We start from the raw sequence: 55284 nt of genomic DNA on the forward strand, positions 1-55284 counted from the left end.
TCGTTCGCGATTGACACATCGGGAGGCCCCGTCCGATCCGCTTCCCGCAGGGGATCATCAAGCCATTCTGGTTGGCGGTAACCGGCGGCCGATTGTCGGTTGGCCGGTTACCGCCGTGACGATCTCAATCGATCGGCTACTTGCCCAGGCCACCCAAGCCGCCCAGCAGGCCGCCCACCAGCCCCGTGACAGGTGCGAGCGGGTTGGAGAGACCACCCAACGGTGAGCCGCCGCCCGTGCCGCCCGTGCCCGTCGTGGAACCGTTGTGGACGATCGCCGTATTACCGCCGACCACGCTCGTCACCAGGCCCGCGACCGGCACCGCGCCGTTCGCACCGCCCGGGTTCACGAGGCCGCCCGCATTGGTCACGGTGTTGCCGACCGCGCGCACGACGTCGCCGACGCCGCCGACCAGCGGCTGGGGCGACGTGGACGTCACCTTCCATCCCGCCGACGTGATCGCGCCGCCGATCTGTCCGAGCAGGCCCGCGACGGGCTGCCCGAGGCCGGTTGCTGTGCCGACCTGCTGCGTGACCTGGCCGACGGTCGTGACGAGCGGCGTGATCGCCGTGCTGATCGCCTGCGTCGTCTGCTGGACCGGGCCCGACGACAGCGCCGCGCCGAGCATGGTGCCGCCCGTCTTGAGGCCACCGGCGACGGTGTCGAGCAGGCCGCCGACCGGCGTCGTGAGCGGCGCCAACGGTGACAGCGGGCCGGTGCCGAGCGCCTTCACCGTGTCGCTGAGGCCAGTGACCGGGTTGCTGGTCGAGCCGACGATGGAACCCAGCCCGGCGACCGTCGTGCCGACCGGGTTCGTCGTGAAGCCGATCTGACCGATGCCGTTGCTCACGGCATTCGACGTGTCGCGGATGATCGTGCCCGCGCCCGCGACCGTGTTGCCGAGGCCGGTGGTCACGCCCTTGGTCGGTCCCGGCGGGCTCTCGCCGGAAATCGTGGCGCCGGCGTCGATGACGACCGCGCCGACGGCGCTGACGATGCCGTTCGTGCCCGGGGTGCCGCTTGTGCCGCTTGTGCCACCGATTCCGCTGGTTCCGCTGGTTCCGCTGGTTCCGCTGGTTCCGCTGGTTCCGCTCGTTCCGCTCGTTCCGCTCGTTCCGCTCGTTCCGCTCGTTCCGCTGGTTCCGCTCGTGCCGCTGGTTCCGCTCGTGCCGCTGGTTCCGCTCGTGCCGCTGGTTCCGCTCGTGCCGCTGGTTCCGCTCGTGCCACTGGTTCCGCTCGTGCCGCTGGTTCCACTCGTCCCGCTGGTTCCGCTCGTCCCGCTCGTCCCGCTCGTCCCGCTCGTCCCGCTCGTCCCGCTGGTTCCGCTCGTCCCGCTGGTTCCGCTGGTCCCGCTCGTACCGCTGGTTCCGCTCGTCCCACTCGTGCTCGTCCCGATGGTGTTACCACCCGGCTTCGGCGCCGTAACATCGCTGCCGCCGCACGCAGCCAGCGCACAAGCCGCGGCAATGGCGGCGAGCGCAACGTTCGCCTTGATGAAATGATTTTGCATGGAAGCCCCCGTTCGCTTTTCAGCTCGATCATCCAGACAAGCACCTATCGTGCCATTGCGATCGGCATCAACGACGACTTCACACACACGCCGGACGGCCGCATCCAGACGGCCTTCCCGGGCGCGATGCAGGGCATCCGGGCCCGACCTCACGACCGTGACCACGCCGTGCGTCCTGGGTAACGCGTGCGTAACACGAGGCCCTGCGTTACGTAGCATCGCGCGGCGACAGACACGTCCTGCCCTGTATCGCCATCATCCAGGCACGCGAAACTGCGCTGCCGCCGACACCCGCCCCCATAATTCACACTCGCCGCACGAATGGCGCCCCGATTCCCGGAGAAGACAGACGATGAACACCCCGCGTGAAGTGCTGAAAGCCGCCGACATCGCGGCGATGGAACCGGAGCATTCCGTCCATCCGTTGAACGAGAATGCCGTCCGCCTGAAGCGCGCGCTTGGGGACGCAACCGGACTGACGCAACTCGGCGTCCACCTGATGACCTTGATGCCAGGACACGAATCCACCGAATACCACCGGCATCTCTACGCGGAGGAATGCGTCTACGTGCTTTCAGGATCGGGCGAAGCAATCATCGATGGCCGGACCCATGCGATCGGCCCGGGCGACTTCATGGGATTTCCACGCGGCGGCGCCGCACACACGATGCTGAACACCGGCGATCTGCCGCTGGTCTATCTCGTGGCAGGCGACCGGCCCGAACACGACGTGTGCGACTATCCGAAGCTCGGCAAGCGGCTGTACAAGGCGGGCACCCACAAGGTCTTCGTGGATCTCGGCACCACCCCCGAGTGATGCCCGCATCGCCTGACGAAGCTCACACGACCAGCGACGCGACGATCGCACACCACAACGCACTCGCGCCGCACAGAAACACGCGCCGCGCGACGAGCATCCGCGATTCGTCGTCGGCGGTCTTCATCGGCGACGTGGCGAGAAACGGCACGCTGACGAGGCACGCGAACCCGGCCAGCGCCGGCAGGATCACGACGTAGTCACCGAACCGCCAAGGCAGCGGCTCGTGCCAGCCCCAGTAGCCGAGAAACAGCATGCCCATCGAAAACATCGTCGCGGCAGCCGAGCTGAGCGCGACCACCGATCCCGTCGGAAATTGCATGGCAGCCTCCCCTCGCGCGGCGTGCGCGACGCCGGGTCATTATCCGGGCACGACAGCAAAAAGCACAACGACGGCCGATGGATGGCAACGCTCATCCCGACGTCGAAGCCGACCAGCACGTCGAACGAGCGCAGCCCGATCCCGGTGGCCGGTTGCGCCTGCGGCGCGGGGATGCGGAAGAGGCACGGACGATTGCGGCGATGCCGCATGAATGATCGTTGTCACGGATTGACGGCGATCGGCTTCAGGTGAAGGAAGCGCCCGCCTTCAACCCGGCTTCTTCGCGGCCTGCATGACGGAGATCCAGCCCACCACCGCCGCGGCGACCCAGCAGCACGCGATCATCAGGTCGAGATCCATCCAGCCTTCGAAGTTCGTGCTGTTTTCGAAACTGCAGCGCTGGTGGCCCCTGACCCACACGCAGCCATTGATGAATTGCTGGATGTGCATATAAACGCTGTAGACGGCAAAGGCCGACGCAATGACTGTGAGCCGCAAACGGACGTGCTTTTTCATGTGACGCGGGTGCCGGTGGGAAAGCCTGTGCCGATCTTACGGCAACGGCAAGCCACCCGGCAATCCGTCACACCCTGGAGCGCCCGGATGCCCGCTGCTCACCCGTCGATCGGCCTGATCGTCTTCAGGCAGTCCGCCGCCAGTTGCTGATAGATGCGCGTGCCGTTCGCCTTCGCGTCGATCTCCGCGTCGCTCAGCCGCCGCACGACGCGCCCCGGCACGCCCGCGAGCAGCACGCCGCGCGGCACGTCGTAGCCGGCCTTCACGAACGCGCACGCGGCGACGATCGTCGCCGCACCGATCGTCGCGCCGTCCATCACGACCGCATTCATGCCGATCATCGTGTCGGGTTCGAGCGTCGCGCCATGCACGATCGCGCCGTGGCCGACGTGGCTGTTGACGCCGAGCCGGCACGTCTCGCCGATCCCGACGTGCAGCACGCAGCCGTCCTGCACGTTGCTGCCGCCTTCGACGACGATCGCGCCGAAGTCGCCGCGCAGGCTCGCATGCGGGCCGATGTAGCAGCGCGCGCCGATCGTCACGTCGCCGATCACGACCGCGCTCGGATCGACATACGCGGACGGGTCGATGCGCGGCCGCATCCCGTTGAATTCGAACAGCGGCATCGGTCAGAGCGCCGCGGCCGCTTCCGGCACGAGCGTGAACAGGTCGCCGACCACACCATAGTCGGCCACGCTGAAGATCGGCGCGTCCGGGTCCTTGTTGATCGCGACGATCACCTTCGAATCCTTCATGCCGGCCAGGTGCTGGATCGCACCCGAGATGCCGACCGCGATGTACAGCTGCGGGGCGACGATCTTGCCGGTCTGGCCGACCTGGTAGTCATTCGGTACGTAGCCGGCGTCGACTGCCGCGCGCGAGGCGCCGAGAGCGGCTTGAAGCTTGTCGGCCAGCGGCTCCAGCACCTTCGTGTAGTTCTCGCCGCTGCCCAGACCGCGGCCGCCCGACACGATGATGCTCGCCGACGTGAGTTCCGGCCGGTCCAGCTTCGTCACTTCACGGCTCACGAACTGCGACTTGCCCGCATCGGGTGCTGCTTCGATCTTCTCGACCGTGGCGCTGCCGCCTTCCGTTGCCACCGGATCGAACCCGGTCGCACGCACCGTGATGACTTTGACCGGATCGCCCGACTGCACCGTCGCGATCGCGTTGCCCGCGTAGATCGGGCGCTCGAACGTATCGGCCGACACCACCGCCGTGATCTCGGAGATCTGTGCGACATCCAGCTTCGCGGCAATGCGCGGCGCGATGTTCTTGCCGTAGGCCGTTGCCGGCGCAACGATGTGCGAATAGCCGTTCGCGACGGTCATCGCCGTCGCTTCGACGTTCTCGGCGAGACCGTCGGCCAGCTGCAGCGCATCGGCCAGCAGCACCCTCGACACACCCGGGATCTTCGCGGCTGCGTCTGCTGCCGCTTGCGCATGGTGTCCGGCGACGAGCACATGAACGTCGCCACCGCCCGCCGCATCGAGCGCCTGTGCGGCCGCGACGGCATTCAGCGTCGCGGCCTTGAGCGACGCGTTGTCGTGTTCCGCAATTACCAGAATCGTCATTTCTTTCCGCTCCCTCTTACAGCACCTTGGCTTCGGTCCTCAGCTTCGCGACCAGCGTCTGCATGTCCGGCACCTTCACGCCGGCTGCGCGCTTCAGCGGCTCGTTCACCTCGAGCACTTTCAGGCGTGGCGTCACGTCCACGCCGAGGTCTTCCGGCTTCACGGTTTCGACCGGCTTCTTCTTCGCCTTCATGATGTTCGGCAGCGTCACGTAACGCGGCTCGTTCAGGCGCAGATCCGTGGTGATGACGGCGGGCAGTTGAAGCGACAGCGTTTCCGCGCCGCCGTCCACTTCGCGTGCGACCGTCGCACGGCCGTCAGCCACCACGACCTTCGATGCAAACGTCGCCTGCGGGAACCCCGCCAGCGCAGCCAGCATCTGGCCCGTCTGGTTCGAATCGTCGTCGATCGCCTGCTTGCCGAGGATCATCAGTTGCGGCTGCTCCTTGTCGACCAGCGCCTTCAGCACCTTCGCGACGCCAAGCGGCTCGACGCCTTCATTCGATTCGACGAGGATCGCGCGATCCGCGCCGATCGCGAGCGCCGTGCGCAGCGTTTCCTGCGCCTGCGCGACGCCGACCGACACGGCCACCACTTCCGTCACGACACCGGCCTCCTTCAACCGCACGGCCTCTTCCACCGCGATCTCGTCGAACGGGTTCATCGACATCTTCACGTTCGCGATGTCGACGCCCGTCCGGTCGGATTTCACGCCGACCTTCACGTTCGCGTCGACCACGCGTTTTACTGCCACGAGCGCTTTCAACTGCCTGTCTCCTGTTCCGTTGCGTACGCCGCGCCGCGTCAGCGCGCGGTAAAGCCACCGTCGATCACGAGCTCCGCGCCCGTCACGTAACGGCCTGCCGGCGACACGAGATACAGGATGCCGGCCGCGATGTCGCGCGGGCTGCCGATCTTCGCCATCGGCACGTTGGTCTGCATGTACTCGAAGGCGCGATCGGGATCCTGCCCCATCTGGCGGAACGCGTCCTCGAGCATCGGCGTGCGGATATAGCCGGGATGCACCGAGTTCGCGCGGATGTTCTTCGCCGCGTACAGCATCGCATCGACCTTCGCCATCATCCGCACCGCGGCCTTCGACGCGTGATACGCGGGCACGTCGGGCCCGCCGACGATCCCGTACATCGACGACAGGTTCACGATCGAGCCGCCGCCGGCCGCGTCGATATGCGGAATCGCCGCACGCGTGCACAGGAACACGCCGTTCACGTTGACGTCCTGCACGCGCTGCCACTGCGCGAGCGTGAGCTCGTGCGTCGGCACGTTGTGGCCTTCGATGCCCGCGTTGTTCACGAGCACGTCGAGGCGCCCGAAGCGCGCGACGATCTCGCCGAATACGCGCGCCACGTCGGCTTCGTGCGTGACGTCGAGTGACCAGAACGCGGCCTGGCCGCCCTGCGCGCGGATTTCCTCGACCAGCGCTTCCGCCGGTTGCGACAGCACGTCGAGAATCGCGACGCTCGCGCCGGCGGCCGCCAGCGTGCGCGCGGTCTCCGCGCCGATGCCGCGCGCGCCGCCGGTGATCGCGGCCACCTTGCCGCGCAGGTCGAACAGGTCTTCGATGAGCTTCATGTCGTCTCCAGGGTTTTGTTCAGACAGGCCGCCCGCATCGAGGCCAGCCGTCAAGGGCATCCGGCGTTATCGCGTATTCCGCGTCGCAAGGAAATCGAGGCATTCCCGATTGAAATAGTCGGCGTGTTCCACCATCACCCAGTGGCCGCACCGGTTCATCAGCACGAAACGCGCATCGCGGCAGCGTTCGAGGAATTTCAGCGCGCCGCCGACCGGATTGAACCGATCGTCCGTGCCCCAGAACCCGAGCACCGGCGTACGCAGGTCGCCGAGTGCGTCGGTCAGGTTCGGCACGCTCATCGTCGACAGCACTTCGGTCGGCTGCTCGACGCACACCTTCATCCGCTCAGCGACGAGCGCGTCGGTGACGATCGCCGGATCGTGCACGAGCAGCGTCAGCAGCTCGCGCATCGTGTCGTCATTCATCTGGCGCTGGGTGAACAGCTTCACCATCCGCTGGATGCCTTCCATCCGGAAATAGGTGTCGCGATCCTCGACGCCGCCCGGCGCCATCATGATCAGCCCGTCGACTTCGTCCGGGTAGTCGAGCGCGTACTTCAGCGCGATCGCGCCGCCGAGCGAGTTGCCGAGCAGCACGGCCGGGCCGATGCCGAGCGCGTTCAGCTGCGCATGCAGCGCGCCGACGAAGAAATCGAGCGTATAGGCGACGTCGGCGGGCTTCGACGACTGCCCGTAACCTGGCAGGTCGACGACGATCGCGCGATAGCCGGCCGCCGCGAACGCGGGCACGTTGTGCTTGAAGTTGCTGAAACCGCTGGCGCCCGGGCCGCTGCCGTGGATGAACACCACCGGCCGGCCTTCGCCCGCCTCGTAGTGGTGCAGGCGCAGGCCGCCCGGCACGTCGGTGAAGATGCCGGCCGGCGGCGTCGTGGGGATCGTCATCGCGGGTTGTCTCCTTCGTCGTTCGATGGCTGTCTGCCACGATGATTGCGCCGCCGGCGCCAGCCGGCATCATCCTTTCAGACTACGAAGCCGCGCGCGCTTCTTCCTATCATCGGCCCACCGAAACGGAGGCAACGATGAACGGATTCGACTACAGCGGCAAGACGGTGCTCGTGACGGGCGGCACCAAGGGCATCGGGCGGCGCATCGCCGAACGGTTTCTCGCGGCAGGCGCGCGCGTATTCGTCTGCGGACGCAGCGCGCCCGACACGCCGCCGTCGGCCGGCGGCCGCACGGCGACCTTCGTCGCGGCCGATCTGCGCGACATCGAACAGGTCGACGCGATGCTCGCGACGATTCGCGCGGCGGCCGGCCGCCTCGACGTGCTCGTCAACAACGCGGGCGGCTCGCCGTTCGCGCTCGCGGCCGATGCGTCGCCGCGCTTCACCGAATCGATCGTGCGGCTGAACCTGATCGCGCCGCTACAGCTCGCGCAGCGCGTGAACGCGCTCATGCAGCCGCAGCCCGAAGGCGGCGTGATGCTGTTCATCGCGAGCGTCAGCGCGTCACGTCCGTCGCCGGGCACGGCCGCGTACGGCGCCGCGAAAGCCGGCCTCGTCAACGCGGTCACGTCGCTCGCGGTCGAGTGGGCGCCGCGCGTGCGCGTGTGCGCGATCAGCCCGAGCCTCGTGCAGACGGAATCGGCCACCGAAGGCCACTACGGCGACGGCGATGCGCTCGACGCCATTCGCGCGACGATTCCCGCCGGCCGGCTCGCGACCCCCGACGACGTCGCCGCCGCGTGCCTGTTCCTCGCGTCGCCCGAAGCGTCGTACACGTCGGGCGCCAACCTGCGGCTCGACGGCGGCGGCGAGCGGCCCGCGTTCCTGTCGGCCGCGCAGGCGGCCACACGTTGATGCATGCATGGCCAACCGTCCGGTGCGAATCGTTGCCAGTCCTAGGGCCTGTTCACGCTAATAACGGGCTTGCGAACGTGCCTTTCCGCCCGCAGTGCAAGGAGAGAGGAGGCGCAATAGCCGTAGCTATTGCAACGACGAACGACGCCGCAATGCGGGCGGAAAGGCACGTTCCCCTGTTTGGAAAAATGCTCTCGTGGGGCTGGCCCCCAGAAGGGCCGATCGCCGCGTCATGCTCCTTGCGAATACGTTGAGTATTCGCTTCGTCGCATTCCTTGCGCTCGGCCCTTCTGGGGGCCAGCGCAAGCCCGTTATTAGCGTGAACAGGCCCTAGGGAAGTCATCTAGTTCATTTTGACGATTCCCTGCTACCGCGATCTCCCTACTCTGCCTCTCACGACAACACACACAGTCGACCGTCGTCGATACCCCCAAGAGGAGACACCATGCATCAACGGATTTCGCGCCGTACCGACAAGCGGGCAACCGCCACGCTGTCGACGCTGGCCGCCGCGCTGCTCGCGTGTGCCGCTCCCGGCGCACACGCAGGCAGCACGATCGAGCTGGGCGCCGACACGACGCTGGACTACACGTTCACGCTCAGTTACGGCCTCGGCATGCGCACCCGCGCACCGAGCGGCAATCTCCTCACGCCGGCGAACATCAACGGCGACGACGGCGACCGCAACTTCGCGAAGAACAAGCTGATCGAGAACCAGGTCAGCCTGCTCGGCGAAGTGAACCTGAAGCACGACGACTGGGGCGTGTTCGTGCGCGCCGACACGTTCTACGACCAGGCGTATCGCCGCCCGAACTACAACGACGCGCCGGGCACCGTGAACCAGTCGGGCCAGTACAACAACTTCACGAGCGACGCACGCTACTGGTCGGGCGGCCACACCACGCTGCTGGCCGCGTATGCGTACAACACGTTCAGGATCGGCTCGACGAGCCTGAACGTGAAGGTCGGCGACCAGGTCGTCGCGTGGGGCGAAAGCCTGTTCTTCCCGAACATCGCCGGCGCACAGGGGCCGTCCGACGCGACCAAGTCGTACATGGCCGGCGCCGAAGTGAAGGACATCCTGCTGCCGGTGCCGCAGATCTCGACGCAGTGGCAGATCACGCCGAACTTCAGCCTGCTCGGCTACTACCAGTTCTCGTATCAGCAGAACCGGCTGACCGCGCCCGGCACGTACTGGAGCTATTCGGACGTCACGGGCCCCGGCGCGCAGTTCATCATCGGCCCGGGCGGGATGATCATTCCGCGCGGCCCCGACGACAAGCCGAGCGCGCGCAACCAGTGGGGGATCGGCGCACGCTTCCGCGTGCTCGGCGACACCGAGCTCGGCCTGTACCACCTGCACTACAACGACATGAACCCGAGTGTCGTCACGACCTACTTCCCGACGCTCCAGTACCAACAGACCTACTTCAGCAACATCAAGCTGACCGGCGCGAGCTTCTCGACGCAGGTCGGCCCGGTGAACGTCGCCGGAGAAGTGTCGTACCGCCAGGGCGCGGCCGTGCTCGTCAACACGCCGACCGGCCCGCAGTCGACCCGCGCGAACGTGCTGCAGACCAACCTGTCCGGCATCTACTCGATCGGGCCGAGCTTCCTCGCGAATTCGCAGTCGCTGATCGGCGAACTCACGTACGTGCATGCCGGCAGCATCTCCGAGCTCGACGGCTCGACCACGCTCGCGAATTCGCGCAATGCGCTCGCGATGGAGATCGCGTGGACGCTCAGCTACAAGAACGTGTTCAACGGCTGGGATCTCGACGTGCCGCTGACCTACGCGCACGACCTGACGGGCACGTCGCCGCTCGCGGGCGCGCTCGGCTCGCTGACCGGCCAGGGCGACCACCGCGTGACGGCCGGCGTGACCTTCACGCGCCTGAGCAACCTGCAGCTGTCGCTCGTCTACGCGAAGTTCCTCGGCTCGCCGAACCCGGTCACGCGCCCGCTCGCGGATCGCGACTACGTGCTGGCCACGGCGACCTACCACTTCTGAGCGGCCCGGCCGCTCGTCATTCAGCACTATGAGGATCGATATGAAACGCATTCATTTCCCCCTCCTGCGCGCGTCGGTGATGGCCGCGTGCGCGGTCGTCGCGACGGCGTCGTACCCGAAGGTCACGCCGGACGACCTGAAGGCGCTCGACGGCCCGCTGACGCCGATGGGCGCGGTGCGCGCCGCGAGCAAGGACAGCGGCGTGCCCGAGTGGTCGGGCAAGTGGCTCGGCACGCCGCCGGACGTGCAGTACAAGCGCGGCAGCCGCTACCCCGATCCGTTCGCGAGCGAGAAGCCGGTCGCGACGATCACCGCGGAAAACATGGCGCAGTATGCGGAGCACCTGACCGACGGCCAGAAGGCGATGTTCAAGCGCTACCCTGCGACGTTCAAGATCAACGTCTATCCGAGCCATCGCGACTTCCGCTACGCGGATGCCGTGTACAAGGACATCCGCACGTACGCGCCGGATTCGACGATGACCTCCGACGCGAACGGCCTCACGAACGCGCCGCCGACGGTGCCCTACCCGATCCCGAAGACGGCCGCCGAGCTGCTGTGGAACCAGCGCTTCTCGTCGGCGATCGGCGCCGAGCAGGCGACCTACGACCAGGCGGTCGTGTACTCGGACGGCAACATCGCATGGGGCAAGGTGCGCTACGACATCTACTCGCCGCGCAACTCCGGCAAGTACGACGTGAAGAGCGACCTGAACAACCGCACGTACTACCGCAACGCGACGGAGCTGCCGCTGTCCGACCGCGGCTCGCTGATCGTCGGCTTCACGAACTGGGACAAGGCCGGCGCGGACAACTCGTCGCGCACCTGGATGTACAACCCCGGCACGCGGCGCGTGCGCCAGGCGCCCGAGTACGGCTACGACCAGCCGCAGGGCCCGGGCGGCTTCCGCACCGTCGACGACGACCGCCTGTACAACGGCCCCGGCGACCGCTACGACTGGAAGATCGTCGGCAAGCGCGAGATCTACGTGCCGTACGACAACTACAAGGCGATGGACAGCTCGGTGAAGTACGCGGACCTGCTGACCAAGGGCCACGAGAACCCGTCGTATATCCGCTACGAGCTGCATCGCGTGTGGGTGCTGCAGGCGACGCTGAAGAGCAACTACCGCCACCAGTACGCGAAGCGCGTGCTGTACATCGACGAGGATTCGTGGATGACGCTGCTCGCCGACAACTACGACGCGCGCGGCCAGCTGTGGCGCACCAACGTCGCGACGACGCTGTACGCGTATGACGCGAAGGTGTTCTACCCGGGCGTCGTGTTCTTTCACGACCTGATCTCCGGCGCGTACATGGCCGACCGCCTGACCAACGAAGGCCCGATGCCGAAGCTCGACAACAGCCCGCAGTTCAACGAGGCGTACTTCTCGCCGGACGCGATCCGCAGTTCGGGTAACTAAGCAACCCCCGACACGGCACGCCCGCACCCCACGCGCCGGAGCCTCGCTCCGGCGCCCGGCGCCGCCCGCGACGGCGGCCTGTTCCATTCGATTCATTCGAGATTCGAGGGCTCTTTCATGTCTTCCCGCCTGCATACGACGCTCGGCGACGAGCTGTACGCCGCGTGGCACGCGCGTGCGCCGGTCGCGCCGCTGTCGAGCCGCCCGCGCCGCCTGTCGCTCGACGACGCGTACCGCATCCAGCAGCGTTTCATCGAACGCCGCATCGAACACGGTGAGACCGTGGTCGGCAAGAAGATCGGCGTGACGAGCCAGGCCGTGCAGGACATGCTGAACGTGCGCCAGCCCGATTTCGGCATCCTGCTGTCGGGCATGCACTACGCGGCCGGCGAAGCGATCGCCGCCGATTCGCTGATCGCGCCGCGCGCCGAGGGCGAGATCGCGTTCATTCTCGCGCGCGACCTGCGCGGCCCCGGCATCGACCGCACCAACGTGATCGCCGCGACGGCCGCCGTCGCGCCCTGCTTCGAGATCGTCGATTCGCGCATCCGCGACTGGGCGATCCGCATCGAGGACACCGTCGCCGACAACGCGTCGTGCGGCGTATACGTACTCGGCGATGCACGCGTCGATCCGCGCACGCTCGATCTCGCCGCGTGCGAGATGACGATCGACAAGAACGGCGAGCAAGTCGCGCACGGTCGCGGCGACGCGGCACTCGGCCACCCCGCCGACGCGGTCGCATGGCTCGCGAACACGCTCGCCGCGTACGACGTGCCGCTGCTCGCCGGCGAGATCGTGCTGTCCGGCTCGCTCGCGAAACTGATTCCGGTCACGGCCGGCGACGCGCTGTCGATGCACATCTCCGGCATCGGCAGCTGCGACGTCCGCTTTATCTAAAGGAACCCTCTGATGAAGAAAATCAAATGCGCACTGATCGGGCCCGGCAACATCGGCACCGACCTGCTCTACAAGCTGCGCCGCTCACCGGTGCTCGAACCCGTGTGGATGGTCGGCGTCGATCCGGCGTCCGACGGCCTCGCGCGGGCGCGCGAGTTCGGCCTCAAGACCACCGACCAGGGTGTCGACGGGCTGCTGCCGCACGTGGCCGCCGACGACATCCGCATCGCATTCGACGCGACCTCCGCCTACGTGCACCGCGACAACTCCGACAAGCTCACCGCGCTCGGTGTGAAGATGATCGACCTGACGCCCGCCGCGATCGGGCCGTACTGCGTGCCGCCGGTAAACCTCGACGCGCATCTCGACAGCGCGCAGGCGAACGTGAACATGGTCACGTGCGGCGGCCAGGCGACGATCCCGATGGTGTACGCGGTATCGCGCGTTCAGCCGGTCGCGTACGGCGAGATCGTCGCGACCGTGTCGTCGCGTTCGGTCGGCCCCGGCACGCGCAAGAACATCGACGAATTCACGCGCACGACGTCCGGTGCGATCGAACAGGTCGGCGGCGCACGCAAGGGCAAGGCGATCATCGTGATCAACCCGGCCGAGCCGCCGCTGATCATGCGCGACACGATCCACTGCCTGACCGACGGCCCGCCCGACGTCGACGCGATCACCGCGTCCGTGCATGCGATGGTCAAGGAAGTGCAACGCTACGTGCCCGGCTACACGCTGAAGAACGGGCCGGTGTTCGACGGCAATCGCGTGTCGGTCTTCATGGAAGTCGAAGGGCTCGGCGACTACCTGCCGAAATACGCGGGCAACCTCGACATCATGACCGCCGCCGCGGCCGCCACGGCCGAGCGTTTCGCCGAACAGATGCTGGCCGCGACGGCCGCCACCGCTTGAGTCGAGGAGCCACACGATGTCACTTGCAGGCAAGAAGATCACCGTCCACGACATGTCGCTGCGCGACGGGATGCACCCGAAGCGCCACCAGATCACGCTCGACCAGATGCGCAACATCGCGCGCGGGCTCGACGCGGCCGGCGTGCCGCTGATCGAGGTCACGCACGGCGACGGGCTCGGCGGCGCGTCGGTCAACTACGGGTTTCCCGCGCATACCGACGAGGCGTACCTGAGCGCCGTGATTCCGGAGCTCAAGCAGGCGAAGGTGTCGGCGCTCCTGCTGCCCGGTATCGGCACCGTCGAGCATCTGCGCATGGCGCACGCACTCGGCGTCGGCACGATCCGCGTCGCGACGCACTGCACCGAGGCGGACGTGTCGGAACAGCACATCGGCCTCGCGCGCACGCTTGGGCTCGATACCGTCGGCTTCCTGATGATGGCGCACATGTCGTCGCCGGCGCAGCTCGTCGTGCAGGCGAAGCTGATGGAATCGTATGGCGCGAACTGCATCTACATCACCGATTCGGCCGGCCACATGCTGCCCGACGACGTGACCGCGCGCATCGGCCAGGTGCGCGACGCGCTGAAGCCGGAGACGGAACTCGGCTTCCACGGCCACCACAACCTCGCGATGGGCGTCGCGAACTCGGTCGCGGCGGTGGCCGCCGGCGCGAACCGGATCGATGCGGCCGCGGCCGGCCTCGGCGCCGGTGCGGGCAACACGCCGATGGAAGTGTTCGTCGCGGTGTGCGACCGGATGGGGATCGAGACGGGTGTCGACGTGTTCGCGATCTCGGACGTCGCCGAGGATCTCGTCGTGCCGATCATGGACGCGCCGATCCGCCTCGACCGCGACGCGCTGACACTCGGCTACGCGGGCGTCTACTCGTCGTTCCTGCTGTTCGCGAAGCGCGCGGAAGCGAAGTACGGGATTCCCGCGCGCGACATCCTCGTCGAGCTGGGGCGGCAGCGGCTCGTCGGCGGGCAGGAGGACATGATCGAAGATGCGGCGCTGACGATGGTGCGGGCGCGGGAGGTGGCGGCCTGAGCAGGCGACACCACGGGAGGACGCATGGCGAAACGGGGCGCGAGCCCCGTTTTGCATTCACGTTGGGCCAGCTGCGCTGCGGGCATCGGGATTGCGAGCGTTCTTCGTACATCGCGCGCCGACTGCTGACAACACGCTGTCAGTTGACGGCGCCCAAACTCGAGCGACCGACACACGAGGAGCACCGCCCGTGGCCCACACCGGAGACCTCACCGCACTCGCCAAGCGCAGCGTCAAACGACGCGGCGTGACCCTCCTGACCCTCTGCCTCGCCGTGCTCGTCGCGCAGGTCGACACGGCCGTCGTCAACCTCGCGACGCGTGCGATCGGCGACTATTTCCATGCGGGCGTCGGCGCATTGCAATGGGTCGTCGACAGTTACAACCTCACTTACGCGGTGCTGCTGCTGACCGGCGGGCTGCTCGCCGACCTGCACGGCCGGCGCCGCGTCTTCATCGCGGGCACGGCCCTCTTCACCGTCGCGTCGCTGCTGTGCGCGCTCGCGCCTTCGGTCGCGGTACTGATCGCCGCCCGTGCACTGGCCGGTGTCGGCGCGGCGCTGCTGCTGCCGGCGTCGCTCGCGATCGTGCGCGTGGTGTGGCGCGACCCGGTCGAGCGCGGCCGCGCGCTCGGCATCTGGGCCGCGTGCAACGGCGTGGCGATGGCGATCGGCCCGACGCTCGGCGGCGTGCTGATCCGGCATTTCGGCTGGCGCAGCATCTTTTTCGTGGTCGTGCCGTTGAGCGTCGCCGCGATGCTGCTCGCGGCCCCTGCCGTCCCCGAATCCTCCGACCCGCGCGGCCGGCACTTCGACGGCGCAGCACAACTCGCGGGCGCCCTCTCGCTCGGTGCGCTCGCCTATGCGGCGATCGTGTTCCGCGATTCGCCCGTTGCATGCGCGCTCGCCGGAGGTGTCGCGATCCTGTCGTTCGTCGCCTTCATCGCGATCGAGCGGCGCCACGGCGCAGCAGCACTGGTGCCGCTCGACCTCTTCCGGGTCGGCGCGTTTCGCGGCGCGATCGCCGCAACCACCGGCATGACGTTCGGGATGTACGGCGTGCTGTTCCTGCTGCCGCTGACGTGGCAGAGCATCGGTCGGCTCGATTCAACCGGCGCGGGCCTCGCGCTGCTGCCGATGGCGCTCGTGTTCGTCGTCGTATCGCCGGGGTCGGGGCCGCTGTGGGAACGCGTCGGCACGCGCACGACGACAGCCGGCGGGGTCGCCGTGATCGCGAGCGGGCTCGCCGTCATCGGCGCGTCAGCCGGTTCACCGGGCCTGATCGGCGCCGAAATCGGGCTGGCGTTGACCGGGCTCGGCATGGGCATCGCGACCGGCCCGTTGATGACCGTCGCCGTCGGCGCCGTCGACGCCGCGCGTTCGGGTACCGCGAGCGCACTCGTGAACGTCGCGCGGATGACCGGCGCGACGCTCGGCATCGCGGTGCTCGGCACGCTGTTCGCAGCCGCGCACGGCGGCACGGCCGGCTTGCGCACGGCGATGTTCGCCGGCGCAGCGGTTCAGTTGATGGGCGCGACCGCGTCGGCGATCAGCGTGCACCGCGCGCGGCAGGCCGCATGACACGTTGCGTCGTATGCCCCCGTACCGGGCACCGCCCGGGATTCGTCAATGATGCTTCCCGCCATGCCGCTTGCGCCGATGCGCTTCACGCGCCTGCAACAGCGACGGCATCAGTTCCTCGATGTATTGCCGCGCCTGCCCGCGCGTCACGATCTCGCTGAAGCGCTGATGGGCCTTGTCATGGCCGACCAGCGCCGCATGCGCTTTCTTCAGGATGTGCAGAAACGCGATCAGGCTCGTGCCGTCGCGCACGGGCAGCGCGTCGCGCGGGTCGAAGGCCGGTGTCGTACTCATGATCCGATCCTTTGTGGGCAGTCGGTGCGGCACGTCGGGGAGACGAGCGCCAGCAGGTCGTTCGCGAGGCGGTCGCGATCCGTCAGCGGCGCGAGGCCGAACAGCCGCTCGAGCGTCGCGGCAACCGATGCGTGATCGTACGGCGTGTGATCGACCTGCCCGGCCGCGACCCACGGCGAGATCACGATCGCCGGCACCCGCACACCGTACACGTCGAACCCGAAGCCGCTCGCGTTCAACGTCGCCGCCGCGCCATCGTTCGGCGGCGGCGCGGCGCCCGGCCTGACCGAATCGTAGAAGCCGCCGTGCTCGTCGTAGCAGATCACGAGCAGGCTGCTGTTCCACACCGGCGAATTGCGGATCGCGTTGTACACGCGCGCGGCGAGCTGGTCGCCGCCGGCGAGGCCGTCCATCGGGTGATGCGAGCTGCCGTTCTGGTAAGTGCCGTGCACGATGTCGCCGTAACCGGGCTCGATGAACGTGTAGCGCGCCGTATAGCCGGCCGCGAGATCGGCCTCGAAATGCGCGAGGTCGTCGATGTCGAAGAAGCTGATGCCCTTCAGCGACGCGACCTGCGGCACGTGGCCGAGCGGGTCGCCGGTCTGGTCCTGGTAGATGCGCCAGTTGCCGTCGCCGAGCGCGGCGAAGATCGAACCCTTCGGATACGGAAAGCCGTCGAACGCGTCCCATCCGGCCATTTCTTCCTTGGTCGGCGAATGGTCGAGCCCGGCCGACGACGCGCCGTGCAGGAAAAAGCGGTTCGGCCAGGTCGGCCCGGGCATCGACGCATGCCACGCGTCGCACAGCACGAACGCGTTCGCGAGCGCGTGCAGCGACGGCGCCTGCGTCGCGATATCGACGCCCTGCATGATCTTGCCCGCGTCGGCCGGCTGCGGCGGCGTGCCTTCGGAATGCGAGGTCGCGTAGTTCGACACGAACCCGGTGTTGACGACCGGCGGATAAGGCTGCCCTTTCACGAACGGCACGCCCGCGCCGCACAGCTGCTCGAGCACGTCGGTGAATTCGTGGCACGGATCGGTCGGCATCCGGTCGGGCGCGCCGCCGCCGAACGGATAGACCGCATCGCCATACGCGTTGCTGTTGCCGGGCGACGCGGCGACGATGTCGGGATAGCCCGACAGTGCGAACAGGTGATCAAAGGAACGGTTCTCGAGCATCAGCACGAACACGTGCTGGATGCGGTCCTGAACCGACGGGGATGCGGGGGCTGCGTCTGCACTCATGGCGCCTCCTGGCGTCGCGCGACGAAAGTCCTGCTGGCACGGTCGTCGGCCCGCTGAAAGCGGCTGAAGGGATTGAAAGCCGTGGCGCGGGCCGCGAATTGCCGATGAGTGTACGACCGCGCCGGCCCGCGCGTAAAGTCGCACGCGAACCGTGTTGTGACGACGCGCGCGCCTTGTTGCAAGTACGACCGTCAACGACGATGCGTTTGCCCGGCTCGTGCGATTCGTGACGGGGGGATTGTCGGCGCGCTGGGCCGACGTGAAGCTGCGGTAGAACCACGCGCGTCGGCGACAAGGATCCGGGGCTCGACGCAGCGGCGATGCAGGCGACGCTCCTCGCGTGGCATCCGAACGCGCGGCTCGTGACGATACCGAATTGCGGGCATGACCCGATGCAGGAATGTCCGCCGTATTTCGCGATGATCGTCGAGGATTTTCTGCGGGACGCGGCCGCCTGAGCGTTGCGCACGCGCGGCGGCCGGTGAAGGCGGGATTGGCCGCCGCGGCATGACGATGCCGCCGGCGACCGGTGAACGGCACGCGATGTGTCGTCCACCCGGTTCGTCCGGCGTCGTCGGCCGGACGGGATTCGATCGGCGAGGCGGTGCTGCATGCCCACGCCGATCGTTGCCGCTTAACGGCGCGGCTGGCCGGTGCGCGGCGGACGCGGCGAGTTCGCGTCCTTGTGACGGAAGTTGATGCGGCCCTTGGTGAGGTCATAGACCGACAGTTCCAGCGTCACGCGATCGCCCGCAAGAATGCGGATGTGGTTCTTGCGCATGCGGCCCGACGCGTACGCGCCGACCACGACGCCGTTTTCCAGCGTGACACGGTATTTGCTGTCCGGCAGCACTTCGTCGACGATTCCGTCCAGTTCCAGCAGTTCTTCTTTTGCCAAACCAATTCCTCCAGACAAGGTAATTGACCGCGGCCGCGGCGATCTGCCCGGCGCCGTGCCCCACAACGGGACGGCGGCCGGCAGGCTGCCGGGGATCGGTTCGTTCAGACGGGCCCAGGGCCTGTCTTGCGATCGGAGCCCGGCGCGTTGCGGCGTTCAGGCGGTCGGTGGCGGCGGCGCATGGAGCGCCGCGCAAGTCGGGACCGCGCCTGCAACGGCATGGCGGCGGTCTGCTCGGGTTGATGCGTTGAAGCGGTGATGCGCTCGCGAAGCGACGGGCGCTTCACGAAGGCGTTGCGTCGCACGCGGGTCGCGCATGCGATGAGGGAGGCGTCACGACCGATGCATCGTGGATGTCGCGATGCATCGGTCGTGCGCATCGGAAACGCGCCGGCTGCCGCCCAAGCGGCGCCCTGCGCGCCAATCCATCCGGCAGCGGCCACCGCATGGCGGCCGTTGCCGATGCGACTTACTGCGGCGTGATGTTCGACGCTTGCAGACCCTTCGGGCCGCGCTTCACTTCGAAGCTGACCTTCTGGCCTTCGGCCAGGGTCTTGAAGCCCGTGCCGCGAATTTCCGAGAAATGGGCGAACAGATCGTCGCCGCCGTTGTCCGGGGAAATGAAACCAAAGCCCTTGGTTTCGTTGAACCACTTGACGGTACCGGTATCCACAAATACTTCCTTAATACAAATGACGAATAATTGAACATGCGCCCGCGACGGGCACATAAAGAATCAAAAGAGGGAGAGACCAACGACCGCCGCACGGAGTGCGGCCAATGATGAGCAATCGAACTTCTTGGACACTTCGACCACGGACACTACGCGCGAGTGGCCGTTTCGTCAAGTCTTTTTGATGCGGCGCACAAGCCCGCCGCCGGGTGCGCCTTACGCAGCGGGGGTTGCCGGCCGACGGCAGGTATTTCGATGCGCCCCCTTTTTCGGCCGGCCCGCCGGGCTTTTACTGCGGTTCGAACACGTGATGCAGCGCCGGCGGCGCGTCGCCTTCGCGAATCCGCATTTCGAACGCCTTGCGCGCGACGCTCGTCGGCCGCACGTCCGCCACGTCCAGGTAGAACTGCGAATACCAGTCGCGCATCTGGTACAGCGGCCCGTCGCCTTCGCACAGCAGCGGGTTGTCGATCCGCGTCTTGCTGTGCCAGATGTCGACGTCCTCGTAGAACGCGCGCTGCGCTTCCTTCACGTATGCGTTCGCGATCTCCATGTTCTGCGCGTCGGTCAGCCCGGCCACCTTCTTCACGATCACGCCGTAACGCAGCTCGAAGCTGTTCATGTCGATCGGCACGTGGCAGTTCAGCAGCACCGAGTGGATCGGCTGCCCACCGCTCTGCCCCGTCATCTGCGTGATGTGCACGGCCGGCCCGAAATACGTCGACAGCGCGGTCAGCGCATCGCCGCCGAGCTTCTCGCTGCGGCCGACCATCAGTTGCGTCGCCTTGTGATCCTCGAACAGGTTCGCGAAATAGTCGATCGGCGCGCGGTGCACGGTCGCGAAGTGCGCGACGTCCGAGATGTTGTCGACCAGCTCGCGGCAATTGGCCTGGATCACCATCGTGTCGACGACCCAGTCCGACCATTCGTCGGAGAAGCACACGTCGAGGCGCGGAATCGCGACTTCCGGCGGCGGCGCGTTGCCTTCCGGGTCGTTCCACACGAACAGCAGGTGGTTTTCCTCGCAGGTCGGCCAGGCGCCGATGCGCGCCTTCGGCGGGATCCGCTTGCAGTACGGGATCGATGCGCACTGCCCTTCGCCGCTCCACGCCCAGCCGTGGAACGGGCACACGAGGTGGTCGCCCTGCACCGTGCCGAGGCTCAGGTCGGCGCCCATGTGCGGGCAGTACGCGTCGACGACGTTGACCTTGCCGGTCGAATCGGCGAACACGGCGAGCTTGCGGCCGAACGCGTTCAGCGTGTGCGGCTTGCCGTCCTTGAAATCGCGGGCGAGCCCGAGGCAGTGCCAGCCGCGCGCATAGCGCTGTGCGAGCGGCTGGGCTTCGATCTTGTAGGGGCGTGCGGACATGTGGGTTGACTCCTCTTGTGGAGAGCGCGCGGCGGCCGGCCGCGCGTGGGGAAAATGGGGGCGCCGGTCAGCGCATCGGGTTGCCGGATTCGAGCGCGGGCGACGGCTTCAGCGATGCCGGGGCCGCCGGCGACGGCGGCTGCCGGTGCGCCACGCGGCGCTCGGCCCGCTCGACGCCGAGCCATGCGGCGAGCGCGGGCAGCAGGAACACCGCGCCGAACAGGTTCACGAGGAACATGAACGCGAGCAGCACGCCCATGTCGACCTGGAACTTCAGCGCGGAGAACGCCCACGTGCCGACGCCGATGAACATCGTGACGGCCGTGAACAGCGCCGCCGTGCCGCGCTGGCGCATCGCGTCGGCGAACGCGTCCGGCAGCGTCGCGCCGTGGCGGATATCGTGCTGCAGGCGCTCGTACAGGTAGATCCCGTAGTCGACGCCCACGCCCACGCCGAGCGTGATCACCGGCAGCGTCGCGACCTTCAGCCCGATGCCGAGGCGCGCCATCACCGCGTTGCACAGGATCGACACGAGCGTGAGCGGCACGATGATGCACAGCACCGCGCGCCACGAGCGGAACGTGACCGCGCAGAGCAGCGCGATCGCGCCGAAGATCGACAGCAGCATCGCGATCTCCGCGTCGCCGACGGCCTCGTTGGTCGCGGCCATCACGCCAACGTTGCCGCCCGCGAGCCGGAACGCGACGTTCGGCGTCGGGTTCTCGGCCGCGAAGCGCTTGATCTCGTCGACGATGTGCGCGATGGTCGTGCCTTCGTGGTTCTTCGTGTAGATCAGCACCTGGATCGCCTTGCAGTTCGCGGTGTTCATCCCGTTGTCGGGGTCGAACGCGTTGGAACCCTGCGTGAGCCCGTCGCTGGAGCGCGGCAGCGCGGCCCAGCGCGGATTGCCCTCGTTGAACGCGGCGATGAACACCTTGCCCTGCGACGACACGCTCGTCACCGACTGCACGCCGGCCACGCCGCGCATGTTCATCTCGAACTTCTCGATCGCGCTCATCACCGGGTAATGCAGGCACGCGTCGTCGAAGCCGGTCGTCTCGACGATCACCGACAGCACGTCCACGCCGATGTTGTACTGGTGGGTGATCGCCGCGTTGTCGAGGTTGTAGCGCGAGTTCGCGCGCAGCTCCGGCGCGCCGGTGCCGATGTCGCCGATCTCCAGCTTGCGCGATTCGAGCGTGCCGCAGGCGAGCAGCGCGAGCGCCACCGCGAACACGCCGAGCGCCGGTGCCGGCCGGGCGAACACCGCGAAGCGCGACCACATCCGGCTGCCGCCGGCCGCCGCCGTGCGCTGCGCACGCGCCAGCGTACCGCGCTCGAGGCGCGTGTACGACAGCAGGATCGGCAGGAACACCTTGTTCGTCACGATCATCAGCAGCACGCCGAGGCACGCGGTGATGCCGAGCTCGCGCACGATGTCGATCCTGATCCGCATGATCACCATGAAGCCGAGCGCGTTGGTCAGCAGCGCGACCGTGCCCGGCACGAACAGCTTGCGGAACGCGTCGCGCGCGGCATCGACCGACGACGCGCCGCGCACCAGCGCCTGCTTCCACGCGTTCGTCATCTGCACCGCGTGCGACACGCCGATCGAGAAGATCAGGAACGGCACGAGGATCGACATCGGGTCGATGCCGAGGCCGAGCAGCGGCAGCGCGCCGAGCAGCCACACGACCGGCAGCAGCGCGACGACGAGCGCCAGCACGGTGGTCTTCAACGAGCGCGTATAGGCGAACAGCAGCGCGGCCGTCACGAGGAACGCGAGCGCGAAGAACGCCATCACGCCCGCGATGCCGTTCTCGACGTCGCCCACCAGCTTCGCGAAGCCGATGATGTTCACGTCGATGCCCTGCTTCGCGTACTTCGCGCGGATCTCCTCCAGCTGGCGCGCGACCGCGCTGTAGTCGAGCCGCTTGCCGGTGGCCGGGTCGGTCTCGCGCAGCTCCGCGCGGATCAGCGCCGACTTCAGGTCGTTGCCGACGAGGCGGCCGATCTGGCCGGAACGGGCGACGTTGCGGCGCACCTTCGCGAGATCGTCCGGGTTCGCGCTCGAGAACTGGCCCGGCACGACCACGTCGCCACGAAAGCCCGCCTCGGTCACCTCCGTGTAGTGGACGTTCGGCGTGAACAGCGAGAACACGCGCGAGCGGTTCACGCCGGGGATGAAGAACACGTCGTCGGTCGCGTGGCGCAGCCCGTCCATGAACGTCTGGTTGTAGATGTCGCCGTAGCCCTTCCAGCGCAGGCTCACGAGGATCGTGTTGGCGCCGGGGAACGCGCCCGCATAGCGCTCGAACACCTGCATGTACGGGTGCTGCATCGGGATCATCTTGTTGAAGCCCGGATCGAGCTTCAGCCGCGTCGCGGACAGCCCAAGCGCGAGCGTCACCGCGACGCACAGCAGCATCAGCAGCTTGCGCCGGCGGATGATCGTGTCGGCGCAGCGCTCGACGAACGCGGCGAGGCGCGACGCGGGGACGGCTTCAGGGGGGCGTGACAGGTCGTTCATGGAATTCTCTTGTCGATGCGAAACGAACGGGAGCAGGCAGCACGACGGCCGCGCGTCAGGACGGCGTTGACGCAGCCGCGCCGGCGAGCGGCGCGACACCGGCTTCGCCGCCGAGCAGCAGCGCGCCGTGGCCCATGTCGAGCACGGCCGCGAGGCTCTGCACGCCGCCGAGCTTGCGCACGTCGAAGGTCAGCCCGCCGTCGCGCGACGCGACGATCGCGCCGCCCTGGCCCACCAGCACGAGTTCGCCGTCGGCGAGCTGGGTCGCGCCGAAGTACGACACCGGCACGTGGCTGTCGACGTGCGTCCAGGTCGCGCCGCGATCGGTGCTGCGCACCACGTTGCCGCGCATCCCGTATGCGACCCAGTCGCCGTTCGCGAGCATCAGCGCGCCGAACAGCGAACCGGCATACGGCGACGGCAGCTTGTCCCACGTCGTACCGTTGTCGGTCGAGCGCAGCAGCGTGCCGCTCTCGCCCGCGACCAGCAGGTTGCCGTGGCCGTCGCCAACGATCGCGTTCAGGTGACGGTCGCCGGCCGGCGTCTTCACGGTCTGCCACGTGAGGCCCGCGTCGTCCGAGCGCAGTAGCTGGCCGAAGCTGCCGGCCGCGAACAGCGGGCCGTTGGCCGCACCCCATACGGACAGCAGCGGATCGGAATGCGCGTGGTCCATGTGCACGTCGCGCCAGTGCAGGCCGGCGTCGTCGCTGCGCACGATCCGGCCGTCGTGGCCGACCGCGATCCCGAGCGTCGGCGTGATGAAGCGCACCTGCGTGAGTGTCGACGCCTGGTCGGGTGTGGTCGAAGCCGGTCGCCAGTGGGCGCCCGCGTCGTCGCTCAGCAGGATCACGCCGCGTTCGCCGACCGCGACGATGCGCGTGCCGGCCCGGGCGAGCCCGTTGATCTGCAGGCGGTCCGCGTGGATCGCGGTAACCGGGAACGCCGGCAGCGGGCGCGGCGAAAACGCGAACAGCGCGGCGCCGAGCACGAGCGCCGACATCGCGAGTCCGGGCAAAGTTCGTTTCATCGCTTGTCTCCTGTGTCTGCGTGCGACGACGGTTCGCGCCCTCGCGCCCACCGCCGTCGCCTGCATGTCTCCGGGCCGTCGGTCGTTGCCGCGGCCTCGAATGGTCCTGAATGGCGGGCCGCTCGTATCGCGCGGCCCGTCCGCGCGCCGCTACGCGCCGACTTCGAACAGCGCGGCGGCACCCATCCCGCCGCCGATGCACATCGTCACCACCGCGTGCCGCACGCCGCGCCGCGCGCCTTCGAGCAGCGCGTGCATCGTCATCCGCGTACCCGACATCCCGAACGGATGGCCGAGCGCGATCGCGCCGCCATCGACGTTCAGCCGGTCGTCGGGAATGCCGAGCGTGTCGCGGCAGTACAGCGCCTGGCACGCGAACGCCTCGTTCAGCTCCCACAACCCGATGTCGCCGACGTTCATCCCGAAGCGCGCCAGCAGCTTAGGAATCGCGAACACCGGGCCGATGCCCATCTCGTCGGGCTCGCAGCCGGCCACCGCGAGGCCGCGGAACGCGCCGAGCGGCGTCAGGCCACGGCGCACCGCCTCGCTGCGCGACATCACGACCACGGCGGCCGCGCCGTCCGACAGTTGCGACGCATTGCCGGCCGTCACGAACTCGCCCTGCTCTACGACCTTGCCGCCGCTCCACGACGGCTTCAGCCCCGCGAGCCGCTCGGCCGTCGTGTCGGCGCGCACGCCTTCGTCGCGCGCGGCGTGCACGTCCTCGAAGCCGGCCGGGTTGCCTTCCTTGTCGAACAGCGCACGCCGCACGTCGAGCGGCGCGATTTCCGCGTCGAAGCGGCCGGCCGCCTGGGCTTCAGCGGTGCGCTGGTGGCTCTGCAGCGCGAATTCATCCTGTGCGGCACGCGAGATCCCGTAGCGGCGCGACACGATCTCGGCCGTCTCCATCATCGCCATGTACGCAGCAGGCTGATGGTCGAGCACGGCCTGCGAGCGCGCGCGATACGCGTTCTTGTGCTTGTTCTGCGTGAGCGAGATCGACTCGACGCCGCCCGCGACGACGATCCGCGCGTCACCCGCGCCGATGCTGCGCGCGGCGCTCGCGATCGACATCAGCCCCGACGAGCACATGCGGTCGATCGCCATGCCGGGCACCGACGCCGGCAGCCCGGCCGCCGCGGCCGACAGGCGGCCGATGTTGTAGCCCTGCGTGCCCTGCTGCGCGGCGCAACCGATCAGCACGTCGTCGACGTCGGCCGGCGCGACACCCGCGCGTTCGAGTGCCGTGCGCACGACGTGGCCGCCCAGCGCCGGCGCCTCGGTGTCGTTGAACATGCCGCGAAACGCCTTGCCGATCGGCGTGCGTGCGACGGAAACGATGACTGCGTCTTCCATGTCTCTGCTCTCTGAATCTAGAAGTAGTAACGACTGATCGTGTCGGCCACGCAGCCGGGCTTCGCTTCGCCTTCGATCTCGACGGTCACGCGAATCCAGGCCTGCACACCGCCGTCGAGCGGCTCGACGCGCAGCAGCTCGCCGACGCCGCGCACGCGCGCACCGACCTTCACCGGCGCCGGGAAACGGATCCGGTCGCAACCGTAGTTGACGCCGAGCCGCGCGCCGTCGATCCGCACGATCTGCGGCAGGAAGTGATTGACGAGCGACAACGTCAGGTACCCGTGCGCGATGCACGCGCCGAACGGGCCGTTCTTCGCGCGCACCGGGTCGACGTGCACCCACTGGTGGTCGCCCGTCGCATCGGCGAAACCGTCGATGCGGAGTTGATCGATCGCGAGCCATGCGCTCGCGCCGAGCGTGTCGCCGACGGCCGCCGCGAGTTCGCCGGGATGCGCGAACACGCGGGGCGCCGCGCGCACGGGGTCGAGGGTCGCGCTCATCATGCGTGCTGGCTGCTGACCGACAGCACTTCGCCGGTCATGTACGACGCGTAATCGCTTGCAAGGAACACCATCACGTTCGCGACCTCCCAGACTTCCGCGGCGCGCCCGAAGGCTTCGCGCGACGCCAGTTGATTCAACAAATCGGCCGGGGCCGACTTCTTCAGAAAATCGTGCATCGCGATGCTCGGCGCGACCGCGTTGATGCGCACGCCGTACGGCGACGCCTCGAGCGCCGCGCAGCGCGTGAGCGCCATCACGCCCGCCTTCGCCGCCGCGTAGTGCGCCTGCTCCGCCTGCGCGCGCCAGCCGAGTACCGATGCGTTGTTGACGATCGCGCCGCGGCCTCGGGCCTGCATGTGCGGCAGCATCGCGCGCGTCATCCGGAACGTCCCGGTCAGGCTAATGTCGATCACGCGCGACCATTCGGCATCGTCCATATCGACGATGCGGGTCGAGCCGCCAAGCCCGGCGTTGTTGATCAGCACGTCGACGCCGTCGAGCTTGTCCAGCGCTTGCGCGACCAGCGCCTGCACGTCGGCCTCCACCGCGACGTTGCACAGGCGGCCGTAGACCTGTTGCAGCCCCGTTTCGGCGCGCAGCGTCTCGACTGCCTGTTCGAGGCGTTTTTCGTGGATGTCGGAGATGAACAGCGCGCGGCAGCCTTCTTCCGCGCAGCGGCGCGCGGCCGCGAAGCCGATGCCGGCGCCGGCGGCGGCCGTGATCAGCACCGATTTGCCGGCGAGCAGCTGGTGGCCCGGCACGTAGGCCGGCGCTTTCTGGATCTGGGGTTCGGTCATGCTGTTCCTCTCGCTTCCCTGGGCATGCCGAGCCCGCGCTCGGCCATGATGTTGAGCTGGATTTCGTTGGTGCCCGCGTAGATCGTGTCCGCGCGGGAGAACAGGAACACGCGCTGCAGATGGGTGAGCTTTTCGTCGGCCGGGTAGATCACGTTCGCGCGCGGGCCGAGGGCATCCATCGCGAGCTGGCCGAGGTCGCGGTGCCAGTTCGACCAGAAATACTTGTAGATCAGCGCCTCGCGGCGCAGCGGCGTACCGGCGCCGGCATCGGTGTCGTCCGCGCCGGACAGCATTCGCAGCGCGTTGTAGCGCATCACGCGCAGCCCGGCCCACGCGCGGCCGATCCGCTGGCGCAGCACGGGATCGCGGTCCGCGCCCGATTCACGCGCGGCGTCGATCACCCATTCGAGTTCGCGGACGAACTGCATCTGCTGGCCGAGCGTCGACATCCCGCGCTCGAAGCCGAGCAGCGTCATCGCGATCCGCCAGCCGTCGCCGGGTGCGCCGACGAGGTCGCGGGCTTCCGCTCTTGCGCCGTCGAAAAATACTTCGTTGAATTCGGCACCGCCGTTGAGCTGCTTGATCGGCCGGATCTCGATACCCGGCTGGTCGAGCGGCATCAGCAGGAACGACAACCCCTTGTTGCCCTTCGACGCGGGATCGGTGCGCGCCAGCACGAAAATCCAGTCGGAATCGTGTGCGAGCGACGTCCAGACTTTCTGGCCATAGACGCGCCACGTGCCGTCCGCATCCTGTTCGGCGCGCGTGCGTACGTTGGCCAGGTCGGACCCCGCGCCGGGCTCCGAATAGCCCTGGCACCAGAACTGTGTGCCAGCGAGGATGCCGGGCAGGAAACGCGCGCGCTGGTCGTCGGTGCCGCATGCAACGAGCGTCGGCCCGAGCAGCCCTTCGCCGATATGGCCCATCCGCCCGGGGCCGCCGGCACGGGCGTATTCCTCGTGGAAGATCACCTGTTCAGCAACCGAGAAGCCGCGCCCGCCGGCATCCGTCGGCCAGCCGAGCCCGGTCCAGCCGCCCTTCGCCAGTTCCTGCTCCCACGCCTTGCGCAGCTCGGGCCACGCTTCCTCGTCGCCGGGGCCACCGCGGTATTTCAGGCATGCGAAGTCACCGGTCAGGTGCGACTGCACCCAGTCGGCCACTTCGTGCCGCAATTGCTGTTCGCGCGTTTCGCTGTTCATTGCAGGGCTCCTGCGCGTGCGGCCGATGGACGCGATGCCATCGCCCCGGCGGGTGCGAATGCGGCGTCGCGATGCGATCCGCGGCCGTCGATCGCATGGGTCGCGATCCATTCGAGCAGTTGCGGCGTGCTGCCGAACTGCGCTCCCGACGCCTGTGCGCGCTTGAAATAGAGATGCGGGTCGTATTCCCACGTAAAGCCGACGCCGCCGTGCAACTGGATCGCCTCCTGTGCGCAGAATGCATACGCGTCGTTCGCGGCGGATTTCGCGGCGGCGATGTCGGCACGCAATGCGTCGCTCGGCTGCGTGTTACCGGCTTCGGCATCCCACGCATGTGCAGCCCCGAGCACGGCCGAGCGCGCCGATTCGATCAGCACCATCATCTGTGCGCAGCGGTGCTTGACGGCCTGGAACGATGCAATCGCACGGCCGAACTGCACGCGCTGGCTCGTGTAGTCGAGCGTCAGGTCGAGGCATTGCTGGGCGCCGCCGAGCTGTTCGGCGGCCAGCGCGAGTGCCGCGAACCAAGAGGTGCGCTCCAGCGCCTGCACCGCCGCCGTGCCGCACGCCAGCAGCGCGTCGCGGCTCACGCGGGCTTCGTCGAATACCACGCGCGCGATCGGCCGTGTTGCGTCGAGCGTGTCGAGCGGCGTGACTTTGAGCCCGGATGCCGTTGCGACGTCGATGGCGAACAGGCCGATCGACTGCCCTTCGTTCGCGATCCGCGCGGGCACCAGCAGCAGGTCGGCACGCGCGCCGTCGAGCACCTGTTCGAGCGTGCCGGACAGCGCGTAGCCGCCCGCCGTTTCTTCCGCGACGACCGGCAGTAGCCATGCGCCGGTCGGCAGGTCGAACGGCAGCGCCAGCGTCGCGCTGCACGCGCCTTCTCCGATCCTTGCCAGCCAGTCTTTCGCCAGCGGCGTCTCGGCACAGCCCGCGAGCGCGGTCGCCGCGAGGCACGCCGTCGAAAAATACGGCACGCACGCGATGCGCCGGCCGAGCTGCTCCATCAGGACGGTCTGCTCGACCGCACCGAGCCCCAGCCCGCCGGCCGCCTCGGGCAATGCGAGCGCATTCCAGCCGAGTTCGGTGGACAGCGCGGCCCACAACGCATCGTCGCGGCCGGCCGACTGCTCGAGCGCGCGGCGCACGTCGGCGGACGCGCTGCGCTCGGCAAGCACGTCGGCCGCCGCATCGCGGATCATCGCCTGTTCGTCGGTGAGCGCCAGATCCATTTCTCAGCTCCCGTACACGCGCTGCGCGGGGCGCGCAGCGGCGAGCAGCCGTGCCACCGCCGGGCCGACCTCGGCCGCCGCCCAGCGCGCGCCGCGATCGACGCTCGGGCCGGTGCGCCAGCCTTCCGCGACCGCGATCATCCCGCCAGCGACCTCGAACACCTGGCCCGTCACGTCGGCCGACAGCGCGCTGCCGAGCCACACGACCAGCGGCGCGACGTTGGCCGGATCGAAATAGTCGAAGCCGCCGTCCTCGGGCTTCTTCATCATGTCGGCAAACACGCCTTCGGTCATCGACGTGCGCGCGGCCGGCGCCAGCGCATTCACGCGCACGCCGTAACGCTGTAGCTCGGCTGCCTGCATCAGCGTGAGCGCGGCGATGCCAGCCTTTGCCGCGCCGTAGTTCGACTGGCCGATCGAGCCTTGCAGCCCGGCGCCCGAACTGGTGTTGACGATCCGCGCGTCGACCGGGTTGCCCGCCTTCGCCGCATCGCGCCACACGCGCGCCAGCACGCTCGACAGGCAGAAGTGGCCGCGCAGGTGCACGCGCATCACGTCGTCCCAGTCGGTTTCGGTCATGCTCGTGAACATCTTGTCGCGGCAGATGCCCGCGTTGTTGACGAGCACGTGCACGTCGCCGAATGCTTCGCGTGCCGCGTCGACGATCCGCTGTGCGGTGTCGACCCGCGTGATGTCGTCCGCATTGGCAAGCGCGCGACCGCCGCGCTGTGCGATCTCGTCGACGACCGCCTGCGCGGCGTCGTGCCGGATGTCGTTGACGACGACCGCCGCGCCTTCGGCCGCGAACGCCAGCGCGTATTCGCGCCCGAGCCCGCCGCCCGCGCCGGTGATGATGACGGTGCGTCCGTTACAGATTCCCATGCTTGTGCCTCGTGGATCGTGAAAGGTGGCGCGCTCACAGGCGCTCGATGATCGTGACGTTCGCGAGGCCGCCGCCTTCGCACATCGTCTGCAGCCCGTAGCGGCCGCCCGTGCGCTCCAGTTCGTGCAGCAGCGTCGTCATCAGCCGTGCGCCGGTCGCGCCGAGCGGATGGCCGAGCGCGATGCCCCCGCCGTTCGGGTTGGTCTTTTCGTGCGGGAAACGCGTATCGGCAAGCCAGGCCTGCGCGACCGATGCGAATGCCTCGTTCATCTCGACGACGTCGATCCGAGACCAGTCGAGGCCGCTCTTCTTCAACGCAGCCTTCGTCGCGGGAATCGGCGCGGTGAGCATCCACAGCGGATCGTCGCCGAGCACGCTCAGGTGATGGATGCGTGCGCGCGGCGTGAGGTTGTAGCGCTTCAACGCCTCCTCCGACACGATCAGCAGCGCGGCGGCCGCGTCGCACGTCTGGCTCGCGACGGCAGCCGTCAGCGAGCCACCCGGCGTCAGCGGTTCGAGCGTCGCCATCTTCTCCAGCGACGTGTCGGGGCGTGGCGTTTCGTCGTGCAGCACGCCTTCGAGCGGCACGATTTCCCGCTTGAAATGCCCAGCCTCGATCGCCGCCACCGCGCGGCGGTGGCTTTCGAGCGCATAGCGCTCCATTGCGTCGCGCGACAGGTTCCAGTGATCGGCGATCCGCTGCGCGGCGACGAACTGCGACACCGGCGCGTCGCCGAAGCGCGCGCGCCAGCCGGTGCTGCCCGAGAACGGATCGTTGAAGCCGAGCGGCGCCGCGCAGGTCATCCCGGACGAGATCGGGATCTGCGTCATCGTCTGCACGCCGCCGGCCACCACCACGTCCTGCACGCCGCTCATCACGGCCTGCGCGGCAAAATGCACGGCCTGCTGCGACGAGCCGCACTGGCGATCGACCGTCACACCCGGCACCTGTAGCGGCAGCCCGGCCGCGAGCCAGCAGGTGCGCGCGATGTTGCCCGCGAGCGGGCCGATCGTGTCGACGCAGCCGAACACCACGTCGTCGTATTCATCGGCGGGAATCGCGTTGCGCTCGACCAGCGTCTTCAGCACGAAGCCGCCGAGGTCCGCCGCATGCACGTGCGCAAGCCCGCCCTTGCGACGGCCGGTCGGCGTGCGCAGCGCGTCGACGATATAGGCTTGTCTCATCAGTTCAATTCCTCGAGGTCGAAGGTCTGTGCGGGGCCGATCGGCAACGCGTCGCCGAGGATCGCGTCGGCCACGCGGGCCTTGTGGAACGCGCTGTCGCCCCAGCTGCCGGACAGCGCCCAGATGCGTTTCATGAAGATCTGCAGGTCGAGCTCCCACGTGTAGCCGATCGCGCCGTGCACCTGCATCGAGTGGCGGGCGGCGAGCTGCGCGGCCGACGTCGCCGCGAGCTTCGCGTGCGACACGAATACCGCGCGCTGCGGGTGATCGTCGGCGATCGCCTGCGCGGCACGTGCGACCACCGGCCGTGCGAACTCGTAGCGGATCGCGACATCGGCGAGCAGGTGCTTGAGCGCCTGGTACGAACCGATCGCCTTGCCGAACTGCTTGCGCTGCGCGCTGTAGTCGATCGCGACGTCGAGCACGCGCTGCGTGAGGCCGAGCAGCTGCGCGGCCACCGCGAACGCGCCGTGGTCGAGCGCGCGGTTCAGCAGCGGCGCGGCTTCGTCGGCGCTCGCGATGCGGGTGGCCGCCGACGGCTCCCAGTCGAGCGTGAACAGCCGCCGCGACGGGTCGACGCTGTCGACCGCACGCCACGCGCACTGCGCGGGGTCGACGCGGTGCAGCTCGCCTCGGTGCTCGCACAGCAGCGTCTGCGCGACGTGCACGTCGGCCGCATACGGATTCACCGGATGCACGAGCGCGACGCGCGCACGTCCTTCGGCGATGTCGCGCAGCAGCGCATCGCGCCAGTCGCTCGCCGGCAGCCGCGCCAGCACGCCGGCCGACACGAGCGCCGTGTCGAGCAGCGGCTCGGGGCTGCCGAAATAGCCGTAGGCCTGCGCGAGGAGCGCCCATTCCGCTTCGGTCAGGCCGAGGCCGCCGTGCGCCTCGGGCACCGACACGGCGGTCAGCCCCTGCGACGCGAACAGCGCCCACAGGTCGTCCGAACGCCCGGTCGGCGTGGCCCACAGCTCGCGGATCAGCTCGGGCGTCATCTCGGTCATCAGCAAGCGCTTCACGCTGTCCGCGAGCGCTTCCTGGTCTTCATCGAATACGAAATCCATACGATGTCCGTTCTGTAAGAGTGGCGCCGGCGCGCTTACGCGCGCGGCATGCCGAGCATCCGTTCGGCGACGATGTTGCGCTGGATCTCGTTGGTGCCCGCGTAGATCGTGCCGGCCTGCGCGAACAGGAAGCCGTCGAGCCAGTGGCCGAGCGTCGCGTGCTGCGCGGCCGTCTGCGGGACGACCTCGCCGTGCGCGCCGAGGATGTCGAGCGCGGTCTGGTGCATGCGCAGATCGAGTTCCGACCAGAACACCTTGTTGGTACTCGATTCCGCGCCGATATGACCGCCCTTCAGCAGCCGGCTCGCGGTCGCGTAGGTCGACAGCGCATACGCCTGCGCATCCATCCATGCCTGCACCACGCGTTCGCGCAGCGTCGGATCGCGATCGGTGCTGTCACGGTGCGCGAGATACAGGTCGCGCAGCGCCTGTGCGGTGCGCTGGAAGCGTGCCGGCGAACGCAGCATCAGCCCGCGCTCGAACCCGGCCGTCGCCATCGCGACCTGCCAGCCCGCGCCTTCGGCCGCGAGCCGGTTCTCGACCGGCACGCGCACGTCGTCGAAGAAGATTTCTGCGAAGCCGGTCTGCCCGTTCAGCTGGCGGATCGGCCGCACCGTGATGCCCGGCGCGGACAGCGGCACCATCAGGAACGTGAGCCCGTGGTGACGCGACGATTCAGGATCGCTGCGAAAGAGGCCAAACAGCCAGTCGGCCCACACCGCGCGCGTCGACCAGATCTTCTGGCCGTTCAGCACGTACTCGTCGCCGATGCGGGCGGCCGTCGTGCGGATCGCGGCCATGTCGGAACCCGCGTTCGGCTCCGACCAGCCCTGCGCCCACACGTGCTCGCCGGCCGCCATCGCGGGCAGGAAGCGCGCCTTTTGCTCCGCCGTGCCGAAATCCATCAGCGTCGGGCCGAGCAGGAAGATGCCGTTCTGGTTCACGCGCATCGGCGCGTCGGCACCCCAGTACTCTTCTTCGAAGATCAGCCACTCGATCAGGTCGCAGCCGCGCCCGCCCAGCTCGCGCGGCCATGTGACCATGCTCCAGCGGCCGGAGTGCAGCGTGCGCTCCCATTCGCGGTGCGCGGCGAAGCCTGCCTCGGTGTCGAAGCTCGGCAAGCGCTCACGCGGCACGTGCGCCGCGAGCCAGGCGCGGATCTCCGCGCGAAACGCCTGTTGCTGCGGCGTATAGGTCAAGTTCATGCGCGTGCCTCCCCGGCGGTTGCCTGCGCATCGAAACGCGCATCGCGCTTCTCGACGAACGCGGCCCGCGCTTCCGTCGAGTCGTTCGTCATGTACGCCTGCAGCGTGAAGCCCTGCTCCCAGCGATACTTGTCCTCGAGATCGCCGTCCTCGACGCCGTTCAACGCCTCCTTCGCGAGCCGCACCATCGCCGGGCTCTTCTCCGCGATCTTGCGAGCGATCGCCAGCGCGGCGTCGCGCAGCGTGTCGCGCGTCACGACTTGCTCGACCGCGCCGAGCCGGTACGCTTCCGCCGCGTCGATCATGTCGCCGGTGAAGTACATCGCGCGCACCTTCTGCACGCCGAACAGCCGCTGCAGGTGCGCGCCGCCGCCCATCGCGCCGCGGTCGATCTCGGGCACGCCGAAACGCGCGCAATCGGCCGCGACGACGATGTCCGCCGCCCCGCAGATGCCGATCCCGCCGCCGAGCACGAAGCCGTGCACGGCCGCGATCACCGGCTTCGGGTTGCGGTGCACCGCACGGAACGTCTCGTAGTTGCCCGCGTTGACCGCGACGATCCGCTCGGGATGCGCGGCCAGTTCCTTGATGTCGACGCCCGCGCAGAAGCCGCGCCCTTCTCCACGTATGACGATCACGCGGATGTCGTCGTCCTCGCCGAGCGTGTCGAGTGCGTGCGAGAGCGCATGCCAGCCCTGCGCGTCGAGCGCGTTCACGGGCGGATGGGCGATCACGAGTTCGGCGATGCCGTCCGCGCGATCGATCCGGAACGGCGTTGCGCCGGCCGGTTGGTTGGATGCTGTCATCTCCTCTGCCTCCCTGTGATTGTGTTCACGCGGCCTGTGCGGCCGGCGCGCCGCGCAGCGCGGCCAGTGCGTCGAGCCGCTCGCCGGCGTCCGCGACGATCCGTGCGATCAATGCGTCGCACGATTCGATCGCGCCGATCATCGCGGCCGCCTGGCCGCTCGGCAGCACGCCTTCATCCGGGCGGCCCTCGACGATCGCGCGCTGGATCAGGAACGGCGCGTTCGCGGCCATCAGCGTCTGGCTCGCCGTGTAGTCGTGCGAGCGCAGCGCCTTGATCGCGAGGCCGAGCATGTCGCCCGTGCTCAGGCCGTTCTGGCGGCGCCAGGCTTCCGCCGTCTTCAACGCGAACCACGTGCGGCGCAGCGGCCCGAAGCGTTCGAGCTTCAGCAGGTACGGGTTGTCGATCATCCGTTGCGGCAGCCCGTCGAGCGCGTCCGATACGCGGATGCGCGCCGGGTCGCCCACCGCGACGTAGCGTTCGAGCGTCTCGCGCGGCACCGGCGATTCGGCGCTCATCAGGAAGCGCGTGCCCATCGCGATGCCGGCCGCGCCGTACGCGAGCGCGGCCGCCAGCCCGCGCCCGTCGAAGAACCCGCCGGCCGCGACCACCGGCACGCGCACCGCGTCGAGCACCTTCGGCAGCAGCAGCGTGGTGGGCACCGAGCCGGTGTGGCCGCCGCCTTCCGCGCCCTGCACGGTGACGATGTCCGCGCCGAGTTCGACCGCTTTCGCCGCATGCTTCGGTGCGCCGACGGTCGGCATGCAGACGATGCCGGCCTCCTTGAAGCGGCGGATCGTCTTCGCATCGGGCCCGCGGCCGTAGCTCACCGCGCGCAGCCGGTGCTTGATCGCCAGTTCGACGACCTGCTGCGCGTTCTTCTGGAACATGTGGAAGTTGATGCCGAACGGCTGGTCCGTCAGCGACTTCACCTTCAGGATCTCGGCCTCGACCTGGTCGGGTTCGAGCGTCGCGCCGGCCAGGAAGCCGAAGCCGCCGGCGTTGCCGGTGGCCGCGACGAGCCGGGCATCGGCTACCCAGCCCATCGCGGTCTGCACGATCGGATAGCGGCAGCCGAGCAGGTCGCACAAAGGCGTATGCAGCGTCGTGCTCATGCGGCGGCTCCGTTGACGGCAACCGGTGCCTGCGTCTGAGCCTGTGTATCGCCGCGGTCCGCGCCGTTCGGCTGGCGCTGCGAGCTGGCCATGCTGCGCGCGTCGTAGCCGCCGAGGCGATCGCCGCTCACCAGTTCGTTGTGCGCATGCGCGAAGTGATGCCACGCGAACGCCGCGTCCATCGCCGCGCGCTTGCCCTGCAGCTCCTCGACGTGGTTCAGCGCCTGCTTGGTCAGCGTGAGCCCGAGGCGCGGCATCGTCGCGATCTTCGCGGCGATCGCGTAGGCCGCGTCGCGCAGCCGCTCGCGCGGCACCACGCGGTTGACCATCCCCATCTGGTACGCGCGCTCGGCCGGCATCCGCTCGCCGAGGAACAGGAATTCCTTCGCGATGCGCGGGTTCAGCTCGTACGCATGCGCGAAATACTCGACGCCCGGAATCCCCATCCGCACGACCGGATCGGCGAAAAATGCATCCTCGGACGCGACGATCAGGTCGCACACCCACGCGAGCATCAGCCCGCCCGCGATGCACGCGCCCTGCACCATCGCGATCGTCGGCTTCGGCAGGTCGCGCCAGCGCCGGCACATCCCGAGGTACACCTCCTGCTCGCGCGCATAGAGGAATTCGCCGCCTTCCTTGTCGACGTGGTCGTACCACAGCGACGCGCGATCGAACGACTCGTGGATGTCGCGGCCCGGCGTGCCGATGTCGTGGCCCGCCGAGAAATGCTTGCCGGCGCCCGCGAGCACGATCGCCTTCACCGCGTCGTCGTGCGCCGCGCGCCGGAACGCCGCGTCGAGCGCATACGTCATCTTCGAGTTCTGCGCGTTGTGATACTCGGGGCGGTTCATCGTGATCGTCGCGATGCCGTTCTCGACCGCGTAATCGACGACACCGTCGCCGAAGGTCACCTGGGTCGCTTCCATGTCTGACCTCATCCCCGGCGCGGCGCCGGATTGTTGCGCACGATCGTCGCGCGCAGGTTGTGCGGATCGAGCGCACGGACGATACGCAGGTCTTCCGCGTTCGGCGGGGCCGTCGTGCCGAGGTCGGGTGCGGCCACCAGCGGGAAGCCCGTCGCGTCCTGCACCTCGTCGAAGCTCACGCCCGGATGCAGCGAACGCACGCGGATCGCATGGTCCGGCCCGCCGAAATCCATCACGCACAGGTCGGTGACGATGCTGCGCAGGTCGACGAAGGTCTTCATGCCGGGCAGCCGGCGCGCCGGGTTGTAGCCGACCGTGCACACCATGTCGACTTCGCTCTCGACGAACGTGCGCTTGCCGTGGCCGCTGACGAAGAACGAGTTCGCGTGGTTCGTCGTGTTGCCGGGGAAGCCCCGTGCGCCGAGCAGCTGGGTTTTCGGGTGCGCGTAGTCGTCGCCGAGCCACGAGATGTTGGCCTGGCCGAAACGGTCGATCTGCGTCGGCATCACGAGTGCGTGGCGGCGGCCGTGCCACAGGCAGTCGAACACGCGCTCGTAGGTCATCCAGCCGCTCGCCTTCACGCGATAGCCGTCGGGGCGGGGCCCGAGCGGCACCGGCTCCTCGACGAGATACGCTTCGCCGTCGGTCAGCATCAGCCCGTTGTTGTATGCGAGCCGCGCGAGGCCGGCCGCAAGCCGCGGGCCCGTGCCGATGCCGGTCGCGAGCACTTCGCCGTCGTCGCGCCAGAGCCGCGCGGACGCGACGATCATCAGTTCCGCGAGGGAATGGTCGAGAGATTCGCTCACAGGCGCTCCTTTACAGAATCGGCAACGGCAGCGTCGTCACGTGCGACAGGCCGCCGACGCCTTCGAGGTACCGGCGTTCGTCCTGGCCGACCACGTCGCGCAGGTACGCCGTCGTTTTTGCATCGTCTTCCGCGCTCGCGCAGTACGCGCGCAGGTGCGGCAGGTCCCAGCCGTAGGCGGGCCCGCACGACGTCGGGTGCGCGCCGCCCGGCGCATGCACGACGCCGGTGACGAGCGAGCGCTCGAACGGGTTACGTTTGGCGGCGTCGAGGTCCTCGCTCGCGAGCGACGCATCGACCGTTTCCGCAGACACGTAGCAGCGCTGTGCGGCCCGCGCCATCCACGCATCGAAGAACGGATCCGGGCCGTCGATGCGCGTGTTGCCCATCCGGTCGGCCGCGTTCACGTGCAGCAGCGCGACGTCGAGTTCGATCGCGGGCATCGCGAGCAGCGTTTCGCCGTCGTCGTACGGCGATTGCACGGTGCGCAGTTGCGGCGCGTGATCGAGCAGCGCGGTGCCGAGCCCGGCGCGCGTCGGCAGGAACGGCAAGCGTGCGGCGGCCGCGCGCAGACCGAGCTGCAGCATCCCTTCGTCGAGTTCGAGCACGTCGACTCGGCCCTGCTCGCGAGCGCGGCGGAAATGCGGCTCGAGCGGAATCACGTCGAGCGACACGAAGCCGAACACCACCTTGCGCACCTTGTTCGCCGCGCACAGCAGGCCGACATCGGCGCCGCCGTACGCGACGATCGTCAGGTCCTTCAGGTTCGAGCGCGCGATTTCGCGCACCAGCGCCATCGGCTTGCGCCGCGGCCCCCATCCGCCGATGCCGATCGTCATGCCGTCGGCGAGTTGCGCGACCACGTCGCGCGCGGACATCGTCTTGTCGAGAGGTTTCATCGTCATCGTGCTGGCTTACCGGTATCCGATGCTGAAATCGTGGCCCCACTGGCTCACCTTCGTGGCCTCGAACACCGCGTGCTTCGACCAGTCGACCGTGAGGCCGCCGAAGCCGTATTCGAGATCGAAGCCGCCGGGGGTCTTCATGTAGAAAGAGATCATCTGGTCGTTGCAGTGGCGGCCGAGCGTCGCGGACAGCTTCACGTCGTGCGCGGCCACGCGATCGAGCGCGCGGCCCACTTCGTCCATCGAGTCGACTTCCGCCATCACGTGCACGCAGCCCGACGGCACGGCCATCTCGAACAGCGCGAGGCTGTGATGGCGCGCGTTGCGGCAGTGCATGAAGTGAATGCGTTTCTCGGGTTCGGCCGGATCGGGCGTGAACTTCACGCGATAGATGTCGGACAGCTCGAAGCCGAGCACGCCGCGCACGAATGCGTCGGTCGCGTCGAACTGCGGCGCGGGCAGCACCGCGTGGCCGAGCCCCATGTCGCCGGTGACGAAGTGCGGGACACCCAGCGGCGACACGAAGCGGCAGAAGTCGCAGCGCGCGCCCCAGTACAGCTCGTGGCGGTTGCCGGACGGGTCGGTGCACCACGCCATCGCCTGCACGCGGCGCAGCGCGGCTTCGTCGCGGTTGGCGCGCACCGGCTCGACGCCCGCGCGCTGCAGGGCCGCCAGCGCGGCGTCGAACGCGGCGCCGTCGGGCAGTTCCCAGCCCGACGCGAAATAGCGGTCGGCCTGGCCGGGGACGATCACGTAGCGGAAATCGCGTTCGTCCATCTTCAGGTACAACGCGCCGTCGGGCGCGTCGATCGCCTGCATGCCCAGCACGTCTTCCGCGTAGCGGCGCCACGCATCGACGCGGGTCGCCTCGACGACGACATAGCCAAGCGCACGGACATCGATCATGTCGGCCTCCTCCTCGTTCAGAATCCGTTGTTCGTGAAAGGATTCTGGCCGGTCGGGGGTGGTGTTACATCGTCTGTTGGGACGAGAGGCGGCGGGGAACGGGAGGTTCGCGAACGCCCGGTGGGACGGCGCGGGCACGCGGAAGGGCCGGGAAAACCCGGATGGCTTGCCGTCGGGTTGTTGCCGGGTTGTTGCTGAATTCTTGCGAACCGGAAAAGGGATCAGTTCATCGACTGTCTGACCCGGGCATTCGCAGCGGCACGAAAGTCATTACGCGCATGCCGGTGCGGCCTTCGATACGCATCCGGCGGTCGACACGGGGAGCCGGCGGCGCAATGCCCGAATCCCCGCGCTGCGCTTCATGCCGGCGCGAACCGCACGCGCCGCCACGTATCCGGATCGACGCACACGCCTTCGTTGTCAGGCGTCACTTCGACGAGTCCGTGCATTTCGCCGCGTTCGCGTGGAATGCATACGAGGTCGAACGACCAGATGCCGTCGAACACGTTCTCCGGATTGCCGAGGAAGTTGAGGCGATTGAACACGGGCGTGATGAAATACCAGACGCGGTAGTCGAGCGCCGCGAAGCTCTCGAGAAACGCCTTCGAGCCGTCACCCGTGTAGTGATTCAAGTATTCCAGATAGACGATCGGACGATGCCGGCGGAGCGTGTCGCGCGCGCCGCGGATCAGGTTCGGCTCGAAGCCTTCGACGTCGGCCTTCAGGAAATCGACCCGCGGCAAGTCGAGCGAGTCGAGTGTGCGCAGCGGTACCGGTTCGGTGTCGAGATTCGCGCCGAGCAGCGACGACGCGCCGAAGTTGTTCGGCGAACGCGGATCGAAGACCGGGAACGACACCGTGCCTTCCGCATCGCCGACCGCGCACTGCAGCGCGCGGACGTTCAAGCGCTGGTTCAGCGCGAGATTCGCGCAGAGCAACTGGAACGTATGACGCTGCGGCTCGAGCGCATACACGGTGCCGCGCTCCCCGACCGCCCGGGACAGCATCACCGTGTGCGAGCCGATATTCGCACCTGCCTCGACGACCGTGTCGCCTTCGCGGACCACTTGCGCGAAGAGGAACGGCTCGGGCTCGGACCACTCGCCGTACAACAACAGGCTGCGCCCCACGAACTCGTCATTGGAATTGAACAGCATCGTGCCGTATCGGCATCGTTGTTGTGCGTAAAGCGTCATCGCGACCCCGTTCGTTTTGATTGATTTTCCGCGCGATTATACGAGGTGGAAAGAAACGGTTCGGACGGGTCGCTCGACGGCCTTGCGAAACGCCTGCATGCGGAGGCCGACACCCGATGACCGCCGCGCGGCTAGTCGAACGGATTCAGCAACCGCACGCCGGTGCGCGAGAAATCGTCGACGTTGCGCGTCACCACGGTGAGATCGTTGATCAGCGCGGTGGCCGCGATCAGCTTGTCGAGTTCATGCGTCGGATCGGGCACGCGCAAATGGCCCCACATCTGGCTGATCTCGATGTCGACCGGCAGGATGTTCGGTGCATAGCCGGCGAGAATCGTCGCCATCCATGCCTCGAGCGCGGACGCCTGTGGGTGATCGCCGCGATGACGAATCAGATCGACGCCGCGGCGAAGTTCAGCAACCGTTACGACGGACAGATAAAGCGGACTCGCATCCGCTGCGGCCTGCTCGAAGAACGCCCGCACGCCACGGTTGGTTCGCTTGCCCTTCCTGATTTCGCTGATGACATTCGTATCAATCAAATACACGCCTGGCCTCGCCGGAATCCTGAACACGTTGAAAATCCGCGTCGTCGCCCACATCGGGCATGCTCATCAGCACTTGCGCAAATGTCTTTCGCTTCGGCCGGCCGAGCGCAGCGGCCAGAATGGCCCGGTGTTCGGCCTCGGCACTCCTCCCATTTGCCGCAGCCTGCTCGCGCAGGCTCTGAACGATACTGTCATCCACGTTACGCACCAGTAGATTTGCCATGATTCCCCCCATCCAGGTTGATATCAATGATAGCGCCGTGACGGCCAATTGCAATCATTGCTATCACATCCGTTGACAGAGGAAGGACGGTGGTTGACATCGGCGAACGGCAACGGGCCGCGTGAATCCTTTCGGCATGCGCCGCACGTCCGACACGTCGAACTGCTGGGTGCAAGGTAAGCCGGATCGGTACGACGGGAAAGACAGCCGATCGGCTAGTCATCCCATCCGTCGAAGGCACACGCAACGGGAGCGCAACCGCTCAGAACCGATACGAAATCCCGATCTGCAACACCGGGTACCACCGATAGCGCGACATCACCTGCCGCAGCGAATCCAGCCCGCTCGAGGCCAGGACCTGGCTCTTCGCCGGCCCTGCCGCGGCCGCCAGTTCCGGCGACAGCGTGTACGAACATTTCGGTATCCCGTACGCCACGCCGAGGTCGGCAACGAAGCCCAGCCCCTTCGACGCCGGCCGGTGCCCGTAGCCGATCCCGAAGTACGGCATCACGGTCGGGTAGCTCGCTTCCGCCACCGCGTTCATCCCCGGCATCGCAGGATAGTGCTTGCCGCCGAACACGTACGTGCCGTTGGTCGGCACCGATACGCCACGGAGATCGTCGTCGTTGAAGCGTAGACCGAGCGTCGCGCGGAAGCCGCTGCCTCGCCACGGAAAGATGTCCGCGTACAGGCCGCCCTGGCGCAGCTTCAGGTCGTCCTGATAGCGATTGCCCGCCACCGTGAAGTCATGCGAAAGATCGATCGCGTTGAAGTCCGCGTGCGCGCCCAGCATCGAATTGAAGCTCACGGCCGCGCCGATGCCGACGCCCTGCGTGCCGCCCTGCACGTAGATCTCCTGCGCGAGGACATGCATGCTCGCGGCGCACGTCACCGCGAACGCTGCCCACTGGTTCACCGTCATTTTCACGGGCGCCTCCCCCGACATGTGCCGGGCGCGCCTCGCCAACGCATGCGGCCTGTGCCGCCACGCGTGACGCGAACCCCGGCACGACACCTCGCAAGCACGCTTGCTGTTCGACGGATCGGGAACGCGTTGCCTCTTGCGCATGGCCGATACGACATGCGCGGCGTCCGCGACCCGATCCGATTCCCCGTTTGTTTCGATGTCGTTGCGTGCCGCCGATGCCCTGATCGTTCTGGCGAGATTCGTCTGCACTGACGGCACCGGGTCCACCGCAAGGCACGTGCCATGCCACGCCAATCGACGTGCAGCAAGCGTCGCAGCCAAACGCTCGCCGTCGTGCAGGGCGGAATCGGGAGAAATGTTTCAGGAACGCATCGATATTCGGCACGAGACACCGCAGCGCGCGATTGTGTGCGCACGCATCGATATCGCGATGCACGCCGAACAAGGCCTGCCGGGCGTCAGCGCACATCCGCCTCCGCTACCGTCGATCGGGCGTGGCCGCACGCTTCGAAGAAACGTTGCAAAGGTGTGACCTCGCACAGGGCGCGTGCGAGGCCGATACACAAGCGTGACCGGCAAGTCAGGGCGAATACGGATGCCGGTTCACGCATGCTGCGCGAAAGGGTCGTCGTGTGAGCAGCGGCCGGTCAGTACACCGCACCGATCCCCGCATCGCCCGAAGTTTCGTCGACCGATGACAGCCTGCCGGCGGATGATAGAATCGACCGTCCATACCCTCTGGACGGACACAATGCAAAAACTGCAGTGGTCTAGCGGAATCGATAACGAAATCGAATTCTGGTCGAAGTGGTTGGATACGAAGGGCGGTCCGTGGCCGGAAGATTTTCAGTTCCGCATCAACCCCGATACCGAAGTACATCCGTGGATAGCCGAGCTGCTGAATGGCATTCCGAATCCGAAGATCCTCGACGTGGGCGCCGGCCCGATGACGGTGCTGGGCAAGAAGATGAACGGCATGCCGCTGGACATCACCGCCGTCGATGCGCTGGGCGATCTGTACAGCCGCCTGGATTTTCCCTCGGGGCTTCCCCTCATCAAAACCCGGCAGTGCGAAAGCGAATGCCTGACCACGATGTTTCCGGCAAACACGTTCGACCTGACCTATGCGAAAAACACGCTTGACCACAGCTACAATCCGGTCGAAGCGTTTCGGCAAATGGTCGCCGTGACGAAACGCGGTGGCTTCATTGCGACCGAGCATGCGGCGAACGAGGCGCTGAACGAGAACTGGGAAGGCTTCCACCAATGGAACTTCCACGTCGACGGGCGCGATTTCCTGATCTCGAATCGAAGCGAGACGTTCAGTATCTGCCGTGAAATCGAGGGCCTGGCGACGATCGAAACGCTCTCCCCTGATCGCGCTGACCATATTGGTTGCGTGATGCGCAAACTCTGATCGGCGACGCGGGTGCGGCTATTCAATTCAGTCGCACCCATCGGAACGATTCACCACTCGCGCATTCCTGCCCCCTGAATTCGACAGTCCGAACCGGTCGGTCGGAATCGCGGCATGGCGACCGCAATCGGACATTGCTACCGCCTGCCGTGCAGATCCGGCAACGTTTTCCGGATGCAGCCATGCGTTCGATCCAGGTGCGAACCCGCATCGTCATGGCGTCGCAGTTCCTTCTGGGGACCCAGCGTTTCTGACCACCAGGTTGATTTACACTTCGGCGTCCAACCCACCTACGTTACCGATGACGAAGTCCGCTCCGCCCCCCAATAGTCAGCGCGTATTCGGGCTAGATATACTGCGCGCGCTCGCGGTCCTCCTCGTTCTGGCCAGCCATACCGTGGCGCACGGGGCGCCGCCGGCGTGGCTGCGATGGTACTTCTCGGCACAGGGAACGATCGGCGTAGAGATCTTTTACGTTCTGAGCGGGTTCCTGATCGGCAGCGTACTGATCCGGTCCCGGAAAGCGGGCAGGCTCAAGGCCCCTGGCGATGTGCTTGATTTCTGGAAGCGCCGCTGGGCACGCACGCTCCCGCTCTATGCCTTCTTCCTGCTCGTCTATCTACGATTCGACTACCACGGCCCGGCATCGCTCGACGTCGCCTGGCCGTTCTTCCTCTTTCTCCAGAATCTGGCGTGGCCGATAGGACCATTCTTCGAGCACTCGTGGAGCCTGGCCGTCGAAGAATGGTTCTACCTGTTGCTCCCGTGCGTATTTCTCGCCGCCGCAGGCATGCTGAAGTCGAACGGACGTGCGATGCTCGCAACGTGCGCCGTGTTCATCGTTGGCCCGCTTGTCGCAAGGATCCTTTTTGGTTGGCATGCCCAGTCGCTATCGGATGTCGATCGTCATGTTCGATCCATCGTCTTGTGCCGGCTGGATTCCCTGTTCGTTGGGGTAATCGTTGCGTATATCCGCATCGAACGACCGAAACAGTTTGCGCGTCTTGCATCGCACTGGAAATTTGCGTTGCCGATTTTTGCCGCCCTGACGCTCTACTTCGCGTGCGGTGCGCCTTATCTCGTCACCAACGCCATCGTCCGCACCATGGCATACCCGATGCTGTCCGTCGTCATCGCAGCGTTGCTTCCCGCAGCGATGACCATTCGCACGTCGGGCAGTCGTCTGCTCGATCGTTTCATCGACTGGACCAGCCGGATTTCGTACTCCCTCTACCTGGGACACATCTGCATGCTGACACTGGTGCTCGGCATGTTTGCAAAATACGGATGGTCAATCGAAAGTCATCGCACGACACTCATCCTGTATGTCACCCTCGCCGGCTTCTATTTCGCATTCGCACATCTGACATACAGGTTCGTCGAGCAGCCCTACATCCGGCTTCGCGACAAGGTCATGGGGAACAGCGATGAGCGGAGCGGGTGCAATGCTGTGAGCGCTCCCTCAGTCCGGCCGGAAACCTCGGCAAAGCGTTATCCGGAAGTGCTTGCGAAGGTGCAACACATCGAGCATCGGTAGCAGGGCCGTCAGGCGAATCGGAAATGCAAAGGCCGCTCGCAACGAGCGGCCAGCCCGTCACGTTCGGTCGGCCGAATTACAACCCATACCCCCCAGAAACACTCAACTGCTGCCCGGTGATGTAATTGGCCCGGTCCGACGCCAGGAACACCGCCGCCCGCCCGACGTCGTGCGCCTTCCCCCAGCGCTTGAGCGCGAGCATCTTCTGCGTCTCGTCGATCCACGCCTGGTCGAACTGCCCCTGTTCGAGCAGCACCGGAAACATCCCGGCCTCGATCACGCCGACCAGGATCGAATTCGCGCGAATGTCGTAACGCCCCTCCTCGCGCGCCAGCCCTTTCACCAGCGCCTCGTTCGCCGCCTTCGGCGCCACCGACAGCCCGTCGCGATCCGGCCAGCGCAGGTGCCCGGCCGAGCCTAGCGTCACGAACGAGCCGCCGCCCGACGCACGGAAGTGCGGCAACGCAGCCTTCGCCGCCACGAAGAAGCCGACCGTCTCGACGTCGATCGCGCGGCGCCAGTCGTCGTGCGTCATGTCGCCGATGTGACGCTGGTTCACGAACGGCCCGGCCGCCCAGACGACCGTGTGCACGCGGCCATGCGCGCCGATCGCCGCCGCGAGCGCGGCCTCGACCAGGGCGGGATCGGTCACGTCCACGCAGTGCGTGGTCGCCGCGACGCCTTCGCCGCGAATATCGCGCGCGACGCGCTCGGCCACGTCGGCCTTGCTCCGATAGCCCAGCGCGACCGGCACGCCGGCACGCGCAAACTCGAGCGCGACACCCTGCCCGATCCCGCCGCTGCCGCCGAACACCAGCACCGCGCCCTGCGGAAACCCGTTGTCGTTCATGCGTTCATCCCGTTCGTGTGATGCATCGGCGCTCAGGCCGCCGCGTCGATCCCTGCCCGCAGGCGGTACTTCAGCACCTTGCCGGCCGCGCTCGTCGGCAGTTGCTCGACGAACGTGAAATGCCGCGGCACCTTGTAGTTCGCCATGTTGCGGCGCGCCCAGTCGTTCAGTTCGTCGGCGTCGGCGTGCGCGCCCGGCCGCAGCACGACATACGCATGCCCGACTTCGCCGAGCCGCGTATCGGGCACGCCGACCAGCGCGACCTGCGCGATCGCCGGATGCGCGGCGAGCAAGCGCTCGATCTCGGCCGGATAGCAGTTGAAGCCGCCGACGATGAACATGTCCTTGATGCGATCGGTGATCTTCAGGTTGCCGTTCGCATCGACGCAGCCGAGATCGCCCGTATGCAGCCAGCCGTCCGCGTCGACGGTCTCGCGCGTCGCGTCCGGCTGGTTGAAGTAGCCGCGCATCACGTTGTAGCCGCGCACCCAGATTTCGCCAGTTTCCTCCGGGCCGAGCGGTTCACCGCCTTCACCCGCGATGCGCAATTCGACGTCCGGCATCGGACGCCCCGACGTATAGGCAACCGTCTCCGCATCGTCTCCCTCGCGGCACAGCGTCGCGAAGCCGCACGATTCGGTCAGCCCGTAGCCGGTCAGCACCGTCTCGAAGCCGAGCTCCGCGCGCATCCGCTCGATCAGGCTCGGCGCGATCGCCGCCGCGCCCGTCACCGCGATCCGCAGCGACGACAGGTCGCGCGTCGCGCGCTCGGGCGCGTCGAGCAGCGCGTAGTACAGCGTCGGCGGGCCGGGCAGCACCGACACGCGGTCGTCGGCGACGCGCCGCAGCACGTCGGCCGGCTGGAACACGAGATGCGGCAGCACGGTCGCGCCGCTCGACAGCGCAGCGAGCCAGCCGGCCTTGTAGCCGAACGTGTGGAAGAACGGATTGACGATCAGGTAGCGGTCGTCGGCGCGTACGCCGGCGATCGCCGCCCATGCCTGCGCGGCGCGCAGGTTCTGGCCATGCGCGGTCATCACGCCCTTCGGGCGGCCCGTCGTGCCGGACGTGAACATCAGGTCCATCACGGTGTCGGGCGTGACCTGCGCCTCGCGTTCGCGCACCGCGCCCAGCGGCACCTCGGCGCCGCGCGCCAGGAACGCGTTCCAGGTCTCGTCGCGCGCGCCTGAAGGCGGCTCGCCGTCGAACACGACGACGCGCTCGAGCGTCGCGGGCCGGTGCGGCGCGAGCATCGCCGGATAGGATTCGCCGAGGAAGGTGCCGCAGCAGAACAGCAGCCGTGCGCCGCCGTCGTGCAGGATGCCGCCCACCTCCATCCCCTTCATCCGCGTATTGACCGGCACGAGGATCGCGCCGACGGTGTGGATCGCCAGCGCCGCGACGATCCATTCCGGCAGGTTCGGCGCCCACACCGCGACGCGGTCGCCTGTCTCGATACCGCTCGCGAGCAGCGCGCGGGCTGCGGCGACGCGCGCCGCATCGAGTTCCGCGTAGGTCAGCCGGCCATGCTCCGACTCGATCGCCGGATGCGCGCCGTGGCGCGCGGCTGCCCGGGCGATCAGCGCGGGCGTGGTCAGGATTTCGTTGTCCATCGTCATAGATCAGGGTGGCCGTGCGCGCCGCCGGCGCGCGACGGCTCAGTCGGGAAACACCACGCGCAGCGCGTCGCTCGCGGGCCGTGCGCAACAGGCGAGCGTCCAGCCGGCCGCGATCTCGTCGTCATCGAGCACGTGGTTGCTGTCGAGCGCGACCTCGCCGCGCTCGATCCGGCACATGCACGCGCCGCATTGCCCCATCCGGCAGGAATTCGGCGCCGGCACGCCCGCGCGGAGCATCGCGTCGAGCAGCGTTTCTCCAGGGGCGCTGTCGAACGCGAACGCATCGCCATCGAGCACCGTCTCGATCGCCGCGCCATCGCCGGATGCCGAGACCGCCGCTGCGACAGTTGACGCCGTCGTATCAGCCGACGCCGGCGCCTGCGCCGGCGCATCGGGCAGCGAAGCAAAACGCTCGACATGGACCCGCGAACGCGGCAACCCGAGGCCGAGCATCGCGGCCAGCGCGTTCTCCATGAACAGCGCGGGCCCGCAGATGAACGTCTCCTGCTGGCTGAACGGCCGCGCGAGTTCCTCGAGATGGCGCTGCTGCGGGATGCCCTGCACGCTGTCCAGCCAATGAATCACGCGCACGCGGCCCGGATGACGCTGCGCGAGCTGCTGCAGCTCGGCGCGAAAAATCACCGAGCGTTCGTCGCGGTTCGCGTAGATCAGCGTCAGCATCCCGCGTCCGTGCACGAGCGCCGATTTCAGGATCGACAGCACCGGCGTGATGCCGCTGCCGCCCGCGAACAGCAGCAGGTCGCCATCGGGCGAGCGCGGCGTGAACACGCCGGCCGGCGGCAGCACGTCGAGCGCATCGCCCGCCTTCACGCGGTCGCACAGCCAGTTCGATGCGCGGCCGTCGCGCACGCGCTTGACGGTGATCTTCGGCGCGGCATCGATGCCGGGCGCGCTCGACAGCGAATAACAGCGCGTGACGATGGCGTCCGCGCACGGCACGTTCAGCGTCAGAAACTGGCCGGGCCGGTACGCGAAGGCGTCGCGCAATGAGGCCGGCACGTCGAACACGAACGAGCACGCGTCGTCGCTTTCGGCAATCACGTCGGCCACGGTCAGCCGATGGAAGCGCGGATCGCTCATGTCCGGCTCCCCACGTCACGCGGCCGCACGGGCCACCGGCGCGCCGGGCGTCGTGTAGGCGCCGTCGAGGTAGACGAGCGGATCGACGTCGCCGCTCATCAGCACCTCGCGAATGCGCCCGATGAACACCGTGTGCGTGCCGTATTCGAAGCGGCCGTCCTGCTCGCACACGAGGCTCGCCTGCGCGTCGCGCAAATACGGCACGCCGAGCGCCGACGTGTGCCAGTCGCCGGTCGTGAAGCGCGCCTCGCCCTTCAGGCGGCCGCTGCAGTCGATCGCGATGCCTTCGTGCGCCGCCGACAACACGTTCACGCAGAACCCGGCGCCCGCATCGAGCGGCGGATACAGCGACGCACTGCGGTTGATGCAGATCAGCAGCGAAGGCGGATCGGTCGACAGCGAATCGACCGCCGTCGCGGACATCGAGTAGCGCCGGCCGTCGTGCGCGCTGCTGATGACCGTGACGGAGCGCGCGAGGCGGCGCATCGCGAGCAGCATGTCGGTGCGCAGCGGATGGGGGGTGAGATCGCTCATCATTGGACTCCGTCAAGTTCAGTCGTGGAAGGCCGGGCGGGCTGGCCGCCGGCGTCGGCCGCGCGCGCAGCCAGGTGGTCGGCGGCGAGATACCCGAAGGTCATCGCCGGACCGAGCGTCGAGCCCGCGCCGGGGTAGCTCGCGCCCATCATCGAGGCGCTGGTGTTGCCGATCGCATAAAGGCCGTCGATCGGCTCGCCGTCGGCGCGCAGCACGCGGGCATGCACGTCGGTGACGAGCCCGCCCTTCGTGCCGATGTCGCCCGCGTCGATCCGCACCGCGTAGAACGGCGCCTGGTCGACCGGCCCCAGGCACGGGTTCGGTTGGTTCCGCGGATCGCCGTAGTACGTGTCGAACAGGTTGTCGCCCTTGCCGAACGCTTCGTCGATCCCGGTGGCCGCATAGCGCGCCATGTCGCGCAGCGTGTCGTGCAGGCCGGCCGCGTCGACGCCGATGCGCGCGGCGAGCGCGTCGATCGTGTCGGCCTTCACGATCACGTCGCGAAACGCGGCCGGAATCCGTGAATCGGGCATCATCGACGCCGGCATGATCGGCCCGCACGGATACTTGCGGCGAAACCGCGCGTCGAACACCATCCAGGCCGGCACGTTCGCGCCGGTGCGCGCATGGTCGCGATACATCGCCGGCACGAATTCCGAATACGGCGCGGCCTCGTTGACGAAGCGCTTGCCGAGGCGGTTCACGATCACGCAGCCCGGCAGGTTGCGTTCGACGAACAGCGCGCGCTGTTTCTCCTCGCCGGCGACACCGACCGTCGGCGCGCCCCACACGTGCGCCATCAGCGCCAGCGCGCCGCCGAGCCGGTGGCCTTCGGCGATCGCGTCGCCGGTGTTGGCCGGCGGCGTCGCGCTCCACTGCGCCTGCGTCGGCTGCGGCAGGTAGCGCTCGCGCATCGGCTGGTTGCGCTCGAAACCGCCGGCGCCGAGGATCACGCCACGTCGCGCGGCGATCGTCACCGGCTGCCCGAAGCGCTGCGCGCGCACGCCGGTCACGCGGCCGTCCACGTCGAGCAGGTCGCGCATCGGCGTGTCGAGCCACACGGGTACGTTACGGTCGAGCAGCGCACGGCGCAGCCCGCCGATCAGCGCGTTGCCGAGCGTCAGGCGCCGGTCGCGCCGCGTGCGGCGGCGCATCCCGAGATCGAGCCAGTAACGGCCGAACTGCGCGATCGCGAGCTTCATGAAGCCGGGCCCGCGCGAGAACAGCGTATGTGCCTCCTTCGACGTCACCGCCACGCGCCCGCCGATCAGCGTGCCGGGCGACGCCGGCCGCAGCCGGTCGAGTTCGTCGCCGAGCAGCCCGCCGTCGAACGGCATCGGATCGAGCGCGCGGTAGCCCGGCATCGCGCCCGGCACCTTCTGGAAATAGTCCGCGTATTTCGGCAGCGACTGGTAACGCACCGGCGTCTTCGTTTCCAGGTAGCGCAGCATCTCCGGCGCGCGGTCGAGATAGGTGTCGATCTTCTCGGGCGTCGATTCGCCGGCCACGCAGGCTTCGATATAGCCGCGCGCGGCCTCGCGCGAATCGGTCACGCCGAGCTCGGCGATGTGGTGGTTGCACGGCACCCAGATGCCGCCGCCGGAGACGGCCGACGTGCCGCCGTACAGCGCCGTCTTCTCGATCACGACGACGGACAGGCCGCGGTCGGCCGCGCGGCACGCCGCGAGCAGCGCGCCCGCGCCCGAACCGACGACCACCACGTCGAACACGTATTGCGGTGCTTGCGGGTCGTTCATCGCGGCCTCGTCAGATGAAGAAGTCGGTGTTCTCGCGGCCGAGCATCACGGCGCCGAGGTTCTGGCCGAAACGGTCCACGTTGTTCGCGTAGTGCGCGCGGGCCGCATGCAGGTCGAGGAAGCGGCGCACCAGCGGATTACGGTGATAGATACCGTTGCCGCCCGCGTAGCGCAGCAACGCGTTCGCCGCCTGCGCGCAGCGCTCGGCGACCTGCGCGGACTGGTAGCGGAAATGCACGCGGCGCTCGATCGACACGGCTGGGCCGCCGGTAACGGACGCCATCAGTTCCGCGAAATTGCGCTTGAGCAGCACCTGCATCTCGTCGATCGCGACGGCCGCGTTCGCGCATGCGTTCTGCGCACCCGGATCGTCGGTCGTCTTCGCGCCGCTGTTGGCCGACACGCGCGTGGCCGCATAGCCGGTGAAATCGTCGAGCGCGCCCTGCAGCGCGCCGATGCACGACGTGCACACCGCGCGCACGAAGATCTGCGCGAACGGCAGCTTGAACAGCGGCGCGTCGTTGACGGTGAGGCCCGGGCTCGTGCCCATCATCCCGTCGATCGCCTTGTGCGTGCGGTACGCGGGCACGAACACGTCGTCGACGACGATGTCATGGCTGCCGGTCGCGCGCAGGCCGAGCACGTCCCAGTCCTGCTGGATCCGGTAGTCGGCTTTCGGCAGCAGGAAGGTGCGGTATTCGGGCGGCTGGCCGGCAACGGCTGGCGGCACCAGCGCACCGAGGAACACCCATTCGCACAGTTCGCTGCCGCTCGAGAACTTCCAGTGGCCCGACAGGCGGAAGCCGCCGTCGACCGGCGTCACGCGGCCCACCGGCATGTAGGTCGACGCGATCAGCGTGGACGGATCGTTACCCCACACGTCCTGCTGCGCGCGTTCGTCGAACAGCGCGAGCTGCCAGTTGTGCACGCCGACGACGCCGTACACCCACGCGGTCGACATGCAGCCGCGCGCGAGCGCCATCTGGATGTCGAAGAACGCCTGCGGATCGAGCTCGTAGCCGCCGTAGCGCTTCGGCTGCAGCACCTTGAAGAAGCCGGCGGCCTGCATGTCGGCGATCGTCTCGGCCGGGATGCGGCCCTGCGCGTCCGCCTGCGCGGCGCGGCCGGCCAGCGTCGGCGCCAGTGCCTCGGCCCGGGCGATCAGCGTGGCGGCCAGTGCGTTCGAATCGTTGTCGCGATGCACGAATGTCTCCTGTGAAGCGGGTGATGCGCCGCGGCGCGGGCCCCGCTCTCGTTCAAAGTTGTCCGGCGCGGCCTGGCCGCGGGCGATGCTCGCCACCACCGATGGTCGGCTTCGCGCGAGCGCGCCGCATCGTCCGACCGGACGACGGGCGCGGCCCGGTGCATCACGCGCAGGCGCGCTCCTTCTCGCGGTTGAAGAACGGGATCACGTGCTCGCCGATGTTGCGGATCGTCTCCATCTGCGCGTCGTGCGGCACCGTGCCCATCTGGCACAGGAACAGCACTTCGTCGACGCCGGCTTCCTGCAGGCGGCCGACATAGCCGATGCAGTCGTCCACCGTGCCGTACGCGTGGTTTGGGTTCATCATCGCGAGCGCCGGGTCGGCGAAGTTCACGACGACTTCCTCCGACGCGAAGCGCGAGCGGATCACCATCTCGCCGGTATCGGCCTGCACGAGGTCGTCGCCCCACTTCGCCGGGTCCGGACGCTCGCCGCCCGTGTACCAGTACGCGAGCGATTCCATGAAGTAGCGCTGGCCGCGGATGCCGATCTTGCGGGCGGCCTGGCCGTCGGCCATCACGACCGTCGGGCACAGCGCCGCGAGGTGCTGGGTCGGGCGGAAGCCGACCTGGTCTTCCGGCTTGCGGTTCGCCCACGCTTCGCGATACACGGCGTTCTTCTTCGCGACTTCGTCGGGGCCGCCGAAGCCGAGCACCAGCGCGCCCATCCCGCGCTGGCCGGCGCGCAGCAGCGCGTCGGTGTTGGTACACGCGAGGTACATCGGCGGATGCGGATCCTGGAACGGCTTCGGGTGGATCGGACGCTTCGGAATCTTGATGTACTTGCCGTCGTGCTCGATCTCGTCCTGCACGAACATCTTCGGCACGAGGTACATCGATTCGTCGATCATCGGCTGCAGTTCGTTGAGGTCGTAGCCGAACGCGCCGGCCTCCTGCTGGCTGCCGCCCTTGCCGACGCCGAAGTGCACGCGGCCGCCGGACAGGATGTCGAGCAGCGCGACGCGCTCCGCGACCTTGATCGGGTGGTTCATCGCCGGCGGCAGGCACACGACGCCGTGGCCGAGGCCGATGCGCGTCGTGCGGCCGGCCAGGTACGCAAGGAAGGTTTCCGGCGCGCTCATGTGCGCATAGTTGGTCAGCGACGTGTGCTCGACGCACCAGATCGTGTCGAAGCCGACCTGCTCGGCGAGCAGCGCCTGTTCGACCGTCTCCTTGAATACGCGGTGGTCGCCCTCGCGCGATGCGTCGGTGGTCTGGGCTTCGTAGATGAGGGAAAACTTCATTGCGTGCGTCTCCATGGTTGTTGGACGAGTCGGGGTCGTGCAGGCCGCCCGCACGATACGGACGAAGCGCGACGGTCCACGAATGGAAGTGTCGGCGCGCGCACGGGCGCGGGCATCGTCTGTTCGGAGTACCGGCGCGCCCGCGGGGACAGAGGGGTTTCACCGTCATCCGATCGGACTGCGTGAGCGCACGGACGGCGCGCTAGCATCGAACGGCGGGCGCGTGGCGCGCACCGACCAACGACAACGGAGAGAGGGAATGAAGGTATCGATGCTGCTGTATCCGGTCGACGACATCGACACGGCGCTGCCGCTGTTCGTCGACGGACTCGGCCTGAACGTGAAGTTTCGCGACGGCGACCGTTATTGCGCGCTCGACGGCGGCCCGCTGACGATCGCGCTGGTCGCGGGTGACGAGCAGATCGTCGAGCGCGCGGCGCTGACGCTGCGCGTGGACGAGGACGACGACCTGTATGCGGCGATGGCGCGGGTCGTGAAGGCCGGCGCGTCGGTGCGCGTGCCCGTGCAGGCCGGGCCGCACGAATACCGCGCGGTGCTGGAGGACAAGAACGGCGCGCTGCTCGTGATTTCGCAGAAACGGGCCGCGTGACCGCACGTCGCACGGGCGCCGGATGCGGGCGCCTCGTGCGCGGCGGGCTGGCTAGGCGTGCGCGCCCGGCGTGCTCAGGTCGCTCGCTTCGAGCAATTCGAGCAGCGTGCGCGCCGGCTGGCTGAGCCGCTTCGCGGCCAGCGCGATGAACTCGATGTCGGGCAGCACCGGCAGCGCGTCGCCGTTGACCAGCGGCGCGAGCCCGCGCGTCGACAGATAGTGCGACGTCGCGGTCAGGCCGAGCCCCGCGCGCGCCGCCGCGATGCAGCCCGGCTGGCTGCTGCTCGAGCACACGATCTCCCAGCCGATCCCCTTCTCCGCGAGCGCGTTCAGGACGATCGCGCGCGTCACGCTCGGCTCGGCGACCAGCACGAGCGGCAGCGGCCGCTCCGGATCGACGACGGTGCCGGGCCGCGCGACCCATTCGAGCCGCGTGCGCAAGAGCGGCGTGCCGCGCCGTTCGCCGAGCCGCCGCTTGCCGATCATCAGGTCGAGCGCGCCCGCGTCCAGCCCTTCATACAGCCGACTCGTCATGCCGGTGGTGATCTCCAGCGCGACGTCCGGGTGCGCGGCGCGAAACCCGGCGAGCACGTCCGGCAACGCGACGAGCGCGAGGTCGTCCGGTGCGCCAAGGCGCACGCGCCCTTTGAGCCTCGGCTTGCGAAACTGCGATTCCGCGCGGTTCAGCGCCTGCAGGATCACGTTCGCATGCACGAGCAGCGCCTCGCCGTCGGCCGTCATCGCGATCGAATGCGTGTCGCGCACGAACAGCCGCCGGCCGACGCTCTCCTCGAGACGACGGATGTGTTCGCTGACGCTCGACTGGTTGAGCCCGAGCTGCCGGCCCGCTTCGGTGAAGCTGCGGCAGTTCGTGACGGTCGCGAACGTGTTGAGCCAGACGGGATTGAGCATGGCGCATTGTCATCGGCAATACCGATGACAGTCAATGTCTTCAGGCAGCTTCCCGATGACCGTCGGAATCGGTACCATCGTGCGCTTGGAGACCGGCAGGTGCCGTGCAGCCGCGCACAGGCGCCTCCCGGCCTTTGCACCACCGATTTCGCCATGTCCCGGGAACCCACACACTCCGCGCTGCTCTGGATCGTCGCCGCTGCCTTCTTCATGCAGTCGCTCGACACGACGATCGTCAACACCGCCTTGCCTTCGATCGCCCAAAGCCTGCATGCGTCGCCGCTCGCGATGCAGCCCGTCGTGGTCGTCTATACGCTGACGATGGCGATGCTCACGCCGGCGTCCGGCTGGCTCGCCGACCGGTTCGGCACGCGCCGCGTGTTCTCGCTCGCGATTCTCGTGTTCGTGCTCGCCTCGATCGGCTGCGCGGCGTCGCATACGCTCGGCCAGCTCGTCGCCGCGCGTGCGCTGCAGGGCATCGGCGGCTCGATGCTGCTGCCGATCGGCCGGCTCGCCGTGCTGCGCCGCGTGCCAGGCGAACAGTACGTCGCGGCGATCGCGTTCGTGTCGATCGCCGGCCAGCTCGG

Annotated in this window: 58 protein-coding genes (2 of these 58 running past the window's edge); 16 read left to right on the forward strand and 42 right to left on the reverse strand. The window is 68.0% G+C overall.

Annotated features, from left to right (window positions below; translation table 11 throughout):
• Positions 1-14: the end of an Lrp/AsnC family transcriptional regulator gene (locus tag CFB34_RS11450; protein ID WP_089442386.1), read on the forward strand. 448 nt of this gene lie to the left of the window's left edge; only the last 14 of its 462 coding nucleotides appear in the window; the start codon falls outside the window, past its left edge; its stop codon occupies positions 12-14.
• A gap of 122 nt (positions 15-136) precedes the next feature.
• Here the strand turns inward: CFB34_RS11450 and CFB34_RS11455 are convergent, their stop codons facing one another.
• Entirely contained in the window at positions 137-1510 is a 1374-nt protein-coding gene (locus CFB34_RS11455; protein WP_089442385.1) for a collagen-like triple helix repeat-containing protein, read from the reverse strand.
• A gap of 352 nt (positions 1511-1862) precedes the next feature.
• On the opposite strand from CFB34_RS11455, the gene CFB34_RS11460 reads away from it, so the two are divergent.
• Positions 1863-2327, forward strand: a complete 465-nt coding sequence (locus tag CFB34_RS11460; RefSeq protein ID WP_089442383.1) for a cupin domain-containing protein — start codon at positions 1863-1865, stop codon at positions 2325-2327.
• 22 nt (positions 2328-2349) lie between these two features.
• Here the strand turns inward: CFB34_RS11460 and CFB34_RS11465 are convergent, their stop codons facing one another.
• Positions 2350-2649, reverse strand: coding sequence for a hypothetical protein (locus CFB34_RS11465; RefSeq protein ID WP_089442382.1), 300 nt, complete (start codon positions 2647-2649; stop codon positions 2350-2352).
• A gap of 77 nt (positions 2650-2726) precedes the next feature.
• Between CFB34_RS11465 and CFB34_RS11470 the strand changes: the two genes are divergently transcribed.
• Positions 2727-2864, forward strand: coding sequence for a hypothetical protein (locus CFB34_RS11470; RefSeq protein ID WP_242808596.1), 138 nt, complete (start codon positions 2727-2729; stop codon positions 2862-2864).
• 52 nt (positions 2865-2916) lie between these two features.
• Here CFB34_RS11470 and CFB34_RS11475 read toward each other — a convergent pair whose 3' ends face one another.
• The 6 genes from CFB34_RS11475 to CFB34_RS11500 all read right to left on the reverse strand — a co-directional run bounded on the left by CFB34_RS11475 (position 2917) and on the right by CFB34_RS11500 (position 7235).
• A complete protein-coding gene (locus CFB34_RS11475) occupies positions 2917-3165 on the reverse strand; it encodes a hypothetical protein (protein ID WP_046547929.1) in 249 nt (82 codons plus the stop codon).
• 98 nt (positions 3166-3263) lie between these two features.
• Positions 3264-3791, reverse strand: a complete 528-nt coding sequence (locus CFB34_RS11480) for a transferase hexapeptide repeat family protein (protein WP_089442381.1) — start codon at positions 3789-3791, stop codon at positions 3264-3266.
• A gap of 3 nt (positions 3792-3794) precedes the next feature.
• Positions 3795-4739 carry an FAD-binding protein gene (locus CFB34_RS11485; RefSeq protein ID WP_089442380.1) on the reverse strand — a complete coding sequence of 315 codons (945 nt, stop codon included), beginning with the start codon at positions 4737-4739 and terminating at the stop codon, positions 3795-3797.
• Between the two features lie 16 nt (positions 4740-4755).
• Positions 4756-5505: an electron transfer flavoprotein subunit beta/FixA family protein gene (locus CFB34_RS11490; protein ID WP_089442379.1), complete on the reverse strand. Its 750-nt coding sequence runs from the start codon at positions 5503-5505 to the stop codon at positions 4756-4758.
• Positions 5506-5543: 38 nt separating this feature from the next.
• Positions 5544-6332 carry an SDR family NAD(P)-dependent oxidoreductase gene (locus tag CFB34_RS11495; protein WP_089427384.1) on the reverse strand — a complete coding sequence of 263 codons (789 nt, stop codon included), beginning with the start codon at positions 6330-6332 and terminating at the stop codon, positions 5544-5546.
• 66 nt (positions 6333-6398) lie between these two features.
• A complete protein-coding gene (locus CFB34_RS11500; RefSeq protein ID WP_089442378.1) occupies positions 6399-7235 on the reverse strand; it encodes an alpha/beta hydrolase in 837 nt (278 codons plus the stop codon).
• A gap of 137 nt (positions 7236-7372) precedes the next feature.
• On the opposite strand from CFB34_RS11500, the gene CFB34_RS11505 reads away from it, so the two are divergent.
• The 7 genes from CFB34_RS11505 (at position 7373) to CFB34_RS11535 (ending at position 16025) form a co-directional block, all read left to right on the forward strand.
• Positions 7373-8152 (forward strand): SDR family oxidoreductase, encoded by a 780-nt coding sequence (locus tag CFB34_RS11505; RefSeq protein WP_089442377.1) that lies wholly within the window; start codon positions 7373-7375, stop codon positions 8150-8152.
• A 445-nt stretch (positions 8153-8597) separates the two neighbouring features.
• The gene (locus CFB34_RS11510; protein WP_089442376.1) at positions 8598-10163 is read left to right on the forward strand and encodes a DUF1302 family protein; all 1566 of its coding nucleotides are present in this window, start codon (positions 8598-8600) and stop codon (positions 10161-10163) included.
• Between the two features lie 40 nt (positions 10164-10203).
• Positions 10204-11586: a DUF1329 domain-containing protein gene (locus CFB34_RS11515; RefSeq protein WP_089442375.1), complete on the forward strand. Its 1383-nt coding sequence runs from the start codon at positions 10204-10206 to the stop codon at positions 11584-11586.
• 117 nt (positions 11587-11703) lie between these two features.
• A complete protein-coding gene (dmpE, locus tag CFB34_RS11520; protein WP_089442374.1) occupies positions 11704-12486 on the forward strand; it encodes a 2-oxopent-4-enoate hydratase in 783 nt (260 codons plus the stop codon).
• 12 nt (positions 12487-12498) lie between these two features.
• Positions 12499-13398 (forward strand): acetaldehyde dehydrogenase (acetylating), encoded by a 900-nt coding sequence (locus CFB34_RS11525; RefSeq protein WP_069251681.1) that lies wholly within the window; start codon positions 12499-12501, stop codon positions 13396-13398.
• A gap of 16 nt (positions 13399-13414) precedes the next feature.
• On the forward strand, positions 13415-14446 hold the full coding sequence (gene dmpG / locus CFB34_RS11530; RefSeq protein ID WP_089442373.1) for a 4-hydroxy-2-oxovalerate aldolase: 1032 nt from the start codon (positions 13415-13417) through the stop codon (positions 14444-14446).
• A 190-nt stretch (positions 14447-14636) separates the two neighbouring features.
• Positions 14637-16025: an MFS transporter gene (locus tag CFB34_RS11535; protein WP_089442372.1), complete on the forward strand. Its 1389-nt coding sequence runs from the start codon at positions 14637-14639 to the stop codon at positions 16023-16025.
• Positions 16026-16070: 45 nt separating this feature from the next.
• On the opposite strand, the gene CFB34_RS11540 is transcribed toward CFB34_RS11535, so the two are convergent.
• Both CFB34_RS11540 and CFB34_RS11545 read right to left on the reverse strand, forming a co-directional pair.
• Positions 16071-16319, reverse strand: a complete 249-nt coding sequence (locus tag CFB34_RS11540; RefSeq protein WP_089442371.1) for a hypothetical protein — start codon at positions 16317-16319, stop codon at positions 16071-16073.
• The gene (locus CFB34_RS11545) at positions 16316-17563 is read right to left on the reverse strand and encodes an alkaline phosphatase family protein (protein WP_089442370.1); all 1248 of its coding nucleotides are present in this window, start codon (positions 17561-17563) and stop codon (positions 16316-16318) included. The genes CFB34_RS11540 and CFB34_RS11545 overlap by 4 nt, the downstream gene beginning before the upstream one ends.
• Positions 17564-17883: 320 nt before the next feature.
• Between CFB34_RS11545 and CFB34_RS11550 the strand changes: the two genes are divergently transcribed.
• Positions 17884-18021 carry an alpha/beta hydrolase gene (locus CFB34_RS11550; protein ID WP_089442369.1) on the forward strand — a complete coding sequence of 46 codons (138 nt, stop codon included), beginning with the start codon at positions 17884-17886 and terminating at the stop codon, positions 18019-18021.
• Between the two features lie 176 nt (positions 18022-18197).
• Here CFB34_RS11550 and infA read toward each other — a convergent pair whose 3' ends face one another.
• From infA to CFB34_RS11670, 24 genes are all read right to left on the reverse strand, one after another.
• On the reverse strand, positions 18198-18461 hold the full coding sequence (infA, locus tag CFB34_RS11555; RefSeq protein ID WP_011355053.1) for a translation initiation factor IF-1: 264 nt from the start codon (positions 18459-18461) through the stop codon (positions 18198-18200).
• Positions 18462-18930: 469 nt separating this feature from the next.
• Positions 18931-19134: a cold-shock protein gene (locus CFB34_RS11560; protein ID WP_006483056.1), complete on the reverse strand. Its 204-nt coding sequence runs from the start codon at positions 19132-19134 to the stop codon at positions 18931-18933.
• A gap of 289 nt (positions 19135-19423) precedes the next feature.
• Entirely contained in the window at positions 19424-20503 is a 1080-nt protein-coding gene (locus CFB34_RS11565; RefSeq protein ID WP_089442367.1) for a Rieske 2Fe-2S domain-containing protein, read from the reverse strand.
• Positions 20504-20570: 67 nt separating this feature from the next.
• Positions 20571-23033 (reverse strand): MMPL family transporter, encoded by a 2463-nt coding sequence (locus tag CFB34_RS11570; protein ID WP_089442366.1) that lies wholly within the window; start codon positions 23031-23033, stop codon positions 20571-20573.
• Positions 23034-23088: 55 nt separating this feature from the next.
• The gene (locus CFB34_RS11575) at positions 23089-24060 is read right to left on the reverse strand and encodes a sialidase (protein ID WP_089442365.1); all 972 of its coding nucleotides are present in this window, start codon (positions 24058-24060) and stop codon (positions 23089-23091) included.
• A gap of 150 nt (positions 24061-24210) precedes the next feature.
• Entirely contained in the window at positions 24211-25416 is a 1206-nt protein-coding gene (locus CFB34_RS11580; protein ID WP_089442364.1) for an acetyl-CoA C-acyltransferase, read from the reverse strand.
• Positions 25417-25433: 17 nt separating this feature from the next.
• Positions 25434-25919: a MaoC family dehydratase gene (locus CFB34_RS11585; RefSeq protein WP_089442455.1), complete on the reverse strand. Its 486-nt coding sequence runs from the start codon at positions 25917-25919 to the stop codon at positions 25434-25436.
• Positions 25919-26719: an SDR family oxidoreductase gene (locus CFB34_RS11590; RefSeq protein ID WP_089442363.1), complete on the reverse strand. Its 801-nt coding sequence runs from the start codon at positions 26717-26719 to the stop codon at positions 25919-25921. The genes CFB34_RS11585 and CFB34_RS11590 overlap by 1 nt, the downstream gene beginning before the upstream one ends.
• Positions 26716-27918 carry an acyl-CoA dehydrogenase family protein gene (locus tag CFB34_RS11595; protein WP_089442362.1) on the reverse strand — a complete coding sequence of 401 codons (1203 nt, stop codon included), beginning with the start codon at positions 27916-27918 and terminating at the stop codon, positions 26716-26718. The genes CFB34_RS11590 and CFB34_RS11595 overlap by 4 nt, the downstream gene beginning before the upstream one ends.
• Complete coding sequence (locus CFB34_RS11600) at positions 27915-29153, reverse strand: acyl-CoA dehydrogenase family protein (protein WP_089442361.1); 1239 nt, start codon at positions 29151-29153, stop codon at positions 27915-27917. The genes CFB34_RS11595 and CFB34_RS11600 overlap by 4 nt, the downstream gene beginning before the upstream one ends.
• A gap of 3 nt (positions 29154-29156) precedes the next feature.
• The gene (locus tag CFB34_RS11605) at positions 29157-30035 is read right to left on the reverse strand and encodes an SDR family oxidoreductase (protein ID WP_089442360.1); all 879 of its coding nucleotides are present in this window, start codon (positions 30033-30035) and stop codon (positions 29157-29159) included.
• Between the two features lie 34 nt (positions 30036-30069).
• Positions 30070-31221: an acetyl-CoA C-acetyltransferase gene (locus tag CFB34_RS11610; RefSeq protein WP_089442359.1), complete on the reverse strand. Its 1152-nt coding sequence runs from the start codon at positions 31219-31221 to the stop codon at positions 30070-30072.
• A complete protein-coding gene (locus CFB34_RS11615) occupies positions 31221-32288 on the reverse strand; it encodes an acyl-CoA dehydrogenase family protein (protein ID WP_089442358.1) in 1068 nt (355 codons plus the stop codon). Before CFB34_RS11615 ends, CFB34_RS11610 begins: the two co-directional genes overlap by 1 nt.
• A 35-nt stretch (positions 32289-32323) precedes the next feature.
• Positions 32324-33493: an acyl-CoA dehydrogenase family protein gene (locus tag CFB34_RS11620; protein WP_089442357.1), complete on the reverse strand. Its 1170-nt coding sequence runs from the start codon at positions 33491-33493 to the stop codon at positions 32324-32326.
• Positions 33490-34299 (reverse strand): enoyl-CoA hydratase family protein, encoded by an 810-nt coding sequence (locus CFB34_RS11625; RefSeq protein WP_089442356.1) that lies wholly within the window; start codon positions 34297-34299, stop codon positions 33490-33492. The genes CFB34_RS11620 and CFB34_RS11625 overlap by 4 nt, the downstream gene beginning before the upstream one ends.
• Positions 34300-34324: 25 nt before the next feature.
• Positions 34325-35413: a nitronate monooxygenase gene (locus tag CFB34_RS11630; RefSeq protein WP_089442355.1), complete on the reverse strand. Its 1089-nt coding sequence runs from the start codon at positions 35411-35413 to the stop codon at positions 34325-34327.
• Positions 35410-36342 (reverse strand): enoyl-CoA hydratase, encoded by a 933-nt coding sequence (locus CFB34_RS11635; protein WP_089442354.1) that lies wholly within the window; start codon positions 36340-36342, stop codon positions 35410-35412. The genes CFB34_RS11630 and CFB34_RS11635 overlap by 4 nt, the downstream gene beginning before the upstream one ends.
• Positions 36343-36350: 8 nt before the next feature.
• Positions 36351-37148: a ketoacid CoA transferase gene (locus CFB34_RS11640; protein ID WP_089442353.1), complete on the reverse strand. Its 798-nt coding sequence runs from the start codon at positions 37146-37148 to the stop codon at positions 36351-36353.
• Between the two features lie 10 nt (positions 37149-37158).
• Entirely contained in the window at positions 37159-38052 is an 894-nt protein-coding gene (locus CFB34_RS11645) for a CoA-transferase (protein WP_046547957.1), read from the reverse strand.
• Between the two features lie 9 nt (positions 38053-38061).
• Positions 38062-38958, reverse strand: coding sequence for a VOC family protein (locus CFB34_RS11650; protein ID WP_089442352.1), 897 nt, complete (start codon positions 38956-38958; stop codon positions 38062-38064).
• A gap of 359 nt (positions 38959-39317) precedes the next feature.
• Complete coding sequence (locus tag CFB34_RS11655; RefSeq protein WP_242808597.1) at positions 39318-40115, reverse strand: FkbM family methyltransferase; 798 nt, start codon at positions 40113-40115, stop codon at positions 39318-39320.
• 170 nt (positions 40116-40285) lie between these two features.
• On the reverse strand, positions 40286-40702 hold the full coding sequence (locus CFB34_RS11660; RefSeq protein ID WP_242808598.1) for a type II toxin-antitoxin system VapC family toxin: 417 nt from the start codon (positions 40700-40702) through the stop codon (positions 40286-40288).
• Complete coding sequence (locus tag CFB34_RS11665) at positions 40689-40925, reverse strand: DNA-binding protein (protein WP_089442454.1); 237 nt, start codon at positions 40923-40925, stop codon at positions 40689-40691. Before CFB34_RS11665 ends, CFB34_RS11660 begins: the two co-directional genes overlap by 14 nt.
• A gap of 262 nt (positions 40926-41187) precedes the next feature.
• Entirely contained in the window at positions 41188-41871 is a 684-nt protein-coding gene (locus tag CFB34_RS11670; RefSeq protein ID WP_089442349.1) for a hypothetical protein, read from the reverse strand.
• Between the two features lie 337 nt (positions 41872-42208).
• On the opposite strand from CFB34_RS11670, the gene CFB34_RS11675 reads away from it, so the two are divergent.
• From CFB34_RS11675 to CFB34_RS11685, 3 genes are all read left to right on the forward strand, one after another.
• Entirely contained in the window at positions 42209-42385 is a 177-nt protein-coding gene (locus tag CFB34_RS11675) for a hypothetical protein (RefSeq protein WP_179243735.1), read from the forward strand.
• 219 nt (positions 42386-42604) lie between these two features.
• On the forward strand, positions 42605-43270 hold the full coding sequence (locus CFB34_RS11680; RefSeq protein ID WP_179243736.1) for a methyltransferase domain-containing protein: 666 nt from the start codon (positions 42605-42607) through the stop codon (positions 43268-43270).
• A 301-nt stretch (positions 43271-43571) separates the two neighbouring features.
• Complete coding sequence (locus tag CFB34_RS11685; RefSeq protein WP_089442347.1) at positions 43572-44807, forward strand: acyltransferase; 1236 nt, start codon at positions 43572-43574, stop codon at positions 44805-44807.
• Between the two features lie 76 nt (positions 44808-44883).
• Here CFB34_RS11685 and CFB34_RS11690 read toward each other — a convergent pair whose 3' ends face one another.
• The 7 genes from CFB34_RS11690 to CFB34_RS11720 form a co-directional block, all read right to left on the reverse strand.
• A complete protein-coding gene (locus CFB34_RS11690; protein ID WP_089442346.1) occupies positions 44884-45657 on the reverse strand; it encodes an SDR family oxidoreductase in 774 nt (257 codons plus the stop codon).
• Positions 45658-45689: 32 nt separating this feature from the next.
• Complete coding sequence (locus CFB34_RS11695) at positions 45690-47276, reverse strand: FadD3 family acyl-CoA ligase (protein ID WP_089442345.1); 1587 nt, start codon at positions 47274-47276, stop codon at positions 45690-45692.
• Between the two features lie 39 nt (positions 47277-47315).
• Positions 47316-48377, reverse strand: a complete 1062-nt coding sequence (locus tag CFB34_RS11700) for a ferredoxin--NADP reductase (RefSeq protein WP_089442344.1) — start codon at positions 48375-48377, stop codon at positions 47316-47318.
• A 15-nt stretch (positions 48378-48392) separates the two neighbouring features.
• On the reverse strand, positions 48393-48911 hold the full coding sequence (locus tag CFB34_RS11705) for a flavin reductase family protein (protein ID WP_081421049.1): 519 nt from the start codon (positions 48909-48911) through the stop codon (positions 48393-48395).
• Entirely contained in the window at positions 48911-50668 is a 1758-nt protein-coding gene (locus CFB34_RS11710) for an FAD-dependent oxidoreductase (RefSeq protein ID WP_089442343.1), read from the reverse strand. Before CFB34_RS11710 ends, CFB34_RS11705 begins: the two co-directional genes overlap by 1 nt.
• Positions 50669-50678: 10 nt before the next feature.
• Entirely contained in the window at positions 50679-51872 is a 1194-nt protein-coding gene (locus CFB34_RS11715) for an acyl-CoA dehydrogenase family protein (RefSeq protein WP_089442342.1), read from the reverse strand.
• A gap of 163 nt (positions 51873-52035) precedes the next feature.
• Complete coding sequence (locus tag CFB34_RS11720; RefSeq protein WP_069252948.1) at positions 52036-53175, reverse strand: LLM class flavin-dependent oxidoreductase; 1140 nt, start codon at positions 53173-53175, stop codon at positions 52036-52038.
• A 259-nt stretch (positions 53176-53434) separates the two neighbouring features.
• Between CFB34_RS11720 and CFB34_RS11725 the strand changes: the two genes are divergently transcribed.
• A complete protein-coding gene (locus CFB34_RS11725) occupies positions 53435-53785 on the forward strand; it encodes a VOC family protein (protein ID WP_011355015.1) in 351 nt (116 codons plus the stop codon).
• 51 nt (positions 53786-53836) lie between these two features.
• Here the strand turns inward: CFB34_RS11725 and CFB34_RS11730 are convergent, their stop codons facing one another.
• A complete protein-coding gene (locus tag CFB34_RS11730; protein WP_089442341.1) occupies positions 53837-54697 on the reverse strand; it encodes a LysR substrate-binding domain-containing protein in 861 nt (286 codons plus the stop codon).
• A gap of 153 nt (positions 54698-54850) precedes the next feature.
• Between CFB34_RS11730 and CFB34_RS11735 the strand changes: the two genes are divergently transcribed.
• Positions 54851-55284, forward strand: the start of a protein-coding gene (locus tag CFB34_RS11735; protein WP_089442340.1) for a DHA2 family efflux MFS transporter permease subunit. Its footprint extends 955 nt past the window's final position; 434 of the gene's 1389 nt are visible here — the first part of the coding sequence; it begins with the start codon at positions 54851-54853; the stop codon falls past the right edge of the window.

The organism is Burkholderia sp. HI4860, assembly GCF_002223045.2.
Lineage (GTDB): Bacteria > Pseudomonadota > Gammaproteobacteria > Burkholderiales > Burkholderiaceae > Burkholderia.

Excerpts from the sequence above, each read along its gene's own strand:
- CFB34_RS11710 (WP_089442343.1), bottom strand. The coding sequence starts at position 50,668 with ATGAACGACCCGCAAGCACCGCAATACGTGTTCGACGTGGTGGTCGTC.
- CFB34_RS11610 (WP_089442359.1), bottom strand. The coding sequence starts at position 31,221 with ATGAGACAAGCCTATATCGTCGACGCGCTGCGCACGCCGACCGGCCGT.
- CFB34_RS11680 (WP_179243736.1), top strand. The coding sequence starts at position 42,605 with ATGCAAAAACTGCAGTGGTCTAGCGGAATCGATAACGAAATCGAATTC.
- CFB34_RS11590 (WP_089442363.1), bottom strand. The coding sequence starts at position 26,719 with ATGACCGAACCCCAGATCCAGAAAGCGCCGGCCTACGTGCCGGGCCAC.
- CFB34_RS11700 (WP_089442344.1), bottom strand. The coding sequence starts at position 48,377 with ATGAGCGATCCGCGCTTCCATCGGCTGACCGTGGCCGACGTGATTGCC.
- CFB34_RS11515 (WP_089442375.1), top strand. The coding sequence starts at position 10,204 with ATGAAACGCATTCATTTCCCCCTCCTGCGCGCGTCGGTGATGGCCGCG.
- CFB34_RS11690 (WP_089442346.1), bottom strand. The coding sequence starts at position 45,657 with ATGAACGACAACGGGTTTCCGCAGGGCGCGGTGCTGGTGTTCGGCGGC.
- CFB34_RS11570 (WP_089442366.1), bottom strand. The coding sequence starts at position 23,033 with ATGAACGACCTGTCACGCCCCCCTGAAGCCGTCCCCGCGTCGCGCCTC.
- CFB34_RS11500 (WP_089442378.1), bottom strand. The coding sequence starts at position 7,235 with ATGACGATCCCCACGACGCCGCCGGCCGGCATCTTCACCGACGTGCCG.
- CFB34_RS11705 (WP_081421049.1), bottom strand. The coding sequence starts at position 48,911 with ATGAGCGATCTCACCCCCCATCCGCTGCGCACCGACATGCTGCTCGCG.
- CFB34_RS11600 (WP_089442361.1), bottom strand. The coding sequence starts at position 29,153 with ATGGATCTGGCGCTCACCGACGAACAGGCGATGATCCGCGATGCGGCG.
- CFB34_RS11605 (WP_089442360.1), bottom strand. The coding sequence starts at position 30,035 with ATGGGAATCTGTAACGGACGCACCGTCATCATCACCGGCGCGGGCGGC.
- CFB34_RS11525 (WP_069251681.1), top strand. The coding sequence starts at position 12,499 with ATGAAGAAAATCAAATGCGCACTGATCGGGCCCGGCAACATCGGCACC.
- CFB34_RS11665 (WP_089442454.1), bottom strand. The coding sequence starts at position 40,925 with ATGGCAAATCTACTGGTGCGTAACGTGGATGACAGTATCGTTCAGAGC.
- CFB34_RS11505 (WP_089442377.1), top strand. The coding sequence starts at position 7,373 with ATGAACGGATTCGACTACAGCGGCAAGACGGTGCTCGTGACGGGCGGC.
- CFB34_RS11455 (WP_089442385.1), bottom strand. The coding sequence starts at position 1,510 with ATGCAAAATCATTTCATCAAGGCGAACGTTGCGCTCGCCGCCATTGCC.
- CFB34_RS11620 (WP_089442357.1), bottom strand. The coding sequence starts at position 33,493 with ATGAACTTGACCTATACGCCGCAGCAACAGGCGTTTCGCGCGGAGATC.
- CFB34_RS11495 (WP_089427384.1), bottom strand. The coding sequence starts at position 6,332 with ATGAAGCTCATCGAAGACCTGTTCGACCTGCGCGGCAAGGTGGCCGCG.
- CFB34_RS11645 (WP_046547957.1), bottom strand. The coding sequence starts at position 38,052 with ATGACGATGAAACCTCTCGACAAGACGATGTCCGCGCGCGACGTGGTC.
- CFB34_RS11575 (WP_089442365.1), bottom strand. The coding sequence starts at position 24,060 with ATGAAACGAACTTTGCCCGGACTCGCGATGTCGGCGCTCGTGCTCGGC.
- CFB34_RS11580 (WP_089442364.1), bottom strand. The coding sequence starts at position 25,416 with ATGGAAGACGCAGTCATCGTTTCCGTCGCACGCACGCCGATCGGCAAG.
- CFB34_RS11635 (WP_089442354.1), bottom strand. The coding sequence starts at position 36,342 with ATGGAAGCGACCCAGGTGACCTTCGGCGACGGTGTCGTCGATTACGCG.
- CFB34_RS11615 (WP_089442358.1), bottom strand. The coding sequence starts at position 32,288 with ATGGATTTCGTATTCGATGAAGACCAGGAAGCGCTCGCGGACAGCGTG.
- CFB34_RS11595 (WP_089442362.1), bottom strand. The coding sequence starts at position 27,918 with ATGAACAGCGAAACGCGCGAACAGCAATTGCGGCACGAAGTGGCCGAC.
- CFB34_RS11685 (WP_089442347.1), top strand. The coding sequence starts at position 43,572 with ATGACGAAGTCCGCTCCGCCCCCCAATAGTCAGCGCGTATTCGGGCTA.
- dmpE (WP_089442374.1), top strand. The coding sequence starts at position 11,704 with ATGTCTTCCCGCCTGCATACGACGCTCGGCGACGAGCTGTACGCCGCG.
- CFB34_RS11655 (WP_242808597.1), bottom strand. The coding sequence starts at position 40,115 with ATGCTGTTCAATTCCAATGACGAGTTCGTGGGGCGCAGCCTGTTGTTG.
- CFB34_RS11510 (WP_089442376.1), top strand. The coding sequence starts at position 8,598 with ATGCATCAACGGATTTCGCGCCGTACCGACAAGCGGGCAACCGCCACG.
- CFB34_RS11630 (WP_089442355.1), bottom strand. The coding sequence starts at position 35,413 with ATGAGCACGACGCTGCATACGCCTTTGTGCGACCTGCTCGGCTGCCGC.
- CFB34_RS11730 (WP_089442341.1), bottom strand. The coding sequence starts at position 54,697 with ATGCTCAATCCCGTCTGGCTCAACACGTTCGCGACCGTCACGAACTGC.
- CFB34_RS11485 (WP_089442380.1), bottom strand. The coding sequence starts at position 4,739 with ATGACGATTCTGGTAATTGCGGAACACGACAACGCGTCGCTCAAGGCC.
- CFB34_RS11720 (WP_069252948.1), bottom strand. The coding sequence starts at position 53,175 with ATGAAGTTTTCCCTCATCTACGAAGCCCAGACCACCGACGCATCGCGC.
- dmpG (WP_089442373.1), top strand. The coding sequence starts at position 13,415 with ATGTCACTTGCAGGCAAGAAGATCACCGTCCACGACATGTCGCTGCGC.
- CFB34_RS11625 (WP_089442356.1), bottom strand. The coding sequence starts at position 34,299 with ATGACAGCATCCAACCAACCGGCCGGCGCAACGCCGTTCCGGATCGAT.
- CFB34_RS11545 (WP_089442370.1), bottom strand. The coding sequence starts at position 17,563 with ATGAGTGCAGACGCAGCCCCCGCATCCCCGTCGGTTCAGGACCGCATC.
- CFB34_RS11565 (WP_089442367.1), bottom strand. The coding sequence starts at position 20,503 with ATGTCCGCACGCCCCTACAAGATCGAAGCCCAGCCGCTCGCACAGCGC.
- CFB34_RS11540 (WP_089442371.1), bottom strand. The coding sequence starts at position 16,319 with ATGAGTACGACACCGGCCTTCGACCCGCGCGACGCGCTGCCCGTGCGC.
- CFB34_RS11465 (WP_089442382.1), bottom strand. The coding sequence starts at position 2,649 with ATGCAATTTCCGACGGGATCGGTGGTCGCGCTCAGCTCGGCTGCCGCG.
- CFB34_RS11725 (WP_011355015.1), top strand. The coding sequence starts at position 53,435 with ATGAAGGTATCGATGCTGCTGTATCCGGTCGACGACATCGACACGGCG.
- CFB34_RS11695 (WP_089442345.1), bottom strand. The coding sequence starts at position 47,276 with ATGACGATGGACAACGAAATCCTGACCACGCCCGCGCTGATCGCCCGG.
- CFB34_RS11460 (WP_089442383.1), top strand. The coding sequence starts at position 1,863 with ATGAACACCCCGCGTGAAGTGCTGAAAGCCGCCGACATCGCGGCGATG.
- CFB34_RS11480 (WP_089442381.1), bottom strand. The coding sequence starts at position 3,791 with ATGCCGCTGTTCGAATTCAACGGGATGCGGCCGCGCATCGACCCGTCC.
- CFB34_RS11650 (WP_089442352.1), bottom strand. The coding sequence starts at position 38,958 with ATGATCGATGTCCGTGCGCTTGGCTATGTCGTCGTCGAGGCGACCCGC.
- CFB34_RS11470 (WP_242808596.1), top strand. The coding sequence starts at position 2,727 with ATGGATGGCAACGCTCATCCCGACGTCGAAGCCGACCAGCACGTCGAA.
- CFB34_RS11585 (WP_089442455.1), bottom strand. The coding sequence starts at position 25,919 with ATGAGCGCGACCCTCGACCCCGTGCGCGCGGCGCCCCGCGTGTTCGCG.
- CFB34_RS11670 (WP_089442349.1), bottom strand. The coding sequence starts at position 41,871 with ATGTCGGGGGAGGCGCCCGTGAAAATGACGGTGAACCAGTGGGCAGCG.
- CFB34_RS11550 (WP_089442369.1), top strand. The coding sequence starts at position 17,884 with ATGCAGGCGACGCTCCTCGCGTGGCATCCGAACGCGCGGCTCGTGACG.
- CFB34_RS11475 (WP_046547929.1), bottom strand. The coding sequence starts at position 3,165 with ATGAAAAAGCACGTCCGTTTGCGGCTCACAGTCATTGCGTCGGCCTTT.
- CFB34_RS11675 (WP_179243735.1), top strand. The coding sequence starts at position 42,209 with ATGTTTCAGGAACGCATCGATATTCGGCACGAGACACCGCAGCGCGCG.